The organism is Burkholderia ubonensis (assembly GCF_902833085.1).
Taxonomy (GTDB): Bacteria; Pseudomonadota; Gammaproteobacteria; order Burkholderiales; family Burkholderiaceae; genus Burkholderia; species Burkholderia ubonensis.
Genome location: NZ_CADFEB010000002.1, coordinates 619873 through 677278, shown reverse-complemented (window position 1 = coordinate 677278; position 57406 = coordinate 619873). Strand labels below are relative to the sequence as shown.

The 57406-nt window shown below is 70.8% G+C and carries 47 protein-coding genes (2 of these 47 running past the window's edge); 10 read left to right on the top strand and 37 right to left on the bottom strand.

All coding sequences use genetic code 11. The features are described 5' to 3' along the window. The 3 genes in view from iolD to iolB are tightly spaced (each overlapping or abutting the next) and all read left to right on the top strand, a layout consistent with a single transcriptional unit that may run on beyond the window. Nucleotides 1–1823, top strand: the 3' portion of a protein-coding gene (iolD, locus tag HWX31_RS07105) for a 3D-(3,5/4)-trihydroxycyclohexane-1,2-dione acylhydrolase (decyclizing) (RefSeq protein WP_174963734.1). 136 nt of this gene lie to the left of the window's left edge; the window shows 1823 of its 1959 coding nt (coding positions 137–1959); the start codon falls outside the window, past its left edge; the stop codon is at nt 1821–1823. Next, nucleotides 1820–2734 (top strand): myo-inosose-2 dehydratase, encoded by a 915-nt coding sequence (iolE, locus tag HWX31_RS07100; RefSeq protein ID WP_174963735.1) that lies wholly within the window; start codon nt 1820–1822, stop codon nt 2732–2734. The genes iolD and iolE overlap by 4 nt, the downstream gene beginning before the upstream one ends. Further along, nucleotides 2731–3531: a 5-deoxy-glucuronate isomerase gene (iolB, locus tag HWX31_RS07095; RefSeq protein ID WP_174963736.1), complete on the top strand. Its 801-nt coding sequence runs from the start codon at nt 2731–2733 to the stop codon at nt 3529–3531. The genes iolE and iolB overlap by 4 nt, the downstream gene beginning before the upstream one ends. A 145-nt stretch (nt 3532–3676) precedes the next feature. Here the strand turns inward: iolB and HWX31_RS07090 are convergent, their stop codons facing one another. The 11 genes from HWX31_RS07090 to HWX31_RS07040 all read right to left on the bottom strand — a co-directional run bounded on the left by HWX31_RS07090 (nt 3677) and on the right by HWX31_RS07040 (nt 17557). After that, nucleotides 3677–4171: a hypothetical protein gene (locus HWX31_RS07090; protein WP_174963737.1), complete on the bottom strand. Its 495-nt coding sequence runs from the start codon at nt 4169–4171 to the stop codon at nt 3677–3679. Between the two features lie 788 nt (nt 4172–4959). Further along, complete coding sequence (locus HWX31_RS07085) at nt 4960–5706, bottom strand: glucose 1-dehydrogenase (RefSeq protein ID WP_059655903.1); 747 nt, start codon at nt 5704–5706, stop codon at nt 4960–4962. Between the two features lie 196 nt (nt 5707–5902). Next, the gene (locus HWX31_RS07080) at nt 5903–6607 is read right to left on the bottom strand and encodes an ABC transporter ATP-binding protein (protein WP_174963738.1); all 705 of its coding nucleotides are present in this window, start codon (nt 6605–6607) and stop codon (nt 5903–5905) included. After that, entirely contained in the window at nt 6604–7356 is a 753-nt protein-coding gene (locus HWX31_RS07075; protein ID WP_174963739.1) for an ABC transporter ATP-binding protein, read from the bottom strand. Before HWX31_RS07075 ends, HWX31_RS07080 begins: the two co-directional genes overlap by 4 nt. Further along, nucleotides 7353–8588 carry a branched-chain amino acid ABC transporter permease gene (locus HWX31_RS07070; RefSeq protein ID WP_175933886.1) on the bottom strand — a complete coding sequence of 412 codons (1236 nt, stop codon included), beginning with the start codon at nt 8586–8588 and terminating at the stop codon, nt 7353–7355. The genes HWX31_RS07075 and HWX31_RS07070 overlap by 4 nt, the downstream gene beginning before the upstream one ends. Next, on the bottom strand, nt 8581–9516 hold the full coding sequence (locus HWX31_RS07065; RefSeq protein WP_174965913.1) for a branched-chain amino acid ABC transporter permease: 936 nt from the start codon (nt 9514–9516) through the stop codon (nt 8581–8583). The genes HWX31_RS07070 and HWX31_RS07065 overlap by 8 nt, the downstream gene beginning before the upstream one ends. Nucleotides 9517–9525: 9 nt before the next feature. Further along, nucleotides 9526–9963, bottom strand: coding sequence for an acyl-CoA thioesterase (locus tag HWX31_RS07060; protein WP_059614221.1), 438 nt, complete (start codon nt 9961–9963; stop codon nt 9526–9528). Between the two features lie 76 nt (nt 9964–10039). Further along, nucleotides 10040–10576 (bottom strand): NUDIX domain-containing protein, encoded by a 537-nt coding sequence (locus tag HWX31_RS07055; protein WP_059614223.1) that lies wholly within the window; start codon nt 10574–10576, stop codon nt 10040–10042. A gap of 295 nt (nt 10577–10871) precedes the next feature. Further along, on the bottom strand, nt 10872–14252 hold the full coding sequence (locus tag HWX31_RS07050; protein ID WP_174965914.1) for a two-partner secretion domain-containing protein: 3381 nt from the start codon (nt 14250–14252) through the stop codon (nt 10872–10874). A gap of 61 nt (nt 14253–14313) precedes the next feature. Continuing rightward, on the bottom strand, nt 14314–15954 hold the full coding sequence (locus HWX31_RS07045; RefSeq protein ID WP_174965923.1) for a ShlB/FhaC/HecB family hemolysin secretion/activation protein: 1641 nt from the start codon (nt 15952–15954) through the stop codon (nt 14314–14316). Nucleotides 15955–16288: 334 nt separating this feature from the next. Next, nucleotides 16289–17557: a YbfB/YjiJ family MFS transporter gene (locus HWX31_RS07040; protein WP_425129504.1), complete on the bottom strand. Its 1269-nt coding sequence runs from the start codon at nt 17555–17557 to the stop codon at nt 16289–16291. 114 nt (nt 17558–17671) lie between these two features. On the opposite strand from HWX31_RS07040, the gene HWX31_RS07035 reads away from it, so the two are divergent. Further along, nucleotides 17672–18583, top strand: a complete 912-nt coding sequence (locus HWX31_RS07035; RefSeq protein WP_174965915.1) for a LysR family transcriptional regulator — start codon at nt 17672–17674, stop codon at nt 18581–18583. Between the two features lie 141 nt (nt 18584–18724). Here the strand turns inward: HWX31_RS07035 and alaS are convergent, their stop codons facing one another. Beyond that, nucleotides 18725–21349: an alanine--tRNA ligase gene (gene alaS, locus HWX31_RS07030; RefSeq protein ID WP_059614230.1), complete on the bottom strand. Its 2625-nt coding sequence runs from the start codon at nt 21347–21349 to the stop codon at nt 18725–18727. Nucleotides 21350–21657: 308 nt separating this feature from the next. On the opposite strand from alaS, the gene HWX31_RS07025 reads away from it, so the two are divergent. Continuing rightward, nucleotides 21658–22878 carry a CaiB/BaiF CoA transferase family protein gene (locus HWX31_RS07025; protein WP_174965916.1) on the top strand — a complete coding sequence of 407 codons (1221 nt, stop codon included), beginning with the start codon at nt 21658–21660 and terminating at the stop codon, nt 22876–22878. A gap of 42 nt (nt 22879–22920) precedes the next feature. Here HWX31_RS07025 and HWX31_RS07020 read toward each other — a convergent pair whose 3' ends face one another. The 4 genes from HWX31_RS07020 to HWX31_RS07005 all read right to left on the bottom strand — a co-directional run bounded on the left by HWX31_RS07020 (nt 22921) and on the right by HWX31_RS07005 (nt 25072). After that, nucleotides 22921–23502: a hypothetical protein gene (locus HWX31_RS07020; RefSeq protein WP_244143670.1), complete on the bottom strand. Its 582-nt coding sequence runs from the start codon at nt 23500–23502 to the stop codon at nt 22921–22923. After that, entirely contained in the window at nt 23499–23927 is a 429-nt protein-coding gene (locus HWX31_RS07015) for a L,D-transpeptidase (protein WP_174965917.1), read from the bottom strand. Before HWX31_RS07015 ends, HWX31_RS07020 begins: the two co-directional genes overlap by 4 nt. 211 nt (nt 23928–24138) lie before the next feature. Then, nucleotides 24139–24693, bottom strand: coding sequence for an RBBP9/YdeN family alpha/beta hydrolase (locus tag HWX31_RS07010; RefSeq protein WP_174965918.1), 555 nt, complete (start codon nt 24691–24693; stop codon nt 24139–24141). 172 nt (nt 24694–24865) lie between these two features. Then, nucleotides 24866–25072: an ornithine acetyltransferase gene (locus HWX31_RS07005; RefSeq protein ID WP_059616161.1), complete on the bottom strand. Its 207-nt coding sequence runs from the start codon at nt 25070–25072 to the stop codon at nt 24866–24868. 268 nt (nt 25073–25340) lie between these two features. On the opposite strand from HWX31_RS07005, the gene HWX31_RS07000 reads away from it, so the two are divergent. Beyond that, entirely contained in the window at nt 25341–27050 is a 1710-nt protein-coding gene (locus HWX31_RS07000) for a glutamine--tRNA ligase/YqeY domain fusion protein (RefSeq protein ID WP_174965919.1), read from the top strand. 99 nt (nt 27051–27149) lie between these two features. On the opposite strand, the gene HWX31_RS06995 is transcribed toward HWX31_RS07000, so the two are convergent. The 3 genes from HWX31_RS06995 to HWX31_RS06985 form a co-directional block, all read right to left on the bottom strand. After that, nucleotides 27150–27620 carry an NUDIX hydrolase gene (locus tag HWX31_RS06995; protein ID WP_174965920.1) on the bottom strand — a complete coding sequence of 157 codons (471 nt, stop codon included), beginning with the start codon at nt 27618–27620 and terminating at the stop codon, nt 27150–27152. A gap of 11 nt (nt 27621–27631) precedes the next feature. Next, nucleotides 27632–28018, bottom strand: coding sequence for a hypothetical protein (locus tag HWX31_RS06990; RefSeq protein WP_174965921.1), 387 nt, complete (start codon nt 28016–28018; stop codon nt 27632–27634). 101 nt (nt 28019–28119) lie between these two features. Further along, nucleotides 28120–29472 carry a cytochrome-c peroxidase gene (locus HWX31_RS06985; RefSeq protein WP_175933885.1) on the bottom strand — a complete coding sequence of 451 codons (1353 nt, stop codon included), beginning with the start codon at nt 29470–29472 and terminating at the stop codon, nt 28120–28122. A gap of 221 nt (nt 29473–29693) precedes the next feature. Between HWX31_RS06985 and HWX31_RS06980 the strand changes: the two genes are divergently transcribed. Next, nucleotides 29694–31280, top strand: coding sequence for an acid phosphatase (locus HWX31_RS06980; protein WP_174966130.1), 1587 nt, complete (start codon nt 29694–29696; stop codon nt 31278–31280). Between the two features lie 92 nt (nt 31281–31372). Here HWX31_RS06980 and HWX31_RS06975 read toward each other — a convergent pair whose 3' ends face one another. The 10 genes from HWX31_RS06975 to bcsB are packed head-to-tail and all read right to left on the bottom strand — an operon-like array spanning nt 31373 to nt 46361. Beyond that, nucleotides 31373–31681, bottom strand: a complete 309-nt coding sequence (locus tag HWX31_RS06975) for a hypothetical protein (protein WP_174966131.1) — start codon at nt 31679–31681, stop codon at nt 31373–31375. 3 nt (nt 31682–31684) lie between these two features. After that, the gene (locus HWX31_RS06970) at nt 31685–31879 is read right to left on the bottom strand and encodes a hypothetical protein (RefSeq protein ID WP_174966132.1); all 195 of its coding nucleotides are present in this window, start codon (nt 31877–31879) and stop codon (nt 31685–31687) included. Beyond that, the gene (bcsG, locus tag HWX31_RS06965; RefSeq protein ID WP_174966133.1) at nt 31861–33423 is read right to left on the bottom strand and encodes a cellulose biosynthesis protein BcsG; all 1563 of its coding nucleotides are present in this window, start codon (nt 33421–33423) and stop codon (nt 31861–31863) included. The genes HWX31_RS06970 and bcsG overlap by 19 nt, the downstream gene beginning before the upstream one ends. A 25-nt stretch (nt 33424–33448) precedes the next feature. Further along, a complete protein-coding gene (gene bcsA, locus HWX31_RS06960; protein ID WP_174966134.1) occupies nt 33449–36007 on the bottom strand; it encodes a UDP-forming cellulose synthase catalytic subunit in 2559 nt (852 codons plus the stop codon). Next, nucleotides 36004–36783: a cellulose biosynthesis protein BcsQ gene (bcsQ, locus tag HWX31_RS06955; protein ID WP_174966135.1), complete on the bottom strand. Its 780-nt coding sequence runs from the start codon at nt 36781–36783 to the stop codon at nt 36004–36006. Before bcsQ ends, bcsA begins: the two co-directional genes overlap by 4 nt. Continuing rightward, nucleotides 36780–37004 (bottom strand): hypothetical protein, encoded by a 225-nt coding sequence (locus HWX31_RS06950; RefSeq protein WP_059483642.1) that lies wholly within the window; start codon nt 37002–37004, stop codon nt 36780–36782. Before HWX31_RS06950 ends, bcsQ begins: the two co-directional genes overlap by 4 nt. After that, nucleotides 37001–38932 (bottom strand): cellulose biosynthesis protein BcsE, encoded by a 1932-nt coding sequence (gene bcsE, locus HWX31_RS06945; protein WP_175933884.1) that lies wholly within the window; start codon nt 38930–38932, stop codon nt 37001–37003. The genes HWX31_RS06950 and bcsE overlap by 4 nt, the downstream gene beginning before the upstream one ends. Nucleotides 38933–38952: 20 nt before the next feature. After that, on the bottom strand, nt 38953–42834 hold the full coding sequence (locus HWX31_RS06940; protein WP_175933883.1) for a cellulose synthase subunit BcsC-related outer membrane protein: 3882 nt from the start codon (nt 42832–42834) through the stop codon (nt 38953–38955). Further along, nucleotides 42819–44042 carry a cellulose synthase complex periplasmic endoglucanase BcsZ gene (gene bcsZ / locus HWX31_RS06935; RefSeq protein WP_174963954.1) on the bottom strand — a complete coding sequence of 408 codons (1224 nt, stop codon included), beginning with the start codon at nt 44040–44042 and terminating at the stop codon, nt 42819–42821. Before bcsZ ends, HWX31_RS06940 begins: the two co-directional genes overlap by 16 nt. A 3-nt stretch (nt 44043–44045) precedes the next feature. Next, a complete protein-coding gene (gene bcsB / locus HWX31_RS06930) occupies nt 44046–46361 on the bottom strand; it encodes a cellulose biosynthesis cyclic di-GMP-binding regulatory protein BcsB (RefSeq protein ID WP_174963955.1) in 2316 nt (771 codons plus the stop codon). A gap of 503 nt (nt 46362–46864) precedes the next feature. Here bcsB and HWX31_RS06925 point away from each other — a divergent pair. Beyond that, on the top strand, nt 46865–47899 hold the full coding sequence (locus HWX31_RS06925) for a sensor domain-containing diguanylate cyclase (protein WP_174963956.1): 1035 nt from the start codon (nt 46865–46867) through the stop codon (nt 47897–47899). Nucleotides 47900–47909: 10 nt separating this feature from the next. Here the strand turns inward: HWX31_RS06925 and HWX31_RS06920 are convergent, their stop codons facing one another. The 4 genes from HWX31_RS06920 to HWX31_RS06905 all read right to left on the bottom strand — a co-directional run bounded on the left by HWX31_RS06920 (nt 47910) and on the right by HWX31_RS06905 (nt 52267). Further along, entirely contained in the window at nt 47910–48386 is a 477-nt protein-coding gene (locus tag HWX31_RS06920; RefSeq protein ID WP_174964007.1) for a hypothetical protein, read from the bottom strand. After that, entirely contained in the window at nt 48386–49825 is a 1440-nt protein-coding gene (locus tag HWX31_RS06915) for a phosphatase PAP2/dual specificity phosphatase family protein (RefSeq protein WP_244143669.1), read from the bottom strand. Before HWX31_RS06915 ends, HWX31_RS06920 begins: the two co-directional genes overlap by 1 nt. Next, nucleotides 49822–51588 carry a bifunctional alpha/beta hydrolase/class I SAM-dependent methyltransferase gene (locus HWX31_RS06910; protein ID WP_174963957.1) on the bottom strand — a complete coding sequence of 589 codons (1767 nt, stop codon included), beginning with the start codon at nt 51586–51588 and terminating at the stop codon, nt 49822–49824. Before HWX31_RS06910 ends, HWX31_RS06915 begins: the two co-directional genes overlap by 4 nt. A gap of 73 nt (nt 51589–51661) precedes the next feature. Further along, a complete protein-coding gene (locus tag HWX31_RS06905) occupies nt 51662–52267 on the bottom strand; it encodes a CDP-alcohol phosphatidyltransferase family protein (protein ID WP_059616131.1) in 606 nt (201 codons plus the stop codon). Nucleotides 52268–52717: 450 nt separating this feature from the next. Between HWX31_RS06905 and HWX31_RS06900 the strand changes: the two genes are divergently transcribed. After that, a complete protein-coding gene (locus HWX31_RS06900) occupies nt 52718–53347 on the top strand; it encodes a lysophospholipid acyltransferase family protein (protein ID WP_174963958.1) in 630 nt (209 codons plus the stop codon). 33 nt (nt 53348–53380) lie between these two features. After that, complete coding sequence (locus tag HWX31_RS06895; RefSeq protein WP_174963959.1) at nt 53381–54310, top strand: phosphatidate cytidylyltransferase; 930 nt, start codon at nt 53381–53383, stop codon at nt 54308–54310. Between the two features lie 47 nt (nt 54311–54357). Here the strand turns inward: HWX31_RS06895 and HWX31_RS06890 are convergent, their stop codons facing one another. The 4 genes from HWX31_RS06890 to HWX31_RS06875 all read right to left on the bottom strand — a co-directional run. Continuing rightward, a complete protein-coding gene (locus tag HWX31_RS06890; protein ID WP_174963960.1) occupies nt 54358–55161 on the bottom strand; it encodes a topoisomerase IV in 804 nt (267 codons plus the stop codon). Nucleotides 55162–55429: 268 nt separating this feature from the next. Further along, entirely contained in the window at nt 55430–55939 is a 510-nt protein-coding gene (locus HWX31_RS06885) for a DUF1269 domain-containing protein (RefSeq protein WP_174963961.1), read from the bottom strand. A 235-nt stretch (nt 55940–56174) separates the two neighbouring features. Beyond that, a complete protein-coding gene (locus HWX31_RS06880) occupies nt 56175–56486 on the bottom strand; it encodes an AtuA-related protein (protein WP_174963962.1) in 312 nt (103 codons plus the stop codon). Nucleotide 56487: 1 nt separating this feature from the next. Further along, on the bottom strand, nt 56488–57406 hold the 3' portion of the coding sequence (locus HWX31_RS06875) for an acyclic terpene utilization AtuA family protein (protein WP_174964009.1). It continues 440 nt past the right edge of the window; only the last 919 of its 1359 coding nucleotides appear in the window; its start codon lies off the right edge, out of view; it ends in the stop codon at nt 56488–56490.

The following is a 57406-nucleotide window of genomic DNA, read 5'->3' as shown; positions in this document are numbered from 1 at the left end:
GCAGCGGCGCCACCGAGCCGCTGTTCGGCGGCGTGTTCGCGATCTTCGGCCACGGCAACGTCGCCGCGCTCGGCGACGCGCTGTACCAGCACCGCGACGTGCTGCCGACCTATCGCGCGCACAACGAGCAGGCGATGGCGCACAGCGCGATCGCCTATGCGAAGGCGCACTTCCGCCGCCGGATGATGGCCGTGACGACGTCGATCGGCCCCGGCGCGACCAACCTCGTGACGGCCGCCGCGCTCGCGCACGTGAACCGCCTGCCGCTCTTGCTGCTGCCCGGCGACGTGTTCGTGTCGCGCGCGCCGGACCCGGTGCTGCAGCAGGTCGAGGACGGCCACGACGGCGGCGTGTCGGCGAACGACACGCTCAGGCCCGTGTCGCGCTACTTCGACCGCATCGTCCATCCCGCGCAGCTCCTGACCGCGCTGCCGCGCGCGCTGCGCGTGCTGACCGACGCCGCGCAGTGCGGCCCCGTCACGCTCGCGCTGCCGCAGGACGTGCAGGCAATGGCCTACGACTATCCGGCCGCGTTCTTCGCGCCGCGCACCGTGTCGTTCCATGCGCCCGCGCCCGTGCCCGCCGAACTCGAAGCCGCGCTCGCCGCGCTGCGCGCCGCACGCCGGCCGTTCATCGTCGCGGGCGGCGGCGTGCTGTACAGCGAAGGCGCCACGCACGCGCTCGCCGCGTTCGCGAAACAGCGCGGCGTCCCGGTCGGCGAGACGCAGGCCGGCAAGGGCGCGCTGCGCTGGGATCATCCGCTCAACACGGGTGCGCTCGGCGTGACGGGCTCGCCCGCCGCGAACGCGCTCGCGGCCGACGCCGACTGCGTGCTCGCGATCGGCACGCGGCTGCAGGATTTCACGACCGGCTCGAATACGCTGTTCGCGAAGGACGCAACGGTGATCGGCATCAACGCGAACGCGTTCGACGCGCTCAAGCATCACGCGTGCGCAGTCGAAGCCGACGCGTGCGCGGCGCTCGACGCGCTCGATGCGCTGCTCGACGACTGGTCCGCCGAGCGCGCGTGGACCGCGCGCGCACACGAACTCGCCGCAGGGTGGCGCGATGCGGTGTCGCGCATCACGCACGCGCCGCCGCGCGCGGGCGCGCTGCCGTACGACGCCGACGTGATCGGCGCGGTGCAGCGCTCGCATCGCGCGTCGCCGGACGCCGACATCGTCGTGTGCGCGGCCGGCACGCTGCCCGCCGAGCTGCACAAGCTGTGGCGCGCGGGGCGGCCGGGCGCGTACCACGTCGAATACGGGTACTCGTGCATGGGCTACGAGATCGCCGGCGGCCTCGGCGCGAAGCTCGCGCGGCCCGAGCGCGACGTGATCGTGATGGTCGGCGACGGCAGCTACCTGATGATGAACAGCGAGATCGCGACGTCGGTGATGCTCGGCGCGAAGCTGATCGTCGTCGTGCTCGACAACCGCGGCTACGGCTGCATCAACCGGCTGCAGCAAGCGTGCGGCGGCGCGCCGTTCAACAACCTGCTCGACGATTGCCTGCAAGGCCCGCTCGGCGCGCCGGCGATCGACTTCGCCGCGCATGCGCGTGCGCTCGGCGCGCACGCGGAGCACGTCGCCGACGTCGCGGCGCTCGACGCCGCGCTGCGGCGCGCGCGCGCCGCGGACCGCACCTATGTAATCTGCATCGACACCGACCCCGCGCGCACCACGGCCGAAGGCGGCTGGTGGTGGGAAGTCGCGGTGCCCGAAGTGTCGTCGCGCGAAACGGTGCGCGACGCGCGCAGCGCGTATGACAAGCAGGTCGCCGCCCGCGCGGGCGCCCTCTCCCGTTCAGGATCTCCAGCATGAATCCATTCGAATTCCGCATCGGCATCAATCCGCTGTCGTGGATGAACGACGACCTGCCGTCGCTCGGCGGCGAGACGCCGCTCGCCGTCGCGCTGACCGAAGGCCGCGAGATCGGCTACGAAGGCTTCGAGCTCGGCAACAAGTTCCCGCGCGAGCCGCAGGCGCTGAAGGCGCTGCTCGGCGAATACGGCCTGTCGCTCGTGTCCGGCTGGTATTCGGGCCGGCTCGCGCAGCGCAGCGTCGACGAGGAAATCGCCGCGGTCGGCCCGCATCTCGACCTGCTCGCACAGAACGGCGCGACCGTGATGGTCTACGGCGAAGTCGCCGACACGATCCAGGGCTCGCCCGTGCCGCTGTATCAGCGGCCGCGCATCACGACCGACGCGCAATGGGACCGCTACGCCGAGCGGCTCGACGCGTTCGCGCGCTACACGCTGAGCCGCGGCGTGCGCGTCGCGTATCACCATCACATGGGCGCGTATGTCGAAACGCCCGCCGACGTCGACCGGCTGATGGCCGCGACGAGCGACGCGGTCGGCCTGCTGTTCGACGCGGGCCACATCACGTTCGCGGGCGGCGATCCGGCCGAGGTGCTGAAGCGCCACATCGCGCGCGTGTGCCACGTGCACTGCAAGGACGTACGGCCGGCCGTGATCCGGCTCGCGCGCAACCGCAACTGGAGCTTTCTCGACGCGGTGATCAACGGCGCGTTCACGGTGCCGGGCGACGGCGCGATCGACTTCGCGACGCTGATCGACATGCTGAAGCGGCACGGCTATCGCGGCTGGCTCGTCGTCGAGGCGGAACAGGACCCGGTCGTCGCGCCGAGCTATGCGTACGCGCAAAAGGGCTACCGCACGCTGCGCGCGCTCGTCGACGCGCCGCTCGATTCGCATAAGGAGGCCGCATGAGCCTGCTGGTCAAAGGCGCACCGGACGGACCGACGATCGCGCGCGTCACGCCGGAATCCGCGCACTGGCGGCACGTCGGGTTTGCCGCGTATCGGCTCGCGGCCGGCGAGACGGTCGAACTGCATGAAGCCGCGCGCGAGACCTGCATCGTCGTGCTGACCGGCAGCGTCGACATCACCGCGGAAGACGGCACGCGCTGGACCGATCTCGGCTCGCGCGACAGCGTGTTCGACGACGTCGCGCCGTATGCGCTGTATCTGCCGCCGGGCGTGCGCGTCACGGTCGCGGCGTCGCGCGCGGCCGAGCTCGGCGTCGCGACCGCGCCCGCGACCGGGAAATATCCGGCGCGCGCGATCGAGCCGTCGCAGATGAAGCGCTCGGTGCGCGGCGCGGGCGCGAATACGCGCTACGTCTGCGACATCCTTCCGCAGACGGAGCCGGCCGAAGCGCTGCTCGTCGTCGAGGTGCGCACGCCGTCCGGGCATTCGTCGAGCTATCCGCCGCACAAGCACGATACCGACGACGTGCCGTTCGAGAGCTCGCTCGAGGAGACCTACTACCATCGCGTGCATCCGCCGCAGGGCTTCGTGTTCCAGCGCGTGTATACGGACGAGCGCGACCTCGACGAATCGATGGCCGCGTGCGATCACGACGTCGTGCTGGTGCCGCGCGGCTATCACCCGGTCGTCGTGCCCTACGGCTACGAGTCGTATTACCTGAACGTGATGGCCGGGCCGACGCGCGTGTGGCACTTCAAGAATGATCCCGCGCACGAGTGGATGCTCGAGCGGAAGTAGCGGGATGGCTTCACGGGCAGCACGCCGGCGCAGCTTTGGACCGCCGGCGCGTGCGAGCGGGCGCGTGCCCGCTCGAATCCATCCCTGCACCCCGCGCCGCATGACGCGGGCTGCAGGCTAACGCACCCGATCGGGGCGGCAACGCTCAGTTGAACTTGCAGATCGGATTGCTCGAGAAATCGCCCGACAAATCGGGCAGATTGACCGTATTCCCGAGACCGTCGTTGATCGTGACGTGAGCGTAGCTGGCCGCGACGAGGCAAAGCTCCAGCCCGCCGCCCTGGCACGACGCGCCACCGAGCTGCGGCACCAGGCTGATGCTGCCGGTGACCTGCCCGTTGCGCGGGGTCAATGTCGTTTGGGTCGACGTATTCGAGAAGCTCACGCTGTTCGGCGCGCCTTGCGGCGTGTTGTGCGACTTCGTGAAACACCGGAACGTGAACTGCTCGGTGCCTGCGAGCAGCGTGTACGTGACGGGAGAGCTGCCGAGCCCGGCCTCCTTGAACGCCACCGTGTAGTCGCCGGTCGTGGTATCCAGCGTCGCGGTCGGCCCCTTGACGAAATGGGGTGAATCGGCGACCGCCGCGACGGCGAATCCGAGCGCCGCCGCCAACACCGGAATATTGCGCTTCAACAACATGGCACACCTCCTTCTATCCGAGAAATGACCCCTTGGATTCGTTTCCCTCGATCAAGGCATCTTGCTCAGGATGTCCGTTGTTCCGTCCTTCGAGAACGCGTGCAATGTTTGTGTTCGACTTGCCCCGAGGAGCCGTTTGCCGAACCGTGCCGAGCCGCCTCCTCGGCGTCAGGATCGGCATCGGGCGCCAGGGCAAGGTCACGCCTGCCTGGTATCCGGTGAATACGGGGTGATCAGGTGCCGCACTTCTTCTCCGGCTCGCGAGCTGTTTCATTCCGGAGCGACACATCGTCTGCAATCCGAATGGTCGATCCGTGGTTTCGTCAGGCCAATACGCGCCGCCCTCGCGCGTCCTCCCGGTTGACCGAGGGACTCCGCCGAGCGCCGCGACGGCTGCCGACCCGATGATTGCATCGGCTGCGCGGCGCAGCACTCAGTAACGCGAAGCACGCAAGTTGCACACCATCGCCCACGAGGTCGGTCGGGCGCGAGTTCGCGCCGAAGCGCCCCGGCCGGATACGGCGAGATGGCGGAATATGCTTCAGCGACGAAACGTCGTGCACGCATTTGGGCATGCCCGCCGCCCGCCGCGTGGCGGTGCGTCGGGAACGGCGGCTACGGCAACGCATGCGGCGGGCCAAAAACGTTTCGTTGCTGAAACATGGGCGGAACGCCCCCGCATGGAAGCCGATGCGCGGCGGCCGAGCGACTGCGAGTCCGGTGGCGGCGCGCCCGGTCACGGGCAGGAGCGGGTACAACGCACCGGCCGGCCGCATCGGTTCGGAAGATCAGCGCATGCCGCCGCTCGCGACGATGCGCTCGCCCGTCATCCAGCGCGCATCGTCCGACGCGAGGAACACCGCGATCGCGGCGATGTCGTCCGGCTGTCCGAGCCGGCCCAGCGGCGTCTGGCTGAGCGCCCCCGTTTCGAAGTCGGAACCGATGACCCCCGCGCTGTGCGTGCCCTCGGTCACCACCACGCCCGGGTTGATCGCGTTGACACGAATCTTCCTCGGGCCGAGTTCGCGTGCGAGCACGCCGGTGATCGCATCGACCGCGCCTTTCGTGCCGCTGTAGACGGCGGTTGCCGGCGGCGTGATGCTCGTCACCACCGAGCTGATGTTGATGATGCTCGCGCCCTCGCCGAGGTGCTTCACGGCCGCCTGCGTCGTGAGCAGCACGCCGAGCACGTTCGTATCGAACTGTCTGCGGTAATGGTCTTCCGTGATTTCCTCGATCGTCGCGAATTCGTAGACGCCGGAATTATTGACGAGAATGTCGAGGCGGCCGTACGTGTCGATGGCCGTGTCGACGATGCGCTGCACGTCGGCCGCCTTCGACACGTCGCCGCCGACCGCGACCGCGCGGCCGTCGGCGGCGGTGATCGCGCTGACCACCGCATCCGCGCCCGCCTTGCTGCTCGCATAGTTGACGACAACCGACGCGCCTTCGGCGGCCAGCGCCTTCGCAATCCCTGCGCCGATACCCTTGGAACCGCCCGTTACGATCGCTACCTTGCCTGCAAGCTTGCTCATGATTGCTTTCCTCAGTCCAGAGTCACACCAGGATCGGACCGGCCATCGTCGCGAAGCGCGCGGCCGGCGATTGAGGAAATCTAGGCGCTCTGGCGGCGCCGATAAAGCAGCACGAGACGAATTGACTGGCGGGCGCAGCCGAACAATCGCGGCGCGCAACCCGTCCCTGGTTTCGACGCGGCGGCGGCCGTAGCCGTCACCCGGCGCTCAGCCACGCATCCGCGACCGCGCCGTGCAGGCCGTCGAGCGTCCCGTCGTAGACGATCGTCCCCCGCCCCATCACCGCCGCGCGCCGCGTCAAGCGCGGCGCGAGCTGCAGCCGCTGCTCGATCAGCACGATCGCGACGCCGTCCGCCTGCAGTCCCGCAAGACACGCGCCGACCTCGTCGACCGCGAGCGGCGCGAGCCCTTCCGCGGGCTCGTCGACGATCAGCACGCGCGGCTCGCCGGCGAGCGCGCGTGCGAGCGCGAGCACCTGCTGCTCGCCGCCCGACAGCCGCCCGGCCTTCACGTCCGCGCGCGCGGCCAGCAGCGGAAAGCGCTCGAACAGCGCGTCGAGCGCCGCGCGAGCGGCCGCGCCGCCGCTGCCGCGCAGCCCGACGCGCAGGTTGTCGCGCACGCTCAGCAGCGCAAACACGTCGCGCTGCTCGGCGACATACGCGACGCCGCGCCGCGCGATCTCGAAAGTCCGCGCGCCCGCGCATTCAACGCCCGCGATCCGCACCGACCCGGCGCTCCGCACGAGCCCCATCACCGCCTTCGCGAGCGTCGAGCGCCCCGAGCCGTTGCGCCCGAGCAGCGCGAGCGTCTCGCCCGGCGCGAGCGCGAGATCGACGCCGTCGAGCACGGGCTGCATCCCGTACCACGCGCGCAAGCCGCGGATGTCGAGCAGCGCGCTCATGCGAACCCCTCGCCGAGATACGCGGCACGCACGGCGGCGTCGGCGCGGATCGCATCGGGCGCGCCCGTCGCGACCACCGCGCCGCGCACCAGCACCGTGATCCGTTCCGCGAAGCCGAACACCGTGTCCATGTCGTGTTCGATCATCAGCACCGTGCGGCCTTGCGTGGTCGCGCGGATCAACTCGATCATCCGCGCCGCCTGCGCGCGGTTCATGCCGGCCGTCGGCTCGTCGAGCAGCAGCGTGCGCGCGCCGCTCGCCAGCGCGATGCCGAGATCGAGCGCGCGCTGCTCCGCGTAGCCGAGCGCGGCGGCCGGCGTGTCGCGGTATGCGACGAGGCCGATGTCGTGCAGCACCTGCGCGGCGGCCCGGTCGACCGACGCCGACTCGCGCAGCCGGTTCCACCAGCGCCGCCGCTCGGCCGGCGCGTGCAGCGCCGCGCAGCGCAGGTTGTCGAACACCGTCAGGCGGGCAAACGCGCTCGTCTGCTGGAAGCTGCGGCCGATGCCGAGGCGGCTCGCCGCGACCGGCCCGCGCCCGCGCAATTCGACGCCGTGCAGCACCACGCGCCCGCGCGTCGGCCGCACGGCCCCGGCGATCACGTTGAAGAGCGTCGACTTGCCCGCGCCGTTCGGCCCGATCAGCGCATGCCGCTCGCCCGCCGCGACGGCCAGCTCGACGCCGTCGAGCACCGTCTGCGCGCCGAAGCGCTGCGTGATGCCGTGCAGGGCGAGCGCGGTGCCGTTCATCGCGGCGCTCCTTGCGCGCCGTGCGCGCCGAGCATTTCGCGCGCGATCCGGCCGCGCCGGCGCCACAGCAGCGCACCGAGCCCCGCCGCCGCGAGCGCGACCGCCCAGCCGAGCGGCGCGCTTGCATCGACCTGCCACGCGCCGAACGCGGCCGGCGCGCCGCCGTCCGGCGCGAAGCGCCACGCATAGCCGAGCTCCGCCGCGCAGACGACGGCGACGCCCCCGCACAGGCTCGCCGCGACGCCGTACAGCAGCGCCGCGCGTTCGCCCTTGCGCGCGCCGGGCCGCAGCGCGCGCGCGACGTCCGCCGCGACGCCCGCGAGCCCGCGCGGCGCGGCGATCACGACGACGACGAACAGCAGCCCGAAATACAGCGCCCACGCGCGCGACACGCCCGCGACCGCGACGCTCAGCCCGGTCAGCACGGCCGCGCCCGCCGCCGGCCCGAAGAACGAGCCGGCGCCTCCGATCACCGCGGCGATCAGCACCGTTGCCGAGCGGGACATCGCGACGCTGTCGGGCGTCGCGATCTCGACGTCGATCAGCGTCAGCGTGCCGGCCACGCCCGCGAAGAACGACGCGCACGCGACCATCGCGAGCCGCACGCGGCGCGGATCGGTGCCGAGCGCGGCGACCCGCGCCGGGTTGTCGCGCACCGCGTTCGCGAGGCGGGCGAACGGCGTGCGCGTCAGCGCGCGCATCGCGAGCGCCGACCCGATGCACCACGCGGCGATCAGCGCATACGCGTGCGCCGGCGCGCCGAACTGCCAGCCGCCGAACGGCGTGCCGCTCGCGCGATCGATCGGCACGCCGCCGACCCCGCCGAACCACGCGGGCACGCTCCACGCGGCGGCCGCGACGCACTCGCCGAGGCCGAGCGTGATCATCGCGAACGCGGTGCCCGCGCGGCGCGTCGCGAGCACGCCGAACAGCAGGCCGAAGGCCGCGCCCGCCGCGCCGCCGACGAGCGGCAGCAGCGGCAGCGGCCCGCCGAAGCGGTTGAACCAGTGCGCGGCCGCGAACGCGCCGAGCCCCGCGAACGCCGCATGGCCGAACGACAGCAGGCCGGTCGTGCCGAGCTGCAGGTTGTACGACAGCGCGAGCACGACGAGCGCGGCGGTCTGCGCGAGATAGCCGAGCATCCAGCCGTGCGGCCACAGCCACGCGGGCAGCACGAGGCAGCCGGCGAACAGCGTCCAGCGCACGACGCCCGCCAACGCGCGGCTACGCATCGGCACGCTCGCCGAACAGTCCGCGCGGACGCGCGACCAGCACCGCGACGAGCAGCAGGTACGGCACGAGCGGTGCGAGTTGCGCGACCGACACCGCGGCGACGCCGTCCGGCAGCACGACGCCGGCCCATTGCGCGAGCTCGCGCAGCGACGTGTCGCTCGCGGCCGCGAAGGTCTGCGCGAGGCCGACCGCGAGCGACGCGGCGAACGCGCCGCCCAGCGAGCCGAGCCCGCCGATCACGACGACCGCGAACACGATCGAGCCGACCGTCTCGGCCAGCGCGGGCTCGATCACCGCGAGCGGCGCGCCGATCACGCCGGCCAGCGCCGCGAGCGCGGTGCCTGCGCCGAACAGCCCCGTCATCAGGCGCGGCACGTCATGGCCGAGCGCCTCGACGGCCGCGCGATGCGTGAGCGCCGCGCGCACGACGAGACCGATGCGCGACGCGCGCAGCAGGCCCGCCAGCGCGACCAGCATCGCCGCCGACATCGCCATCATGAACAGCCGGTAGCGCGGCAGCGCGACGCCGAGCACCGTGACCGGCGCGCCGTCGAACAGCGGCGGCACCGGCGCGGGCAGCGGCGCGAGGCCCCAGACGAGCTTCGCGCCCTCGCCGATCAGGTACGCGAGCCCGAACGTCAGCAGCAGCTCGCTCGTGTGCCCGTGCGCCTGCACGCGGCGCAGCAGCCAGCGCTCGCAGCCCGCGCCCAGCAACCCGACCGCGAGCGGCGCGAGCACGAGCGCGGGCCAGAAGCTCGCGCGGGCGGCGATGCTGTAGCCGACGTACGCGCCGAGCATGTAGAAGCTCGCATGCGCGAAATTGAGCACGCCCTGCACGCTGAAGATCAGCGTGAGGCCGGCCGACAGCATGAACAGCAGCAAGCCGTAGCTGAGTCCGTTGAAGGCCTGGAGCGCGAGTGCCTGCACCGCGCGTCGTCAGGCGGCGAGCGGGTCGAGCGCGGCGCGCAGCGCGTCGGGCAGCGGCACGGGCCGGCGCGTGTCGCGATCGACGTACACGTGCACGAAATGGCCCTGCGCGGCGGGCGAAGCGTCGCCTTGCGCGAACAGCCCGATCTCGTAGCGCACGCTCGACGTGCCGAGCCTCGCGACGCGCAGCCCCGCGTCGACGGCCTGCGGGAATACGAGCGGCGCGAAGTAGTTGCACTGCGTCTCGACGACGAGCCCGATCGTCGGCGCGTGCTCGATGTCGAGCACGCCGGCGCGGATCAGGTATTCGTTCACGACCGTGTCGAAGTAGCTGTAGTAGACGACGTTGTTCACGTGCCCGTAGACGTCGTTGTCCATCCAGCGGGTCGTGATCGGCAGGAAGTGGCGGTAGGCGTCGCGCGAACGCGGCTGCGGCTTGTCGGACATGGCGATGGCGCTCAGGACGGTGAACAGGAAACGCGGCGGCCGTGCGGCGCGGCGCGACGGCGGGCGGGCCGGCCCGTCACTGCCCCGGCCGGTCGACGAACTGGAAATCGAGGCCGCGCGCGCGCATCCAGTCGGCGACCGCATAGCCCGTGCCGGCGCGCCACGGACGCAGCAGCGGCGGATCGACGAGCCGGTATTCGAGCAGTTCCGGCGACAGCGCGACCGTGCCCGACGCGCGCACGTGGTACGCGATGATCAGCTCGTTCTTGCGGATGAATTCGTAGACGCCGACGAGCGTGACCTGCTCGGCCTTCAGCGCCGTCTCCTCGAACACCTCGCGCGCGATGCCGTCCTCGGGCGTCTCGCCGTGCTCGAGGAAGCCGGTGATCAGTGCGAACATCCCTTCGGGCCAGGCCGCATTGCGCGCGAGCAGGATCTTGCCGTCGAGCTCGACGATCGCGGCGACGACGGGCAACGGGTTGTTCCAGTGCACGTAGCCGCAGGCAACGTCGGGGCAGGCCAGGCGAACGCGGCCGCCTTCGTGTTCGGGATCGGCGCGCTCGGTCAGCGGGCATGCGCAGCGCGGGCAGAAGCGGTAGTCGGCGGTGGTCATCGAAGATAAGGCGGGCGCGCGGGAAAGGCCTCATTCTAGCGAGTTTGCCGGCGGCAGGCCGCCGCCCGTGCAAGCGGACGCCGGCGTGGCCGACCCGCGCAGGGTGCATGCCGAATCCGGAAAGTCCCCGGCACACCGCAAAAAGAAAGGGTTCTCCACGGATCAGCGTGAAGAACCCTTGAAAAACATCGATCCGACGCAGGCCGGGCCGGCGTCGAATCGAAGTCGCGACAGCGCGACGTGCCCGGGAAGCGGGCGCCACCGCAGTGAACGCCGCCTCCCGGAACGAGACCGATCAGTTCCGGATGTCGCCGAAATTGAGGCCCGCGAACGGCAGCGCCGGCGCGCTTCCGTTCATGCCGTTGCCGTGCATCGAGCCGAAGTTGACACCGACCAGTCCGCCGGAGAACTGGCCGTTGCCGGCCGTGTGGTCAACGCTGCCGCTCGGGTTCGAATCATCGACGTTGCCGAAGTTTTCGCCTACCAGGCCGCCCAGCCGTGCATCGCGCCCGCCGGACACCGGCCCCGACGCATCCGACGACGTGATCTTGCCGTCGTTTTTGCCGACGAGACTGCCGACCGAACTCCGGTCGCCGCCCTTCACCGAACCGGATGCGCTGGACGCGTCGATCGACGCGAACATGACGTTATGACCGACCAGGCCGCCGACGTAGCTGTCATCGTCCGCGACGACGTCGCCCGACGCGTCCGACGACGACACGACGCCGCGATTGAGTCCGACCAGGCCGCCGGCGATTCTTGCTCCGTAAACGGCCCCGCTCGCGCTGGAACTCGCCACCGCGCCGAAGTTATGGCCGACCAGGCCGCCAGCGATGCCGCCCGATACGTCGCCAGTCGCCGCGGATTCCACCACGGTGCCATGGTTTTCTCCGACGAGACCGCCCGCGATGCTCGACGCGTCGACCGTCACCCGACCGGACGCATCGGACGACCTCACGAGACCGACATTGAGGCCGACCAGGCCGCCGGCCTTCACGTTGCCATGCCCGTCCACGTCGCCGTTCGCGTGCGACGCAATCACCTTGCCCGCGTCGGTGTTCTCGCCGACCAGCCCGCCCAGCACGCTGTCGGCGCCTGCCTCGACGCTGCCGTTCGCGGTCGACCCGCTCACGGTGCCTGCGTTGCGCCCGACGAGTCCGCCGACCACCGCAGATCGGCCGGCCACCGCGGATCCGTCGACCGTCGCGGCATCGGCAACCTTCACGCTGCCGTTCGCCATCGAGGCCAGGATCTTCCCGTAGTTCGCTCCGACAAGCCCCCCGACCACGCCGGACTTACCGGCGACAACGTTTCCGCCGGCCGTCGACGCGTCGATCGTGCCGTGGTTCTCGCCGACCAGGCCGCCCACCGTGCTGTTGTCGCCCACGGTCACGCTGCCTGTCGCGTCGGAAGCTTCGATCGACCCGGCGTTGTAGCCGACGAGGCCGCCCGCCGTCGCGTCATGGGCCTCCACGGTCGCACTCGACGAAGAGCCGATGATGCGTCCGGCCTTGTCCCCGCGTCCGGCCTTGTCCCCGCCTTTGTTGAAACCGACCAGACCGCCGACACGCCCGCCGAAGCCCAGCGCGCTGACGCTGCCCTTGGCCGACGACGCCAGGATGACGCCCCGGTTGATCCCGACCAGGCCGCCCGTGCTGCCCGCCGAGTAGCTGATCACCTGTACGTCGGCGTGGCTGTTGGCGATAATCGCGTCGCCGAGCTCCGGGTAAAGAACGGTGAGGTTTTCGCCGACCAGACCGCCAACCGCCAACGTATCCTTGTCGCCTTCGACCCGGCCCGATACGAACGCGCGATCGATCGAACCGCTATAATTGCTGCCGACCAGGCCGCCGACGTACGCTCGGCCGTTGCCGCTCACGAAAACGTCCTTCGCCTTCACGTTCGAGATCTTGCCCATGTTGCTGCCTGCCAATGCGCCGACGCTGACGGGGCTGCCGTTGGACTCAGCGAACGCTCGCGCCGTGATTTTCTCCAGCGTGAGGTTGGAGATCCGGCCAACGTTGCTCGCGAACAGCCCGACGTACGCCGCGCCGGGGTTCACGACCGTCAGGTCGCGGATCGTATTGCCCAGGCCGTCGAACACGCCGCCGAATGCATAGCGGCTGCCGCCGAGGCTGCGGAATTGCGCACCCTTGCCGTCGATGGCGTTGCCCAGCACGTAGCGGCCGTTCAGGTTGCCGTCCACGTCGCGCAGCCCCTCGAGATCGTGAATCACGCGATACGCTTCACCGTTTGCCGAGAACGACGCATTGCGCCCCGACAGCGTGACCACCGCATCGTCGCTCGTCAGCGTGTGCCCGCTGCCCGAATTCAGCTCCAGGTGCGCGTTTTCGCCCGTCAGCGTCACCTTGTCGCCGATGCGAATGCCCTTTGCCGCGTTCATCGTCACGCCCGCGTTCGCGCCGCTTGCCGTCAGCGACTGCTTCAGGTCGACGTTGCCCTTTTGCGACGTCAGCGTCAGCGCGTTGTCGCTCGTCCAGGTCACCGCGTCACCCACCGTCAGGTCGCCCGACGTGTTGGTCAGCTCCACGTTCGTCGTGCCCAGGTTGCGCGACAGCGTCTCCCCGTCGATCGCGTTGTCCCCGGAACCGACGCCCGCGTTGGCGGCCTCGATCGTCCAGCGGCCCGCGCGGCCCGATGCCGCGCGCGTATCCACCTGCACGTCGCGCGACACCACCACCCGCTCGCCACGCGTCGTCACCGTGCCGCCGGCCGTCGACGCGTCCTGCGCACTCGCGTCCAGCTTCCCGCCGACATGAACCTGGCCGCCGTCCAGCGTGATCTTCCCGTCACGGCTGCTCAGGCCCTTCGCCTCGATCGTGCCGCTGTTCTTCACCACCGAGCCCAGCAGGTCACCCGCCGCGCGCGCCGTCATCAGCACCTCGCCGCCGTCCGCTTTCAGCAGCCCGCCGTTGTATGCCTGCGCGTCCACCGCCCCGCCTTCCACCTGCAGGTTCAGCAGGCCATCGCCGTCGAAGTTCACGTTGAACGCATTACCCGCGCCCAGCGCCACGCGGCCCATTTGCGCACGGATCACGCCCGTGTTCGACACCCGTGCGCCCAGCAGCGCGACGCTGCCGCCGTCCGCCGCCGTGATCGTCCCCGCGTTCTCCACCGACTGACCCGATTCGCCCGCGAACCGGTAGCGGCCCGCCAGGAAATCCGCGTCCGACAGGTTCTGCGTCGACGCCACCAGGCCGCCCACGTTCACCTGCGCGCCTGCGCCGAACATCACGCCGTTCGGGTTCACCACGAATACGCGGCCGTTCGCGTCGAGTTGGCCATGGATCTGGCTGCCGTTCTCGCCAATCACGCGGTTCAGCGCGATCGACTGGTTCGTCGGCTGCTGGAACGACACGCGCTCGCCGCCGCCCACGCTGAAGTCCTGCCAGTTCGTGATCAGCTTGTCCGTGTGCTGCTTGATCGACATCGTCTTGCCGTCCGGCGACGTCGAGATGTCCGCGTTCCCCGACTTGATCTCGCCGCCCGTCGGCAGCGCAAACGCACTCGACGCCGCCAGCCCCAGCAGCGACACCCCGGCTGCGGCGATCAGCCGCTTGCCGCCGCTCGATTTACCGCGACGGCGCGCGGTTTCCCCGACCGCGCACCACCCCCCCTGCACTTCGTTCCACACGAGTGAATAGGCCTTATTCATTTGGAATCCTCTTCATTTGGTTTTTGAACACCCGCACAAGACGGGCGACGATCACGCACGCTCAGAAATACTGAGCGGCCTGAACCCATAAGCTCGGCGCGCGGGTCGGCGAATCGCCTCCGCTGCCGAGCGGCAATGCGGCCGTCAGCGTCACCTGCCGGCTCGTGCCGAACCAGCTCGCGCCGAACCCCGCCGACTGCATGCGTTGCTTGTTCCGTTCACGCGTCCACGGATGCCGGTTGAGCTGCACGTGGCCCGCGTCGACGAACGTGCTGACCTGCCATCCCGGCGCGACGAGATAACGCAGCTCCGCGCTGGCCTGCCAGCCCTGATCGCCGCTGCCCGCGCCGAGCGCGTAGGCGCGCACGCCGTACGGGCCGCCGAGGCTGAATTTCTCCGACGCATCGAGATTGCGCGACGCAAGCTGCGCGCTGACCTGCGCGTACACCTGGAACCGGCTGCCCACGGCCTGAATGCGCTGCAGGTTCAGGTTCAGCTTCGTGAAGCTGCCGATCGCGTTCGTCATCTCGTTCGCTCCCAACGCATCGTTGCTGCGCAAGCGCCCGACGCCGAACATCACCGAGAAACCGTTGCGTCCGCCGCCCAGCCAGCCGTCCTGGCTGTTCCCGCTGAGCCCGAAAGTCCACAGGCCGACGTTCTTGTCGTTGCGCAACGAAAAGACGCTGTATTCGTCATGCAGGTTCTTGTTCTCGTACTGAATCTGGGCCGTGAGGCCCGCGTTGCGCGCACGCACGATCGGCTGCGCGACGTACACGGTCTGCACGCTCGCGCGCCCGCTCGCGTCGAGATCGGAAAAGTCCCCGGCGAGCCGGTAGTGCAGCGACGAATACGCGACCCCGACCCGCGTCGACGCCGGCCCGACCGGCACCTGATAGGCGGCGCGGTAATAGCGTTGCCGTTCGTTGCTGACGAGCCCGCGCAGGCTCAGGCGATCGCCGAGCCGCAGCGGCGCATTGACGTCGACGCTGCCGCCGATGCGGTAGCGCCCCGTCGACGCGTCGCCGAAGTTGTCGAATTCGAGCGACCCGGAGGCAGGCGCCGCGCGCCGGGCCTCGACGACGAGATCGGTGGTGCCGGGCGCGTCGCCGGGGCGCAACGTGCCGCGCGCGCCGACGCCCGCCAGATCGTCGAGCAGCAGCAGGCTGCGCTCGAGACTGGAGCCACGGACGACGTCGCCCGGATGCAGTGCCGCGAGCGGCTGGCGCAGCACGGCGTCGAATACGCGGGAATGGTTCTGGATTTCGATGCGGCCGTAGCGCCCTTCGGCGACTTCGATGCGCACGACGCCGTCGTCGATCTCCTGCTTCGGCAGATAGGCACGTGCGAGCACGTAGCCGCGCGCGCGATAGAAGGCGGAGATCCGCTCGGCCGCGCGCTGAAGATCGGCGAAGCCCAGCGCATCGCCGGCCAGATCGGCGACGAGTGCCTGCAGCGTTGCGCTGTCGAATACGGTATTGCCGCCGATCTCGAACCTGCTCACGAAAATACGCGGCCCGGTTTCGGCAGGCGTCTGCGCGGCGCTGCCGGACGGCACGATCTCGAGGTCGGGCGCGGCTTCCGGCGGCAGGTTCGGCCGGGACGTTTCGATGTCGCGCATCGCCGCACCAGCGTTCGGCGCCTGCGCATACGCGTGCCCGGACAGGCTCGCGGCGCCCGTTCCCCACAGCAGCGACAGGCACATCGCGCGGCCGACGCCCGCGGCCGCGCGCCGCAACCGCATGCCGCTGGCTTCGATCACCTCGGCACACTCACCGGCCGCGCGAGGACCTGCCACAGGAAAACGGTCGATGTCGTCACGGCAACGGACGACGATTCTGATTGGTTCTACCAACATTGCGTCACAGCACCCGAAGTCGAGCTGCCGGGCACTCGCCGGCAGTCAAATGATCCGGGGCATATTACAGATCGAAAGCCAGTGTGTATGTAGAGCAGGTACGAAATTCGCGCAGCATTTTTTCGTTCAAATAGAGACGCGTATCAACCGGCGCGAACAGAAACATCGCAATCCTATTGATTTATCCTGTTCGATGCCGGCGTACGACGGCGATCGTCGCAAAGCCCGCCGCCCCGGCCAGCAGCACCGCGGCCGCGAGCCATAGTACCGGCGTGAACGACGCGTACCGCGCGACCAGCGGCGCCGCGACGAGCGGCCCCAGGATCTGCCCGACGCCGTACGACGCGGTCGCATAGCCCATCAGCCCCGCCGCGCGCTCGCCGTGCAGGCGCCGCGCCTCGCGCATCGCGAACAGCGTGATCGCGGTAAACGGCAGGCCGAGCAGCGCGCTGCCGACCGAGAAGCCGGCCGCGCTTGGCCATGCGATGCCGGCCGCGATGCCGAGCGCCTGCGTCGCGCAGCCGAGCGCGAGCAGTAGCCGGTTGTCCCAGTGCGCGGGCAGGCGCGCGGCCGCCAGCGCGCCGACGATCAGCGCCGCGCCGAACATCGGCCAGAACAGGTCGGGCCACGGCGAGCCGGCCGGCAGCGCCGCGCGTGCGATCACCGGAAGGAACGTCGCCGTGATGATGTAGCCGAAGCCCGGCGCCCCGTACAGCACGACGAGCCACGCGGCGTCCGCGCGATGGCCGCGCGCGGCGGCCGGCTGGGCAACGGCCGCTGCAGGCGGCACGGCGCCGCCGGGCGATGGCCCGCCCGCCGCCGACGTCGCGACGAACGTGCGCCAGATCGCGACCGACAGCACGGCCGACAACGCCGCGAAGCCCAGCCAGCCCGGCGCCGCGCGATGGCCGGCCAGCGCGCTGCCGATCAGCCCCGTCAGCACGATGCCGACGCCGGGCCCCGTGTAGATCACCCCGCTCCATTGCGGCGCGTGAAGTTCGGCCAGCCGACGCAGCCCCCATTGCGACACGAACACGAACGTCCATGCGCTGACGACGCCGGCGATGAAGCGCACCGCGAGCCACACGGGCAGCAGATGGCCGACGCCCATCGCGGCGGTGAGCAGCACGGTCGCCGCGAGCCCGAGGCGGACCATCCGCGCGGGCGCGACGCGCACCGCCGCGCAACTGACCGCGCCGACGAAGTAACCCGCGTAGTTCGCCGACGCGAGCCAGCTGCCGGCCTTCAGGCCGATCGAGCCGTCGGCGAGCATCAGCGGCAGCAGCGGCGTGAACGCGAAGCGGCCGACGCCGAGCGCGACCGCCAGCCCGATCATGCACGCGAGCGCGGCCGTGCGGGCGCGACGGTCGGCGTCGTGTGCCGGGCGCGCGTGCGTAGCGGCAAACGGGGGGACGGAATGCGGGTCGGAACGGGGTATGGGCGGCGACATGGCTGGGCGACGGGGCGGCGGCCGAAACGGAGACTGGAATGCTTCGATCCTAGCTTGACCAACCATTCTCTAAAAATGAATAATTTAGAATCTATTCATCACTTGGAGAGAATCATGGACCTGGCGGCGCTGGCGATTTTCCGGGCCGTCGTCCGCGAGAACGGCGTGACGCGCGCGGCGGCGAAGCTCAATCGCGTGCAGTCGAACGTCACGACGCGGATCAAGCAGCTCGAGGAGGAACTGGGCGCGGCGCTGTTCGTGCGCGACGGCCGGCGGCTCGTGCTGACGCCCGCGGGCGAGACGCTGCTGCCGTACGCGGAGCGCCTGCTCGCGCTCGCGGACGAGGCGCGCCACGCGGTGCGCGAGGACCGGCCGCGCGGCCGGCTGCGGCTCGGCACGATGGAGAGCACGGCCGCGAGCCGGCTGCCCGCCGTGCTTGCCCGCTATCACCATGCGTGGCCCGACGTGTCGCTCGAGCTCGTGACGGGCACGACGGGCTGGCTGATCGAGAAAGTGCGCGAATTCGAGATCGACGCGGCGCTGTTCGCACGCCCGCCCGAGCCGGGCGCGCTGCCCGACACGCTCGCCACGGTGCCCGTGTTTCGCGAGGACCTGTTGCTGCTGACGCCGCGCGGCCATCCGCCCGTGCGCACGCCGCGCGACGTGATCCTGCCGACGCTGGTCGCGTTCGAGCGCGGCTGCGCATACCGAAAATACGCGGAGCAATGGTATGCGGCGCACGGGACGAAGCCGGCGCGCGTGCTCGAACTCGGCTCGTACCACGCGATCGTCGCGTGCGTCGCGGCCGGCGCGGGCGTCGCGGTCGCGCCACGGTCGGTGCTTGACCTGCAGCCCGAGACCGGCAACGTCGCCGTGCATGCGATTCCCGAACTGGAGGGAATCGACACGCTGCTCGCGTGGCGGCAAGGCTATGCGTCGGCGGCGCTCGCCGAACTGCGCGACGCGCTCGAGCAGGCGGCGCGGCCGGCCGGCGTGACCGGACCGCGGGTGGCGCTGCCGGCCTGAGGCGGCCGGGAACCGCCTGTCGCCCTGCGCTCGCGCCGTAAACACAAGACGGCCCGACCGGCGAATGCCGATCGGGCCGTCTCATGCGATTCCGTCAACGGCAACGCGCCGCCCGCTCGGGCGCCGCGCCGCTCACGACGCTCAGAGCCGCTCTTCCACCCAGCCCTTGACGCCCGCGAGCGCCGCCGGCAGGTTCGCCGGCTCGGTGCCGCCCGCCTGCGCCATGTCCGGACGGCCGCCGCCCTTGCCGCCGACCTGCTGCGCGACGAAGTTCACGAGTTCGCCGGCCTTGACCTTCTTGCTCGCGTCCGCCGTGACGCCCGCGATCAGGCTGACCTTGCCGCCTTCGACCGCCGCGAGCACGATCGCCGCGCTCTTCAGCTTGTCCTTCAGCTTGTCGACCGTTTCGCGCAGCGTCTTCGCATCCGCGCCGTCGAGCGTCGCGGCCAGCACGTGCACGCCGCCGACTTCGACCGCCTGCAGCGCGAGCTCGTCGCCCTGGCTCGATGCGAGCTTCGACTTCAGCGCGCCCAGTTCCTTCTCGAGCGACTTCACCTGATCCTGAACCTGCGCAATGCGCTGCGTCAGCTCCGACGGCTGCGCCTTCAGCGCGGCCGCCGCTTCGTTCACGCGGGCGTCGAGATCCTGCACGTAGCGCACCGCGTTGTCGCCGGTGATCGCCTCGACGCGGCGGATGCCGGCCGCGACGCCGCCTTCGACGACGATCTTGAAGAAGCCGATGTCGCCCGTGCGGCTCACGTGCGTGCCGCCGCACAGTTCGCGCGAGAAGCCGAGGTCGAGCACGCGCACTTCATCGCCGTACTTCTCGCCGAACAGCGCCATCGCGCCGCCCTTCACCGCTTCGTCGTACGGCATCACGCGCACGATGCCCGGCGCGTTCGCGAGGATTTCGTCGTTGACGATCCGCTCGACGCGACGGATTTCGTCGTCGGTCAGCGGCGCGTTGTGCGCGAAGTCGAAACGGGTCTTGTCCGCGTCGACGAGCGAGCCCTTCTGCTGCACGTGCGAGCCGAGCACCTCGCGCAACGCCTTGTGCATCAGGTGGGTGGCCGAGTGGTTGCGTTGGGTGCGCGCGCGGCGGTGCGCGTCGATCTCGGCGCGCAGCACGTCGCCGACCTTGAGTGTGCCCTGCTCCAGCGTGCCGTGGTGGCCGATCACGTCGGCCTGCACCTTCAGCGTGTCGCCGACCGCGAAGCGCGTCGACGCATTCGCGAGCACGCCCTGGTCGCCGACCTGGCCGCCCGATTCCGCGTAAAACGGCGTGTGGTCGAGCACGACCACCGCATCCTGGCCGGTCTTCACTTCGTTGACGGACGAGCCGTCGACGTACAGCGCGACGACCTTCGCGTCGTCGAACGCGATCTCTTCGTAGCCGTGGAAGGTCGTCTTCGCGCCCGTGTATTCGAGGCCCTGCGCGGCCTTGAACTTGCCGGCCGCGCGCGCCTGCTCACGCTGGCGCGCCATCGCGTCGTCGAACGCCGGCTCGTCGACCGTCATGCCGCGCTCGCGGCACACGTCGGCCGTCAGGTCCAGCGGGAAGCCGTAGGTGTCGTGCAGCTTGAACGCGAGTTCGCCGTCGAGCACCTTGCCGCCCTTCGCTTCGACTTCGGCGAGCGCGGCCTCGAGGATCGACATCCCGTGCTCGATCGTCTCGAAGAAGCGTTCTTCTTCCTGGCGCAGCACGTCGGTCACGCGCTGCTCGGCTTCCTTCAGCTCCGGATACGCGGCGCCCATCTCGGCGACGAGATCGGCCACCAGCTTGTGGAAGAACGAGCCCTTGCGGCCGAGCTTGTAGCCGTGGCGGATCGCGCGGCGCACGATCCGGCGCAGCACGTAGCCGCGGCCTTCGTTGCCGGGGATCACGCCGTCGACGATCAGGAACGAGCACGCGCGGATGTGATCGGCGATCACCTTCAGCGAGTTGTTGGTGAGGTCGCCGATCTCGGTCACGCGCGCGGCGGCCTTGATCAGGTTCTGGAACAGGTCGATCTCGTAGTTGCTGTGCACGTGCTGCAGCACCGCGGCGAGACGCTCGAGGCCCATGCCGGTGTCGACGGACTGCTTCGGCAGGCGCGTCATGTTGCCCTGCGCGTCGCGATTGAACTGCATGAACACGAGGTTCCAGATCTCGATGTAGCGGTCGCCGTCTTCCTCGGCCGACCCCGGCGGGCCGCCCCACACGTCCGGGCCGTGGTCGTAGAAGATTTCCGTGCACGGGCCGCACGGGCCCGTGTCGCCCATCGTCCAGAAGTTATCCGACGCGTAGCGCGCGCCCTTGTTGTCGCCGATGCGGATGATCCGCTCGGTCGGCACGCCGACTTCCTTCGCCCAGATGTCGTACGCCTCGTCGTCTTCCTGGTAGACGGTGACCCACAGCTTTTCCTTCGGCAGCTGGTAGACCGTGGTCAGCAGCTCCCACGCGAACTTGATCGCGTCGTGCTTGAAGTAGTCGCCGAACGAGAAGTTGCCGAGCATCTCGAAGAACGTGTGGTGGCGCGCCGTGTAGCCGACGTTCTCGAGGTCGTTGTGCTTGCCGCCCGCGCGCACGCTGCGCTGCGCCGTCGTGGCGCGCGAATACGGGCGCGGGTCCGTGCCGAGAAAGACGTCCTTGAACTGGACCATGCCCGAATTCGTGAACATCAGCGTGGGGTCGTTACCGGGCACGAGGCTCGACGAGCGGACGATCGTGTGGCCCTTCGATTCGAAGAATTTGAGAAATTTCTCGCGGATTTCGGCAGCTTTCATGGCGTGCGGGGACGGTCTGGCTAAGACGCTTCAAACGCCGGCGACCCTTGCGGGCGCACGGCGGCAGGTTTCTGAAACGATCGATTATACGGGATAGATCCGGGTGCGCGGCCGGTGGGCCCGGGCAGCGCTCGTTTCGTCAGACTTGAACCCGTTTTCAGCCCGCTTCGGGCTGCATTTGTCCGATTCCGCCCCGATCGCGGGGTTGCCGGGCCACGCGCGCGCGATTCGCCTTAAGATGCTCGCCATGCCGCTCGCCTCGTCCGCGCCGCGCGGCACGGCCAAGTCAACAAGGAGACGAATCGACGATGGGTGCCCTGAGCCATATCCGCGTGCTGGACCTGACCCGCGTGCTCGCGGGCCCATGGTGCGCGCAGACGCTTGCCGACTTCGGCGCCGACGTGATCAAGGTCGAGCGCCCGGGCGCCGGCGACGACACGCGCCACTGGGGGCCGCCGTACCTGAAGGACGCGAACGGCGCGGACACCGCCGAAGCCGCGTACTACCTTGCTGCGAACCGCAACAAGCGTTCGGTGACCGTCGACATCGCGACGCCCGAAGGCCAGCAGATCGTGCGCGAGCTCGCCGCGCAGAGCGACGTCGTGCTCGAGAACTACAAGGTCGGCCAGCTGAAGAAATACGGGCTCGATTACGACTCGCTGCGCGCTGTGAAGCCGGACCTGATCTATTGCTCGGTCACGGGTTTCGGCCAGACGGGCCCGTACGCGCACCGCGCGGGCTACGACTTCATCATCCAGGGGATCGGCGGCTTCATGAGCATCACCGGTGAGCGCGACGGCGAGCCGGGCGGCGGCCCGCAGAAAGCCGGCGTCGCGATCGCCGATCTCGCCACGGGCCTCTATTCGACGATCGCCGTGCTCGCCGCGCTCGCGCACCGCGACCGCACGGGCGAAGGCCAGTACATCGACATGGCGCTGCTCGACGTGCAGGTCGCGCTGCTCGCGAACATGAACACCAACTTCCTCGCGAGCGGCAAGCCGCCGGTGCGCTGGGGCAACGCGCATCCGAACATCGTGCCGTACCAGACGTTCCAGACGAGCGACGGCTGGATCATCGTCGCGGTCGGTAACGACGGGCAGTTCCGCAAGTTCGTCGAGGCCGGCGGCCGCCCCGAGCTGGCCGACGACGAACGGTTCGCGACCAACCCGTCGCGCGTGCGCCATCGCGACACGCTGGTGCCGATCCTCGCGGAGATGGTGAAGGCGCGCGGCAAGGCCGACTGGATCGGCGCGCTGGAAGCGGCCGGCGTGCCGTGCGGGCCGATCAACGAACTCGACGAGGTGTTCGACAACGAGCAGGTGCTCGCGCGCGGCATGCAGGTGTCGCTGCCGCATCCGTGCGGCGCGGACGTGAAGCTCGTGCGCAATCCGATCCGGATGAGCGCGACGCCGCCCGATGCGCGCACGGCCCCGCCGCTGCTCGGCGCGCAGACGGAAGACGTGCTGCGCGACATGCTCGGCTACGACGATGTGCGGATCGCGGCGTTGAAGGCGAAGCAGGCGATTTGAGCGGCGCGGCGGCGGGCCGGAACGGGGGCGCCCGCCGTCCGGTCAGCGCCGGGCCAGCGTATCGCAGCCGCCGGCCAGCGCCGCAAGCGCCGCGCGCGTTGGCGAACGCACGAGCGCCGCGTAACCACCGTGCCCGGCCGACAGACTATCGACGGTGACGGCGACCGCGTCCGAATCCGCCGCGGCCAGGAAGACGAGCGACGGCGGCGGCTCGGCCGCGATGCGATCACGGATGTCCAGTCGCCCGACCTGCCGTGGAAATTCGCGCGCGAGGTCGGCCAGATCGACCTGTCGTTGCGCGACGATCGTCGAAAGGGACTCAAGATGCGCGGCCAGATCCGCCGACGCCACGCATTGCCGGGGGGCACGACCGTCAGCATAAGTCACCTGCACGGCGAACCGCGCCGCCGGCTGTGAGCGCTGCGCGGTCAGTGTCAGCGCGGCGGTCGTATAGGTCAGCGCCATCACCTCGTCGGGCAGCACGCTGAGCAAGTCGGTGCCGGGATCGATCCGTATGGGGCTGTCGGTCCAGTCGGCGAGGCTGCGCCAGCCGAAGCCGGCGAGCACACCGACCAGCATCGCCAGACACGGGATCGCGAATCGCGTTGCCGATGCGATCTTCACGATACCTGCGCCACGGTTCCCCTCGGAGCCCACTCGTACAGTCGTTTCGCATCAGCCTCGGCCAGGCGTACGCAGCCGTGCGATCCGAACCAGTCGCTGACGGTATTGCGCGCCATTCTCACAAGCGACAGCGGCATCGGCCCGTGGTACTGGTGAAGCGCTTTGCCGTCTCCCGTGAAGAACATCGCGTAATCCATTTGCACGTTATAGGCACGACTGCGATAAGTCGGGTATTTCTGCATGATGCGGAAGGCACCACGATCGGTCGGATGCTCACTGTCTCCAGTCACACAATCGAAGCGGAACACCCTCGCTGCCCCTTCAAACGCTTCCACGCGCTGATTCGAGAGGTCGACGACGATTCTTTTCGCCGCCGACGATTTTTTTCCACCGACCTGCTGATTCCGCCTTGCGCCGCTCGACATGGCCCCCTCCTTCCGATCGAATTGAACAGGCCGTCACTGTACCGGCCTGGCCGATCACAAAGTCATGGGGTTCGCCACAAAGTGCAGTCGATTGCGCGTCGCGCCCACGACAATCGTACGGGCAGCAAGGCTCACAGCGCGCCGCGACGCATCACATGAAATTCGCGCTTGGTTAAAAAACGTGTCCGATTCGATGAACCACGACCGGCGGTCAGTCAGTCGTCCCCATCGCATCGAGCCAGCCGCGCGCTTGCGGCCAGTCGCCGAGCCCGCTGTCCGCGTTGATGTGGCCGCGCGGGCCGAGGTCATGGAACGTGCTGCCCCACGCGTTCGCGCAGCCGCGTGCGAACGCGAGCGAGCCGTACGGATCGTCGCTGCTCGCGACCACGCAAGTCGGAAACGGCAACCGTTCGTGCGGCACGGGGCCGAAGCCGTGCGCGTCGGCCGGAAACGCCGGCCCGACGGGATCGGGCAGCGCGACGAGCAGCGCGCCGCGCACTTTCTCGAGCGCGGCCGGCCGCGCATAGCGCGTCGCCCACCATGCGGTAGTCAGCGTGCCGAGGCTGTGCGCGGCGATCGTGACCGGGCCCGGCGCGGCTTCTACCGCCCGGTCGAGCGCGAGACACCAGCCGTTGCGGAACGCACGGTCCCAGTCGGGCATCGCGACGCGCACGAAACGCGGATCGGCCCGCTCCCAGCGGCTTTGCCAGTGGAGCGGGCCGGAGTTGCCGTAGCCCGGCAGCACGAAAACGAGAGCATCGTTCATGAAGAATTCGTCGACGGGGAATGTCGTTATATGACGTCGACGAAGTGTCGCACACCCGCTCCTCCCTGAGGCTGCCTGTCGAATCGCGGAATGGATGTGCGGTGGATCGATCGGTCGCGACGCGTCACGGACACCGTCGCGACCGGCCGGCGCTCATGCGCGCCGGCTGCGATCAGCGCACGCCGGCGCCGACCAGGCCGCCGGCCGCCGCGCCGGCAACCGTGCCGACCGGGCCGCCGGTGATCAGGTAGCCGAGCGCGCCGCCCGCGGCCGCGCCGATGCCGGCATTGCGCTGCGTGTGCGTCATCGCGCACGCGCCGAGCTGGGACAGGGCCGCGACGATCACCGCGGTGCGAACGATAAAGGTGGTTTTCTTCATGGTTGTTCAGTTCCTCCCGCCTCGCGGACGACGCTGCGGCGGCATTGAATCGGTGCTGTGATCATAGGAAACGCCGAATCCCGCGGGCAATCCGATTTACGTCGTGTTACAGCAGACACAATGTCGAGATAATGCGCGGCCGCGCCGCCCGCGCGCGACGTCTACGCGCAACGCGCACGGGCCGAACCCCGCTCAGGTAGAATTACAAGATTAAGCAAGATTAAACCGGCGGCGCGGCGCGCGCCGATCCAAACCTGACTCTATCCGCATGAGCACCGAACGCAACGACGCCCCCGCGGCCTCCAATTTCATCCGCAACATCATCGACGACGACAACCGCACGGGCAAATGGGCCGGCCGCGTCGAAACCCGCTTCCCGCCGGAGCCGAACGGCTACCTGCACATCGGTCACGCGAAGAGCATCTGCCTGAACTTCAGCGTCGCGCGCGACTACGGCGGCGTGTGCCACCTGCGCTTCGACGACACGAACCCGGAAAAGGAAAGCGTCGAATACGTCGACTCGATCGTCGACGCGGTGCGCTGGCTCGGCTTCGACTGGCGCAAGGACGCGGTCGACCACCAGTACTTCGCGAGCGACTACTACGACAAGCTCTACGAATTCGCCGAGCTGCTGATCAAGCGCGGCAAGGCGTACGTCGACAGCCAGAGCGCGGAAGAGATGCGCGCGAACCGCGGCTCGCTGACCGAAGGCGGCAAGCCGTCGCCGTTCCGCGAGCGCACGCCCGACGAGAACCTCGACCTGTTCCGCCGGATGAAGGCCGGCGAGTTCCAGGAAGGCGAGCACGTGCTGCGCGCGAAGATCGACATGGCTTCGCCGAACATGAACATGCGCGACCCGGTGATCTACCGGATCCGCTACGCGCACCACTACCGCACCGGCGACACGTGGTGCGTGTATCCGATGTACGACTACACGCACTGCATCTCGGACGCACTCGAAGGCATCACGCACTCGCTGTGCACGCTCGAATTCGAGGATCACCGCCCGCTGTACGACTGGGTGCTGAACGAGCTGGCCGACGCCGGCGTGTTCACCCGCCCGCTGCCGCAGCAGATCGAATTCTCGCGGCTGAACCTCACGTACGCGATCACCAGCAAGCGCAAGCTGCTGCAGCTCGTGACCGAAGGCCACGTCGACGGCTGGGACGATCCGCGGATGCCGACGATCGTCGGCGTGCGCCGCCGCGGCTTCACGCCGGAGAGCATCCAGCTGTTCTGCGAGCGGATCGGCGTGACCAAGGTCGATTCGTGGATCGACATGAGCGTGTTCGAAGGCGCGCTGCGCGACGACCTCGACGCCAAGGCGGCGCGCACGGTCGCGGTGCTCGATCCGCTGAAGCTCGTGATCGACAACTACCCGGAAGACCTGGAAGAAGCGTGCACGGCGCCCGTGCATCCGCATCATCCGGAGCGCGGCCTGCGCACGTTCCCGATCTCGCGCGAGCTGTGGATCGAGCGCGAGGACTTCGTCGAGACGCCGCCGAAGGGCTATTTCCGCCTGTTCCCGGGCAACACGGTGCGGCTGCGCTACGGCTACGTGGTCGAATGCACGGGCTTCGACAAGGATGCCGACGGCAACGTGACGGCCGTGCACTGCAACTACTTCCCGGACAGCAAGTCGGGCACCGACGGCGCGAACAACTACAAGGTGAAGGGCAACATCCACTGGGTCAGCGCGAAGCATGCGCAGCCGGCCGAAGTGCGGATCTACGACCGCCTGTTCAAGGAGCCGCATCCGGACGCAGGCGGCGCGAACTTCCTCGAGGCGCTGAATCCCGATTCGAAGAAGATCGTGCAGGCGTATGTCGAGCCGGGTGCCGGCGACGTCGCGCCGGAAACGCGTCTGCAGTTCGAGCGCCACGGCTACTTCGTCGCCGATCGCGTCGATTCGAAACCGGGCCACCCCGTGTTCAACCGGATCGTCGGGCTGCGCGACAGCTGGGGCAAGCCGGCCTGACGGTCCGACTGCCCTGCGAGGCGCGGCGCAGTGCCGCCCTCGCGCGATCATCAAAAAACCCGGCTCGCGAGCCGGGTTTTTGTTTGGCCGCCGCCACGCTCACGCGCGCGGCAGGCGCCGGTGCAGCTCCGCGAGCGACAGCGTCGTGCGGAACAGCCGCGCGAGGCTGCGGCTCGCATACGCGTCGACGTCGCCGGGCGCCGTCCAGCGATACGCGTCCATCTCGGGGATCATCGTCCCGTCGCGCCGGCTCGGGAACAGCGACGTGCACACGCAGCGGGCCAGGTCCAGCTCGTCGTCGGCGACGCGCACCGCGAACAGGTGCAGATCCTTTTCCTGGCGGTAGACGAAGCGGCCGAGATCGACGAGCCGCTCCGGTGCAAGCGCGATCCCGGTTTCCTCGAGCAGCTCGCGCAGCGCCGCGTCGATCGGCGATTCGCCGGGTTCGCCCTGCCCTTTCGGGATATCCCAGTGCGTCGTGTCCGTCGCGTGCGCGAGGAACACGCGTCCCGCTGCGTCGAGGATCACGACGCCGCACGACACCGTGCGCGGCGCGCTGCCCGCTCTCATCGGCCCTGCGCTCAGCGCTTCTGCAGCTGCCACTTGCCCGCGGCGGTCTTGCAGTAGACGGGCTTGAGCGTCATCGACTGGCCCTTCGCGGCGATCTCGGTCGCGATCTCGCGGCAGGTCTTGCCGTCCTTGTCCGACGTCGTGGGCGTGAGCTTCGCTTCGAGCGGCGTGCGCCCGCCGCTGTTCTGCCAGGTCGTGGTTTCGCCGTCCTTGCCCTCGTCGCGGGCCTGCTGCACGGCCTTCGTCAGCGACGCGACGTCCGCCTTGCTGAAGTACGTGATCGGCGTGTCGTTCAGGAAACCGAGATTGCTTTGCGCCTGCGCCGGCAGCGCGGCGGCGACACACGCGGCGCCGGCCAGCAGGCGCGCGACGATGGAAAGGGATGCACGCATCGACATGTTGTTCTCCTTGGCTGATCGATCGAACCGCGCGGCGCGACCTTCGTCGCCCCGCGCGTCAGCCAGCGAGGATAGCATGCGTGCCCCGCCGGACGCGCCGCTCAGCGGCTCGCCTGCGTCGCCGCGGCCTGATAGCCGTCGGTCAGCGTGTTCAGGAACGCGATCACGTCCTTGATCTCGGCCTCGTTCAGCGCCGGCTGGTCGCCCGGCTTGCGGTCGAACGGCGGCTCGCGGTTGATGTTGTCCCAGTAGCGCTTCGGCAGGTCGTCGAAGCGCTGCACCTTGCCGTGAACGACCGGATAGAACTTCTCCGGATGGATGTCGCGCTCGACGTAGAACCGCATCACGTCCTCGAGCGAGTGGTAGACGCCGTTGTGGAAGAACGTCTTGCGCGTCGCGACGTTGCGCAGCGACGGCGTGCGGAACAGCCCGCAGAACTCGCCGCGCCCCTTCAGATCGGTGCGCTCCGGCCCGCACGCGCCGAGATCGTAAAAGCGCGGGTCGCGGTTGACGGGCAGCGCGCGGTTGCGCGGCACGCCGATCGCGATCAGCCCGAAATCGCTGAACTGCGGCGGGCCGCCTTCGAGCGTGCGCTGGCTCAGGTGGCAGCTCGCGCAGTTGCCCTTCCTCTCGTCGTTGAACAGCTGCAGCCCGCGCAGCTCGGCGGGCGTGAGCTGCGCCTTGCCCGCCAGGTACGCGTCGTACTTGCTCGTGTACGGATCGAACAGCGCCGGCTGCTGCTGGAACGCGTCGAGCGCGCGCAGCACCGCGTCGAAGGTCGCCTGGTCGTCGGCGAGCACCTTGTCGCCGAACGCCTTGCGGAACGCGTCGACATACGGCGCCGCGCGCACCGCCTTCGCGACCTTCGCAGGCGAGCTGCTCATCTCGAACGGCGACGTGAGCGGAATGCGCGCCTGCGCATCGCGCGTGTCGACGCGGCCGTCCCACGTCAGCCCGCCCGTCGGGCCCGCATCGACGCTTTCGTCGCCCTCGTCGGGCGAATCGTGGAAGTGCTCGCTGAACGGCGGAATGCCGCGCAGGTACTTCAGCGACGGCACCGCGCGGAACCCGGCGCGACGCATGTCGTCGCCGCCGAGCTGCACCGACAGCGCGTTCGGCGGCCCGAACGCATGCTCGGCGCTGTGGCACGACGCGCACGCGAGCTTGCCGGCCCCCGACAGCGACGGATCGAAGAACAGCTGCTTGCCGAGCGCCGTCATCTGCTTCACGCCCTCGAACACCTGCGCGCGCGTCTGCGGCTGGCTGGCCGGCGCGACCGCGGGCGCGGGCGCGGGTGCGGCCTGCGCGGCCTGCGCGGCCGGCACGACCGGCGCGCTCGCGCCGGGCCTTGCATCGCAGCCGGCGAGCGCCGCGAGCCCGGCGGCCAGCGCCAGCGCCGCCGCGGCATGGATCAACGATCGCGCGAACGCGAAGGAGGTCGGATTGCTGTGCATCGTCGTTCTTCTTGTAGCGGTGGAAAGTCGGCCGGAGCTTATGTCAGTTCCGTGACCGTTGCGTGACGTTCCACCGACAGTGAATTGAAAGCGCCCCTACACCCGCCTGTCAAATCGGTTCCAGATAATGCGCGCAGCCGGTCGGCGCCCGGCACCTTTCGCGCCGGCTCCAGTACAACCCGGTTCCCACACGCGACAAACAACGAAAGAGAGAACACTGCATGAAGAAGCACGCCTGGATTCGCTACACGCCGATCGCCCTCGCGGCCGCGCTCAGCCTGACCGCCTGCGGCGGCGACGACGTCACGCAGCAGGGCCTGTCGGCCGTCAAGAACGTCGTCGTGATCTACGCGGAAAACCGCAGCTTCGACAACCTGTACGGCAACTTCCCCGGCGCGAACGGCCTGCAGAACGCCACGGCCGCGAACTCGGTGCAGAAGGATCGCGACGGCTCGACGATGGCGACGCTGCCGAAGGTCTGGGGCGGCCTGACCGCGACCGGCATCACGCCGGCGGTCACCGAGGCGATGACGGCGAACCTGCCGAACGCGCCGTTCGCGATCGACGATCCGAACGGCTTCAACCAGCCGATGAGCATCGCGACGCGCGACATCGTGCACCGCTTCTACCAGGACCAGATGCAGATCAACGGCGGCAAGAACGACATGTACGCCGCGTGGACCGACGCGGGCGGCCTGACGATGGGCCACTACACGCCGGACCCGTCGAAGCTGCCGCTGTGGAAGATCGCGCAGCAGTACGTGCTCGCCGACAACTTCTTCATGGGCGCGTTCGGCGGCTCGTTCCTGAACCACCAGTACCTGATCTGCGCATGCGCGCCGCTCTACGCGAACGCGAACACGAGCCCGGCGGCCGGCAAGATCGCAGTCCTGAACGCGGACGGCAAGTCGCTGGCCGTCGCCGCGAACTCGCCCGCTTCCGCGCTGAGCGGCCCGCCGAAGTTCGTCAACGACGGCGCGCTCACGCCCGACTTCTACGCGGTCAACACGATGCAGCCGCCGTACCAGCCGAGCGGCAACAAGGCGGCCACGGGCGGCGACCCGCTGCTCGCCGACCCGGCCAACGCGTCGACGCTGCCGCCGCAGACGGCGACCAACATCGGCGACCTGCTGACCAACGCGAACGTGTCGTGGGCGTGGTACGGCGGCGCGTGGGGCCAGGCGCTCGCGGCGAGCCAGAGCGGCACGTCGAACGTGATCTACGGCGCCGACCTGTCGACGCCGAACTTCCAGCCGCACCACCAGCCGTTCAACTACTTCGCGAACCAGGCGCCGGGCAGCGCGAACCGCGCGCAGCATTTGCTCGACGGCGGCGCGAACGGCACCACGTTCATCCAGGCGATCGACGCGGGCACGCTGCCGGCGGTGACGTTCTACAAGCCGCAGGGCAACCTGAACGAGCACCCGGGCTACACGGACGTCACGTCGGGCGACCAGCACATCGCCGACGTGATCTCGCACCTGCAGAAGAGCCCGCAGTGGAACAACATGGTCGTGATCGTCACGTACGACGAGAACGGCGGCTTCTGGGATCACGCCGCGCCGCCGACCGGCGACCGCTGGGGCCCGGGCACGCGCATCCCGGCGCTGATCGTGTCGCCGTTCGCGAAGAAGGGCTTCGTCGACCACACGCAGTACGACACGGGCTCGATCCTGCGCTTCATCACGCGCCGCTACGCGCTGCCGCGCCTCGCGGGCCTGCAGCAGCGCGACGACGCGCTGAAGCAGAGCGGCGCGCAGCCGATGGGCGACCTGACCAACGCGCTGCAGCTGTCGCCGAACCTGTAACCGTGCAATCGGCCGGCGCGACGCCGGCCGTTTCGGCAGTCTGGCAAGGGCGGCTTCGGCCGCCCTTCTTCATTTCGGGCGGAGCGGCCCGCTCAAGATCCCTCGCGGCAGATCCTCTCCGGATAGAACTGATTGCCGTCCGGGTCGAAAATGATCCCCGCGCCGTCCGGCAACGCTCGTCCGGCGAAGTTCACGACGCCGTTTTCGTCGGAGACGTCGCGATACAGCATGTCGCCATCGCGCGAGTAGATCGCAAACGGCTTGCCGGGCGCCGACATCACGATGGGCTGCCGAATGCAATGAACCGGCGGGCGCGCTTGCGCGGCCACCGGCAGCGCGAGCACGGCGGCGGCCACGACGCGCAACAGGCGAGCAGGCAGGCAGTGCGGTACGTTCAGCATCGCCTACCCCCGCAACCCCATCAGCTTCGCGAGCGCCGGCCACCGGTCGAGCGCGTCGAGATACGCGCGGCGGGCCTGCTCGTCGACGTAGCGATCCGGATCGAGCGCCGGCAGATGGCGCGCGAGCCCGATCACGTCGTTGGGCTGCGACAGGCGCGCGTCGTCGCCGTCGGGTGTGTTCACTTTTCGTCGATCCATACGCCATCCGGGGTCTTGACCGCGTAGCCCGCGGCCGTCTGCAACGTCACGGTGCCCTCGTTCTCGCCGACCATCCGCGTGCGCGGCAGGTCGGCCGCGTATTGCGCGAGCGTCGCGCCCGGCTTGAACGGGCTGTTCGACACGAGGTTCGACAGCAGCTGCGCGAGCGCGAGGAAGCTCGACGGCTGGTCGATCACGGTCGTCGTGCCGTGGTTGCCCGGGAAGCCGACGAGCCGCACGCCGACCGGCACGTGCACGATGCGCGGCGTCGGGATCTCGCGCAGGCCGGCCACCTGGTTCCTGTCGCCGCGCAGCGCCGCGCCGTGCTCCGGCACGAACACGATCACCGCGCGCCGGCCCGACGACGCGATCAGGTCGGCGAGCCGGTCGAAGTCGTTCATCAGCTTCGTCGCGCGCTGCGGATACGAGTCGATGCTGGTCAGCGAACTGCCGACCACGCGGTTGCCGTCGTGCATGCTGATGGTGTTGTAGTACAGCGCGACCGGCCCCGGCACCGACGCGCGCTGCGCGTACCAGTTCGCGAGCGTCGCGTAGTCGTCCTTGATCGCCGAGCCGTCGAACGCGTGCATCGCGACCGGCGCGCTCGCGTTCGACACCAGCGGCGCATCGGGCACGCCGAGGTTGTCGCGGATCAGCTCCAGGAAGTCGTCGAAGTGGCCGTCGTGGTTCAGCAGCGACTGCGCGGTGTAGCCGGCGCGCGCGAGCTGCGCGAACAGCTGGCACTGCCGCGGCGCGGGCTTGTACAGGTCCGCATGCGCCTCCTGCCCGCAGCTCGCGCGCAGCACGCGGATCGCCGCCGGGCCGCTGTAGCTCGCGGCCGAGCTGAAGTTCGTGAACAGGTAGTCGAAACGGCTCAGCATCGGATGGTTGCGCACCTTCGCCGCGTCGAGGTCGTCCCACGCGAGCGAGCATACGTGCAGCACGATCACGTCGAACTGCGTCGCCGGATCGTTGCCGAGATGGCCGAACGCGGCCTGCCGCTGCGATTCCTGCGCGCGGAACGCGGCGAGCGCCGCGTTGTGGTCCTCCGGCTGGCCGGCGCGCGCCGTGCCGGCCGACGGCGCCTGCGCTTGCGCCTGCGCGTTCGACGCGATGCGCGCGACGAGCCCGTTGCCCGCCTGCCACAGCGGCAGCGCGACGAGCGCGATCAGCACGAAGGTCGCGACGCGCAGCCAGCGGTTGACGACGAAGTACGCGACGAGCGCGCCGGCCACGACGATCAGCAGCATCGGCGGCAGCAGGCGCGGCAGCAGCTCCATCCAGTACTCGAGCCGGAACGTGCTCACCTCGCGCAGCGCGTCGGCGAGCCGCGCGAGCGGCGGCGCGTGCGCCTCGCGCGCGAAGAGCGCCACCGCGATCGCGAGCGCCGCGACCTGACGCACGATGCGCCAGCCGCGCCGCCGGATCGGCGCGCTCGCCGCGAGCGCCAGCGCGAACGCGAGGTTCGCGAGCCACAGCGGCTGCAGGCGATCAGTCGCATACAGCGCGAACTTGAGGATGAAATACAGGTTCCAGAACGTCATCGAGACAACTCCATCGTGGGCGGCGTCAGTCGCGCGCCCGGTCGAGCGCCAGCATCGCCTGCGCGCTGCGCGACACGCCCTTCAACAGGCGCACGTAGCCGTCGACGCCCACTCTCAGCACTTCCCTCAGCCCGCGCAGCGGCGTGTCGGGCCGTTCGCCCTGGTGCCAGTCGAGCCACGCGTCCGCGCGGCCGAACGTGCACTGCACGAGCTGCCGCTCCTGCTCGAGCGTCAGCGCGTCGAAGCTCACGCCGACGTGTGCCGGGCTCACGCGGCACACGCGCACCGGGAACGTGAACTGCCGGTCGCCGCGCGTCACGCACACGGTCAGCGTGTCGCCCGTCGCGAGCGTCAGGCCCGGCACCGCCTCGAGCCCGAGGCCGCCCGCCGAGTAGTCGCTGGTGAAGCACGCGGCCGTCGTGCCGTCGGCGAGCAGCAGCGTCGCCGGCACGCGCATCGCGATCCGGTGCGTGACCCGCACCTGCTTCGCCTCGCGCGCGACCGCGAGCGCCGCGCCGAGCATCGCGAGGTTGTAGACGGTCCAGCCCATCGTGATCAGGATCGTCGACGCCTCGTCGCCCTGGTCCACGATCAGGCGCGAGAGGCCGGCGAGAATCGCGATCACGTTCACCGCGAACAGCACGAGGTACGGCTTCGACGTCGACCAGTCGACGTAGCCCTCCTCGATCTTGCCGCCCTTGTCGGTCACGTTGAACTTGCCGTGCTTCGGGCTCAGGAACGCGACGGTCGTCGGCAGCGCGATGTACCACGCGAGCACCGATTCGTAGACCTCCGCCCAGAACGAATGGCGGAAGCGCCCCTGCATCCGCGAGTTCGCGATGTTCGCGAGCACGAGGTACGGCACGACGTAGCTCGCGAGCGCGACCGCCGACGCGTTGATGAAGTACAGGTGGAAGAACAGGTACGCGAGCGGCATCGTCAGGAAGATCAGCCGCGGAATGCCGTAGAAGAAGTGCAGCATCGCGTTGCCGTAGCAGATCCGCTGCACGAAGCCGAGCCCGCGCCCGAGGAACGGGTTGTCGATGCGGAAGATCTGCGCCATCCCGCGCGCCCAGCGCGTGCGCTGCTTCACGTGGCCGGCGAGGCTCTCGGTCGCGAGGCCCGCCGCCTGCACGGTCGGCAGGTACGCCGACGTGTAGCCGCGGCGGTGCAGCTTGAGCGCGGTGTGCGCGTCCTCGGTCACGGTCTCGACCGCGACGCCGCCGATCTCCTCGAGCGCGCTGCGCTTCAGGATCGCGCACGAGCCGCAGAAGAAGGTCGCGTTCCACAAGTCGTTGCCGGACTGCACGAGCCCGTAGAACAGCGTGCCCTCGTTCGGCACCTGGCGGAACGTGCCGAGGTTGCGCTCGAACGGATCGGGCGAGAAGAAATGATGCGGCGTCTGCACCAGCGCGCACTTCGGGTCGCGCAGGAACACGCCCATCGTCGTCTGCAGGAACGAGCGGGTCGGCACGTGATCGCAGTCGAAGATCGCGACGTATTCGCCGTGCGTCTTCGGCAGCGCGCGGTTGATGTTGCCGGCCTTCGCGTGGCGGTTGTCGTCGCGCGTCAGGTAGCCGACGCCGGCCTCGCGCGCGAACGCCTCGAACTCGGGCCGCTTGCCGTCGTCGAGCAGGTAGACGCGCAGCTTCGCGCTCGGCCAGTCGATGCTCTGCGCGGCGAACACGGTCGGCTTCACGACCGACAGCGGCTCGTTGTAGGTCGGGATGTACACGTCGACCGTCGGCCACGCGTCCGGATCGTCGGGCAGCGGCACGACCGGCCGGTCGAGCGGCCACGCGGTCTGGATGAAGCCGAGCAGCAGGATCAGCCACGTATAGGCTTCCGCCGCGAACAGCAGGTAGCCCGCCCACGCCTCCAGCGGGCTGCGGAAATCGAGCGTCTGGGTCGCGCGCCACCACACGTAGCGCACCATCGCGAGCAGCGCCAGCGACGCGAGCGCGAGCGTCGGCATGTGGCCCGGCAGGCGGCGCAGGCCGAGCGCGAGCACGGCGACGATCAGGAAGAACGCGAACTGCGCGCCGGGCATCAGCGGCGACATGCCGGCCGTCGCCCACAACAGCGCGCCGGCCGCGAGCAGCAGCGGCGCGAGCCAGCGGCGCCGGCCGACCCGCTGCGCGCGCGCGTCGATCCAGCCGCCCCAGCGATCCCACGGCAGGCGCGCGACGAGCGCGCCGACGCCCCGCCCGATCGCGCGGACGAACACATATACGGGGACGACGGTCTTGTCGAACCACGCGAGCGGATCGCGCGCCGGACGGCTGGCCGCGCTTCGCGGCGGGCGCACGAACGCGCGCCACAGCCACTCGCGCGGGCTGAGCGGCTGCAGCACGCCCCATTCGGCGGCCAGCCGCAGGAACGCCGCGCGCGCGCGGCGGCCCACGGGATCGGGCCGCCCGGAACGCGGCGCGTGGAAGAACAGCCGCACGACCCAGTCGAGCAGCGTACGCTCGGCGGGCAGCCCGATGCCGCGCGCGAGCCAGTCGAGCGCGCGGCGGCCGAACGCACGCGCGGCGGCGGCTAATCCGGCGGCGAATGTGGCAACGGATGCGGCGGGCTTCACCGACGGCCCCCGGTCCGCCCGGCCACGGCGGCGCCGAGCCACGCGTCGACCCAGTTCGCGACGCCGTGCAGGTCGTGCGACACCTGCGAATACGGCGCATCGTCGAAGATCCAGCTGCCGCGCGCGAACGATTCGGGCACGGCGGCATCGAGGTGGATGCGCTGGTCGAGGATCGCCGCCGGGCCGGCCACCTCGCGCAGCATCGCGAGCGCGTCGCGCTGCATGTCGCGGGCCGGATTCAGCCGGTTCACGACGATCTGCAGCGCGCCGCCGCCCGCCCTCAGCGCGTCGAGGCGCGCGGCGACGGTCGCGCACGCCGCGGGCTCGGGCGGCACGACGACGAGCGTCAGGTCCGCGCCGCGGATCGCGTGCTCGGCGTGCAGCGACGGGCAGCGCGCCGTGTCGATCAGCGCGACGCCGTCGGCCGGCAGCGCGATCTCGCCGAGCGCGCGCGAAAGCCACGGCGGATCGGCGGCGAGCCGCGCGTCGCACGCGGCGGCCTGCGCCGCATCGACGTACCCGTACGGAACGAACAGCACGCCGTCGGCGCTGCGCCACGTATGCGCATGCCACGGCTCGGGGTCGCCGAGCAGGCTCTGCGCGAGACCGGCGCCGGACAGCGTGTCGAGGCCGAGGTGCGCGCCGAGCAGGTTCTGCGGATCGAACTCGACGGCGACCACCGGCCGGCCGCGGCGCGCGAGCAGCACGGCCAGCGCGGCGGTGAGCGTCGTGCGGCCCGCGCCGCCGGCTGTCGACGTGACGGCGATCGTCTTCATCGCGCCTCCTCGCGGCCCGCGGCGGCGGCCACGTCGGCGGCCCCGGGCAGGAGCCGGCCGCGCAGCGCGACCGGCACGATCTCGCACGGCACCACGTCGTGCGGATCGATCCGGCGCGGCGCGCGGAAGCCGCGGCCGAGGCCCAGGTGCCGCGCGATGATCCAGACCGGCACCGCGATCGCGATGCCGACGACGAAACCGATGACGATGTCGGCAATCATGGGGCCTCCGGCTTGCGCAGCGGCATCGCGCTGCGGGTGGCGCCGCGCGCGCGCGCGGCGACGACAGGGTGCGGGCCGGGCGCGGCCGGCGGGTCGTCCGGCGGCGGCGCCGCCGCGTCGGTGGACTGTGCCGGCACGTCGCCCGCATCACCGGCGGCAGCCGACGCTTCCGCCACTTCCGCCACTTCCGCCGCATCGGCCGCGCCCGCCTGCGCGCCGCCCGCCGGGTGCGCGGCCGCGAACAGGTCGCTGTAGTCGGCGATCGGCGCGCGCCGGTTCTCCGCCTTCAGCGCGTTCAGCTCCGCGTCGATGCTGCCGTGTGCGAGGCGCACGACCCGGTCGGACAGCGTGTCGACCGGCACGTCGAAGATCCGCTTGAGCGCTTCGTCCGCGTCGGCCGGCTCGCACGCGAACAGGAACACGTACAGGTGCTCCGCGTCGGCCGTCACCACGTCGCCCGCGCGGCGCGGCTGGCAGTGCCGCAGCGCGTCGACGTGCGCGACGCCGGGCAGCAGCGTCATCTTCACGAGCGTGTGCGACAGCGCGAGCACCGCGCCGCGATCGAGCACCGCGCGGGTCCGCAGGCAGAACGCGCCGACCGGCAGGTAGCCGAGCACCGTGTCGCCGAGCGCCGCGGCGAGCGCCGCGCGGTAATCGGCCGCGACCGGCCGCGCCTGCAGCTGGCCGTGCAGCGAGCGCACCGCGGCCTGCAGCCGCGAGAACGGCAGGTCGCGCCCGATCACGCTGTTCGCGCCGAGGCTCAGCACCAGCATCTCGAACTGATGGCGCAGCACCTCGCCGCGCTCGACGATCGTGATCTTCAGCGCGCCGCCGCACTGCCGCCGCAGCGTGTGCACGTCCGCGCACAGCGCCTCGAGCTGCGTGCGGGTGCGGAACGCGAGCACGGCGGTCGCCGCCTGCGCCTTCGCGCACGCGGCAACCACCGCGGCGTTGTCGTCGACGATCTCCCAGTCCTTCGGCACCCAGCTTTCGCCGTCGACCACCGCGCGGCTCACGACCACCCGGTCCTCGTCGCTCGCGAGCTTCATCTGGCGCGGCTGCGCGAGCGCATCGGCATCGAAGATCGCGGACAGCCGGCCGCTCGGCGCGAAGCGCAGCGGCCGCACCTCGCCGGCAGCGAGCGTGTCGCCCGCGCGCCAGAAATCGACGACCCACAGCAGTTCGCCGTGGGTGCGCTGCAGTTGCGCGACGCCCGCGCAGACGCTGTGAAACGCGCTGCGCCGGGTGCGGCGCGCATCGCGCACGAGCGGCAGGTCGTCGGTGCCCGCGTCGTCCGCGCTCGCGTGGCCGGCGTCGGGGTTCATCAGCAGCACGACCGCGATCCGGTGCATCCGGCACCAGTCCGCGAACGCGCGCCCCTCTTCCGCCAGCGCGGCGGGATCGTTCCAGCTGAACCAGCGCTCCGCGCCCTCGACGAAATACAGCGAGCGGGCATGAAAGCCGAAGCGCTTCATCGCGCGGAACCCGCCCATCAGGCGCGCGAACGTGCCCGGCCCGGCGTGCGCGGCGTCCGGCTGTGAGTCGGCAGCCGCCGGCGGCATCGCGAGCACGTTCAGGTTGCGCGGCCAGCCGGGCGCGAGCGCGGCGCCCGCGAAGCCCCGCTCGCCCAGTTGCGCGGCGACGCTCGCGTGGTCGCGCGCGAGCGCGACCGTCACGTCGCGGGTGCGCGCCTGGCGCGCGCTTTCCCACAGGAGCGCATCGCATGCGGGCGTGCGCGCGGCCGCATAGACCGCATACAGGCCGCCCGCGTCGAGCTGCGTCCATTCGTCCGGCAGGCCGTCGATCGCGAGCCGGCTCAACGTGGACACGCGGCCGTCGGCCGGCCCCATGCGCAGCAGCGCGCGCAGGCGAGCGAACACGCCGGCGGCGCCGAGCGCGGGACGAGTGGCTTCGAAGTCGGTGTTCACGCTAACGCATCCTTTTCACGCTAAAAATCCGAATAGAGCCGCACCGGCGTCGGCGTGACGAGGCCGGTGCGCGGCGCGCGCGCGTCGAACGCGTAGCGCAGGTACACCATCGCCGAACTCGGCGCGTAGTCGTGCGAACGGTCGATCTTCAGCTGCGCGCCGACGCTCAGGTGCGGGTTCATCCGGTACTCGACGAGGCCGTTCACGCCATACGAGAACGACACGCCGCGCGTCGAGCTGCCGCCGTATGCCTGCCCGGCGTAATCCGCCGCGGGCCGCAGGCCGGCGACGTTCGGCGCCCCGATCGGGAAATACGGCGAATCGCGCTCGTAGCTGTTCGATATCCCGCCCGTCACGGTCAGGTCCCACGACAGCGCGTCCCGGCGCCCTTCCCACTCGACCGGCACGCCGAGCGACAGGTAGCGCTGCGGGCTGTAGTAGCCGCCCTGGCCGTACGTGTAGTAGCGCAGGTTCTGCGCGTAATGCCACGCGCTGCCGACGAGGCCGGTGCTCACGCGCATCGTCGCGCGCTCGTACACGGGCATCGTGAAGCCGGTGCGCAGCGTGAGCGCCGTGTTGCGCTCGACGTTGCGGCCGGTCAGCACGCCCGCACCGAATTCCGCGAACAGGTTCGCGCGGCCGACGTCGAGCGCCGCGCGCAGGTCCACGCCGTCGCGACGCACGCCGCCCCACACCGCGCCGGTCCACGGGTCGCGCATGCCCGCATACGACAGCACGCTGCTCGTCTGCGGCCGCCGCGACGCGTTCATCGTGAAGCTCGCGGGCCCGGCATCGAACCGGTAGCGCACGCCGCCGACCACGTAGTGCACCGGGAAGCCGAGCGGCGACGTGCCGACGTCGAAGCGCCACGCATCCGACCGGTAGCCCGCGCCGAGCGCGACGCCCGTCGCCGACTGATGCAGCGAGCCGGGCGGATTCGCGCTCGGCGAACTCAGCGCCGGATGCAGGCCGAACGTCTTGAGCGCATACGCATCCGGATTGCTCGTGTCGAGCGTGCCGGCGTCGAGATGCACGGTGTCGACCTGCAGGAATGCATGGCCGTCGTAGCGGACGGGCATCTGCACGTAGATCGGCACCTGCTGCGCGCGGTACGCGGACACGCCCTGGTCGCCCGACTTGTACGCGGGCAGCCAGCCGATCTCGAATTCGGGATCGCGGCGCTGCTCCAGATCGGCGAACGCGGCCTGCGCGGGCGTGCGGCCGTCGCGGCGTGGGCCCACGCCGCTCGCGCGCTCCTGCGACTGCGACAGCCGGTACAGCGACGCCGCGTCGTCGTAGCGGCCCTGCGCCTCGGCCACCCGCCCCGCCGCGACCGTCACGTCCGCGCGCGCCGGATAGGCCGCCTGCAGCCGGCCGGTGATGTCCGCCGCGTCGTCCGCGCGGCGCAGCGCGATGAGGCGGCGTACCGCCGACAACTGCGTGTCGACGTCGTCGGCACTGGCGCGCGCGAGCACCGCCCGCACGCGCGCCAGCGCGCCGGCACGGTCGCCGCTGTCCTCGTCGATCCGCGCGAGCGCGAGCTGCGCATCGGCGTCGTCCGGCGTGCGCGCGACGACCGGCGCGAGCGCGGCGCGCGCCGCGTCGTAGCGGCCCTGCGCGCGCTCGAGGTCGGCCGCTTCGAGCGCGTAGCGCGGGTCCGCCTTGGCCGCAGGGCTCGCGCGGTCGAGCAGCCGGCGCGCCGCGGCGTAGTCCTGCTGCGCGATCGCGTCGTCGGTGCGGCGCAGGATCAGCCGCAGCGACTGGTCTTCGAGCCGCGCGGTCTGCGCGGCCGTCAGCGACGGCTCGCGGCGGATCGCGTCGAGCCACGCGGCGAGCTCGCCGTCGCGGCCCGCGCCGCCGAGCAGGTCGCCGTAGCGCAGCCGCACGTCGGCGTCGGCGTCGCGCGGATGCGCGGCGATCCAGTCGCGCAACGGCGCGAGGCCGCGTTCGGGCTCGCCCGCGTCGATCCATTGCGCGCCGATTGCGGCCAGCATGTCGGGATCGTCCGGCGCGAACGCCTGCGCGTGCGCGAGCGCCGCCGCGCATGCCGCCCTGTCGCCGCGCACCAGCGCGCCGCGCGCGTCGGCGAGCGCGCTTTCCGCGTCCAGCTTGCGGGCGAGCGCACGCATGCCGTCCGAGCGCCGCGCGTCGCCGACGGGCGCGAGCGTGGCCTGCGCGCCCGCGACGTCGTCGATCGAATTACGGTACAGCGCCGTCGCGTAATGCATCTCCGGCTCGTCGGATTGCGCGAGCCCTTCGTCCATCACGGTGCGGCCGAGCTGCGGCAGCCCCATGTCGCGATACAGGCGCGCGAGCGCGAAGCGGGTCCACGGCGCGTCGGGCGCCGCGCGCACCGCCGCTTCGTAGCGCTGCGCGGCCGGCCCGCGCGCGCCCTTGTCCGCGAGCGCGCGCGCCTGCTGCGCGAGCAGGTTGGCGCGCAGGCCGTCGAGCGCGCGCCGGTCGTCGCGGCCCTCGACCCGGCCTTGCAGCGCGTCGAGCAGCGGGCCGACCTGATCCACGCGGCCGGTGTTCTCGTACAGCGTGGCCGTGCTGCGCACCGCCGACGCGCTCGGCGCGCGCGCCGCCAGCAGGCCGCGCAGCAGCGGCTCCGCGCGCGCCCAGTCGCGCTGCGCGAGCAGCGCGTCGGCGAGCTGCAGCGTCGCGTCCGGGCTGTCCGGCTGCATCGCGAGCGCGGCGCGCGCCGCGCGTTCCGCGTCCTGCGGCCGCCCCGCCGCCGCGGCCGCGCGGCCCTGCGCGAGCGTGCCCCAGAACCGCGCGGTCCGCGCGAGGCTGTCCCATTTGCCGCGCTGGTCGGGCGCGAGCGCCGCGGCGCGCGCGAACAGCGCGCGCGCGTCGTCGTGCCGGCCCTGCCGCAGTCGCAGCAGCCCGAGCCCGCCGAGCGCATCCGCGTCGCCGGCCCGCACGCGCGCGGCCTGCGTCAGCAGCGGCTCGGCCGCGGCGAGATCGCCGCGCGCGAGCGCCTGCAGGCCGCGCTGCTGCGCGATGTAGTTCGGGTCGCGTTCGAGGCGCAGCTGCGCGTCGCGCTGCCGCTCCAGCCCCGCGACCTTGTCGCGGAATTCGGTGTCGTCCGGCACGAGCGCGAGGTACGCGCGCATCGCGTCGAGGTAGGCCGGGTCCGCATCGGCCGACTGCAGCACGCGCCGCCACACCGCCATCGCTTCCGTGTGATCGGCGTCGGTGCGCCGCGCGAGCGCCCACGCGAGCCGGTTCGCTTCCGCGCGCGTCTCGCCGCGCTGGTTCAGCAGCTTCGCAAGCCCGAGCGCCGCGTCGACGTCGTCCGGATCGGCCGCGACCGCGCGGCGCAGCGCCGCGATCGCCGCGTCCCGGCCGCCCGGCCCGTTCGCGACGATCTGGTAGTACTCGGCGCCGAGCGCGCCCGACGGCGCGCCGTTCGGGAACAGCGCGACGATCCGCCGGGCGGCCTCGTCCGCGCGGCCGCTGCGCGCGAGCAGGCGGATCTGCGCCATCTCCTCGCGGCCGCTCGTCGCGACCCGGTATTCGTCGTCGGCGCGCCGCGTCGCGGGCGTGCCGCCCGCCTGCGCCTTCAGGCGCGCCAGCGCCGCCTGCGCGCCCTGCGCATCGCCCAGGCGCAGCAGCACGCGCACCTGCTCGGCGAGCAGCGCCGGATCGCCGGGCGCGATCAGCAGCCCCTTGCGGATCGCGTCGCGCGCGAGATCGTCGCGGTGCTTGACGCCCCACATGCGTGCGGTCGCCAGCAGCCGCCGCGCGTCGGCGGCGTCCGACGCGGCCGGCACAGGCGCGGCCGGCACAGGCGCGGCCGGCGCAGGTGCAGCCGGCGCGGCCGCCGCCGCGCAGACCGACGACGCGAGCCACGCAAGCCCGGCCACGTGCGGCGCGGCGCGCTTCAGCGGGCGGCGCATCGGCGATCCCCCCAGCGCACGTCCAGCGTGCCGTCCGCGGCGAAACGGTAGCGGGCGTCGCGCCAGCCGAGGCCGAACAGCGTCAGCACGCTCGTGTAGTAGCCCGGCGGCGAGCGTCGCGCGAGCGTGTCGACGCGCGCCGCCTGCGCGTCCGCGAGCGCATGCTGGCCGCGCGCGTCCAGGAACGGGACCGCCGCCGCCGAGAAGCCGCCGTTGCCGTCGTTCGGCCCGGCGGCGCCGGTCGTCGTGTCGACCTTCTCTGGCGGCGCGCTGTGCGCAGCGATGTGCTCGGCGAACGGTGCGAAGCGCGCGAGCAGCGGCGCGGCGAGCGGATCGGCCGAATCGAGCATGCCGGCCCACAAATACACGCGGATCGCGTTGTACGCGCTCTCCGCGTGCGTGGCCGGATCGGGCGCGAAGCCCGCGCCCGCGCGGAACAGCGCCCAGTCCGGCGCGAAGCCCTTCGGCGCGGTGTCGAGCAGCACCCGCCCGGTGCCGGCCGCGAGCGCGGCCCAGCGGCGGTCGTCCGGCAGCCGTGCGCCGAGGCCGCGGATCACCTGCGGCGGCGAATAGCTCGGGTTGACCCGCCACAGGTCGTTCGCGAGCCGGAAGCCGACCGGCCCCGGCAGCAGCGTGAGCCCGAGCCCCGGCACGGTGGCCGTCTCGTGGTCGAGCACCCGCTTCGCCAGCAGCGCGCCGCGCGCGGTGTAGCTGCGCTCGCGCCACAGGCGGCCCGCCTCGACGAGCGCATAGGCGATCCACAGATCGGCGTCCGACGCGGCGTTCGCGTCGAGCACGCGCCACGCGCCGTCGGCCGCGCGCCCCCACAGCCACGCGGGCAGGTGCGCGCTCAGGTCGCCCTGCGCGAGGTTGTTCTCGGTCCACGCGAGCATCCTGTCGAACGCGGGCCGGTCGTTCGCGACCAGCGCGAAGAACAGCCCGTATCCCTGCCCTTCCGACACCGTGCGCGCATCGTCCGAGCCGACGTCGATCACGCGGCCGTCGGCCGACACGAAATCACGCTTGAACGCGTCCCAGCGCGGCCATGCGGCTGCGCATGCCCCATCGGCCGCGCCGGCCGCGTCCTTGCCCGCGGCCGGCGCGCTCGCGGCCATGCCGGCGGTTGACGCCGCCAGCGCCAGCGTCAGCGCCGCGCCGGCGCGCCACGCCGGCAGGCTCGCCTGCCGCCTTGCCGTTGCCTGCGCCATCCGTCACATCCCCCGTCGCCGCGCGGCAATCCTTTGCAGCACGCTGAACGCGCCGAGCGCGAGCAGCAGGCCCGCGACGACGCCGACCGCGCCGAGCACGACCGGATGCCGCGCCGCATGCGTCCAGAGCCGCGCATACCACGGCACGAAGCCGACCACGTAAGGCTCGCCCACGCGCATGCTGTCGACCGTGCCCGGCCGCACCACCGCGAGATCGCCCTGCAGCTGCGACACGAGCCCGGCGTTCTCGAACACGTCGAGCAGCGTGCCGAGCTGCGGCTGGTCGGTCGCCGTCAGCGCGACGACGCTGCGGCCGCGGCTGTCCGGCAGCTCGAAGCCGACGAGCGCCGCGAGCGAGCCGGTCTGCTCGATGTGCGCGCCGCCCTCGGCCATGCCGACGCCGTTGCGCCAGCGCTCCTTGACCGTGAACGCGACCCGCGCGCCGCCCGCGCCGCCCTGCTCGCCGAACGACAGCGGCAGCGCCGCCCGCCAGCGCTCGAGCAGCGGGAACGACGGCGCGCCGTCGATCACCAGCAGGTCCTTGTCGCGCAGCGCGGCCATGTCGCCCGGGCGCGCGACCTGCACGCGCAGCGCCGGGTAGCCGGTCCACTCGCCCATGTGGCCGAGCATCGTCAGGTACGCCTCGAGCTCCTGCGGCGACGGCCGGTCGGCGAGCACGACCGCGGTCTGCGACAGGTCCGCGAAGCGCGTGAACGGGAAGCCGCTGTTCGCGAAATACGCGAGGTTCGGCAGTTGCGCGTAATGGACGAAGTGCGAGAAATCGATCGTCGAATCCGGGTCGATCGCCGCGCGCTGCGGCTCGGTCGCGGTGCTCGAGCACAGGCCCGTCTTCTGCGAATCGAGCGTGAAGCGGAACTGCAGCTGGTTGCCGCTGCCGACGCGGAACGCCGGAATGTCGACGTCGCTCGTCACGCGCCCTTCCGGCACCGACAGCAACGGCAGCTGCATGCGGCCGCGCGCGTCCTCGGCGTGGGACGGCCCGAGCCGGTACGACTTCACGAGCTGGTCGTTGATCTCGACCGCGAGCGTCGAATTGTCCTGCACGGTCGGCGCCGTGTAGCGGTAGCGCAGCGTGATCGGCACGCCCGCGCCGTTCCACGAATGCAGGTCGGCCGGCACCCGCAGGTTCAGCCGGATCGCGTCCGGCGACGTGCCGCGCACTTCCAGCTCGCGCGGGTCCGCCACCAGCTCGCGGAACGCGATCGGCCGGTCGACCGGCAGCCAGCGCGGCGCGTCGTACGGCTTGCGCGGCGCGCCGGCGTCGACGTGCGCGACCGTCGCCGACGGCCCCGACAGCGCCGCGCGGCCGAGCACCAGCGTCGCGGCCGCGTCGTCGACTTCGGCGGCCGTGCGGCCGGTGACGACCAGCACCTTGCGCTCCGGCGCGGCGGGATTGTCGACGACCGCGAGCGTCGGGCCGTTGACGGACGGCAGCGCGAGGCCCGGCGGCAGCGCGGCGACCGGGCCGATCAGCACCGCGTGGTCGTTCGCCGGCAGCGCGGACGACACCGGGAAGCGCGCATGGCGGTAGTCCGCGAGCGCGCCGAACCACGACGCGAGCACGCCCGCGCTGCGCAGCGTCGCGGTGTCCGGCGACGCGGGCAGCACGAACGGCAGGCGCACCCGCCCGTTGTCGCGGCGGTCGAAGAACGGCGCGGGCAGCAGCGCGAGATCGTTCGGCAGGCGCACCGGCGTCTCGTCGAGGATCAGCTCGCTCGTCGGGCTCACGTCGGCCCACAGCGCCGAATTCGCGGGATCTTCGCAGTGATCGAGCGAATAGTGCGCGATCAGCCGCAGCCCGATCTGGTTGAAATCCGAGAAATAGCGCGGATCGATCGGGATCTCCTGCGTGACCGTGCGGCCCGCGCGCGGCGCGTCGAACGGCACGGTGGCGACCACCTCGCCGTTGATCGACACCTTCAGGTGCGACAGCGGGAACACCAGCGACGGCGAGTACGCGTAGGTCAGGCGCAGCCGCGCGGCGCTCACCACGCGGTCGAGCCGCACGCCGGCGCTGATCGTGCGCGCGTCGTCGGCGCCGCGCAGGCGCAGCGGATCGAACGCGCCGAGCGTCGAGAACGGCAGGCGCACGGTGGTCGCGCCCCGGACGGCGGACGGCGCGCTCGCCGGGGCCGTCGGAGCCGCCACCTGGGCTGCGACCGGCGCCGGAACCGGAGCCGGAATTGCGGCGGCCCCGGCCGTGCCGGGCGCGACCGGCGTGGCGGCCGGCAGGCAGGCCGCGTAGAACGTGCCGGCCGCGGCCGCGATCGAGACGAACAGCGATGCGGCCGGCTTCATGCGCGGCCCCGCTTCATGTGATGGTCGACAGTGTCGAAAGCGACGCACGCGGCGCAGCCGGGCAGGCGAATGCACATCCCCAATGCTTCCCCTTGAATCCAGGTCCTGATGTGGTGATCGAATCGGCGTGGCTGGCCACGACAGCGCCCCCGCGCCGCTGCGCATGCCTGGCACCGGCACCCGCGCAAATCCGATTCGTCACACTATCTCAAAAATAGATTAAAAATTACCCCAGTTCGAACATGCACTGCATGAAAGCCCCGATTCCGGTCAGAAATGCTGCACGCCGTGCGTGAGAGGTATGAATTGCGCCGTTGCTGCTGAAATCGCCGAACGGCACAATGCCGGACGCTGCCGGCGCGGAAAATCGTGCACGGGCCCTGAATCCGGCAGGCGAAACGTCGACGGCGAGCCCGTTGCAGGCCGCGCGCCTCTGCGTAAGCGGCGCGTATGCTACCGCATTCCGCAACCGCCCGCCGCGTTTTCTTCGTGGAAAAACCAACGTGCATCAATCCTCAGACATCGCCATCCCGCCCCCGGAAACCCTGCTGCGCATCATCGCCGCGCAGACCGAAATCGCCCGGCTCGGCCTCGACCTCGGCAGCGTGATGGCCTACGTCGCCGACCTGATGCCGCGCCTCACGGGCGCGGCCGGCGCGGCGGTCGAGTTCGCGGAAGGCGACGACATGGTGTATCGCGCCGCATCGGGCAACGCCGCCGGGATGCTCGGGCTGCGGCTGCGGCGCTCGGGCAGCCTGTCGGGCCGCTGCGTGACCGAGGGCGAGATGCTGCGCTGCGTCGATTCGGAGATCGATCCGCGGGTCGATCGCGACGCGTGCCGCCGCGTCGGACTGCGCTCGATGCTCGTGATGCCGCTCACGCACCTCGACACGACGGTCGGCGTGCTCAAGGTGATGTCGCCGAGCGTGGACGGCTTTTCGCCGGCCGACGCCGGCACGTTGCGCCTGATGGCCGGGCTGATCGCCGCGGCGATGTTCCATGCGGCGCGCAACGAGGCGAACGAGCTGTACCTGCGCGCGACGCACGACGCGCTCACCGGCCTGCCGAACCGCGCGCTGTTCTACGACCGCCTGCGGCAGTCGATGCACACCGCGCTGCGCGGCAACGGCAGGCTCGGCATCCTCAACATCGACATGGACGGCCTGAAGCCGATCAACGACGTGCTCGGGCACCGTGCGGGCGACGCCGCGCTGCGCGAGACCGCGGCGCGGATGATGGGCGTCGTGCGGCGTTCGGACACGGTCGCGCGGCTCGGCGGCGACGAATTCGGCGTGATCCTGCCGAACATCCGCGGCCGCGACGACGCGCAGACGCAAAGCGACCGGCTGGCCCGCCAGGTCGGCGCGCCGTTCGAGTTCGAAGGCCGGCCGCTCGCGCTCGGCGTCAGCGTCGGGATCGCGGTGCTGCCGGACGACGGCACCGAAATGGACGCGCTGATCGAGCACGCGGACCAGGCGATGTACGAGGTCAAGCGGTCGCGGCCGCATCGCGCGCAGCGCGATGAAGTGACGGCGTGACGGGCTGACGTCAGGCCAGCACGCGCCAGATCCCCGACGCCGCGATCGCGGCCCCGACGACGAGCCACTGGACGACCGCGATCCATACGCCGGTCCGGCACAGGCCGATCGCGCCGCGCACCCGCGCATCGAGCGTGCGGCCGGCCTTCGTCGCGTCGATCCAGCCGAGGTCGGCGAGCGCGCGGTCGAGCGCGGCAAGCGCATCGGCGCCGGCGGGCTCCGGCGGCGCCGCTGCCGACACCGCATCAGCCAGCGCCGCGAACAATCTGCGGTCGATCGCGATCCGCACCGCGAACCACAGCGCCGCGACGCCCGACGCGGTGCTGACGCTCGCGAGCAGCGCCTGCGCGAACGGCGCGGCGCTCCAGCCCGACGCGACCCACCATCCCGCGCCCGCCGCCACGAGTGCAACGGCGACCGCCCACGCGCCCGCATCGAGCGCGCCGCGCGCCGCGGCGATCCGGTACGGCGCGGACCGGTCGCGCATCATGCGCCCTCCTCCGCCGCCCGGCGGTCGATCCAGTCCTGCAGCACGGCCACCGCTTCATCCGACCACACCGCGCGCGGCCGGACCGCCCGCACCGCGGCCAGCGCGTCGCGCGCATCGTGCAGCCCGCGCCGCATCGCGATCCATGCGGCCGCGCACAGCACGCTGCGCCCGTAGCCGAGCGCGCAGCAGACGAGCACGTCGCGCCCCTCGCCGTGCAGGCGCTCGAGCGCCGCGACGGCCTGCTGCAATTGCCGCGCCGTCGGCGCGACGAGATCGAGCTGCGGCACCGTCGCATACGCGCACGACGGGTCCGCCGCGGCCCAGCGCGGCATCTCGGCGGTCAGGTCGACGACGCCGGTAAAGCCGTGCCGCCGCAGCTCGCGCGTGGTCGGCGTGCGGCCGATCGACACGCGCTCGTCGAGCCGCGCGGGCGCGGGCCGCCGGAACGTCCACGCGCGCGAGTTGACGAACGCGCCGGCGATCGTCGGTGCGAGCAGCCATTGCATGAACGGCGGGAACCGGCCGTCGGCGTCCTTCTGGAACGCGCCCGGCGCGCCGCGCCAATAGATCCATGCGACGCACGCGAGCGCCAGCGCGACCCACCCCGCCGCCAGCGCCCAGCCGGCCGCGCGCGCAATGGAAGCGAGCGCGAGCAGCGCGAACAATGCGACAACGCCCGCGCCGAGCGCATAGCGGCGCGCCAGCGCGCGGCTCGCCGCCGAGGGCGCCATGGAAGGCGCCGCGTCCGTGACCGGCCGCCGGCCCGACGTGTCGCGCAGCGGGAACAGGAGCAGCGCGAGACAGCCGACCGCCGCGCCGGTCGGCACGTCGATCACGTGATGCTGGTAGGTCGTCAGCACCGACACGCCGATCGCCGCGAACCACAGATGCAGCGCGGCGCGCGCCAGCGTGCCGCGCAGGTGCGTTGCGTAGACTGCCCACAGCACGACGAGCAGGCCGATATGCAGCGACGGCGCCTGGTTGAACGGCTTGTCGAAGCCCATCAGCAGCGTGAACAACGCGCCTGCCACGCCGCCCGCGTCGGGCCGCTCGAAGCCGAAGCGCAGCGGCCACGCGATGAAGCACGCGACCGAGATCAGCTGCACGGTCAGCAATCGCTTCACGTGATCGAGCAGGTCGTCGCGGCGGGTCCAGAAGAAGAACGACAGCGCGTACAGCAGGTCGATCGACCAGTACGGCACGATCGTCCACGGCACGAACGGGATCGCATGCTCCCAGCCGAACGCGAAGGTCGGCACCGCGGCGCGCCGCGCGGCGAGCCAGTTCGCGAAGCCGTAGCTCGAGAAGAACACCGCGCCCATCACCGCAAGCCAGCGCAGGCGCAGCGCAAACGACGCGTCGCGCGCACCGGCCGCCGCCGGTGCAGGTGCAGGTGCAGAAAGGCCGCGTGCGCCGCCGCCGAGCTCGCTCGTCACGCGTCGACCCGCTGCGCGAGACTGACCGTGAAGATCCCCATCTCGTCGATCCGCTGGTCGAGCTTGCGGAACCCGGCGCGCGCGACGAGCTCGTCCATCTCGGCCTGCGAGCGGCGCCGCATCACCCAGGTCGCGTCGCCGCGGTGGTTGTTCAGCGCGCGCGCGATGAACTCGAGCTGCGGATGCCACGGCTGCCCCGTGTAGACGAGATAGCCGCCCGGCGGCACCGCCTGCGCGAGCCCGCGCAGCGAGCGCTCGATCAGCGCGTTCTCGCCGAACAGCTCGTAGAGGCCCGACACGATCGCGAGCGTCGGGCGCGGCTCGAGCGTCGCGAGCGACGCCTCGTCGAACGCGTCGCCGCGCTCGAAGCGCGCGATCGGCTCGAGGCCGCGCTGCGCGATCAGCACGCGCCCTGCCTCGACGTTCGGCGGGCTGTAGTCGCGCAGCGTGATGTCGTCGGGCGCGGCGCCGTCGCGCTCGGCCGCCGACGCGATCGCGTCGAGCACGTAGCGGCCGTGCCCGGCCGCGATGTCGACGATCCGCACCGGCGCGCTGGCGCCGCGCAGCCGCGCGATCGCCGCGCCGATCAGTTCCTGCAGGTGCAGCTTGCGCTGGCGGATGCCGGCCCAGCCCGGCGAATCAAGATAGGTGCGGTCGATCAGCCGGCCGACGCCGAGGCGCCCCTGCGCATGGTTGCGGTACACGTAGTCGAGCGTCGAGCCCGAATCGAAGCCGAGCTTCAGCCCGAGCGCGATGCCGTCGGACAGCGCGCCGCCCGCCTTCAGCCCTGCCCGCGTGACCGCCCAGTAAGCGCGCGTGAGCGGATTCGCGGGCGGCAGCTGGAGCGCCGCGTATTCGTCGTGGAACGCGCCGCGCCGGTCGGCGTCGGCGAGCGACACGCACGGGCTCGGCGCATCGAATTCGCGCAGCACGAACGCGCGCAGCGGCGCGAGCGCCTGCGCGCGGTCGCGCTCGCCGAGCGTGTCGTGATAGAAGCCCGGCAGCACGATGCGCTCCTTGCGCGCCGCGCCGAGGCGCTCGTAGAAGCGGTCCTGCGGGCCGCGATGGACGACCCAGTCCGCGCCGGAGATCAGCAGCTGCGTCGGCACGGTGATCGCCGCGGCGTCCGCGACGATCCGCTGCGCGGTGTCGTGCAGGTCGAGCAGCATGTTGACCGCGATCGGCCGCGTGATCAGCGGATCGGCCGCGTAGCTCGCGATGCGCTCGGGGTCGTGCGTGAGGAATTTCGGCTTCACGTAGCTGTTCACGTAGAACAGCCCGCGCAGCTTGTGCATCAGCCTCAGGCCGGGCCGCGCGAACGGCACGTAGAGCTTGATGCGGAACGCCGGCGACGCGACGACGAGGCAGCGGATCGGCGGCGCGTAGTCGTGCGCCCAGGTCGCCGCGAGCACCGCGCCGACGCTCTGGCCGACCACCGCCATGTCCTCGATCGCGATGCCGTGCGCGTCGCGGATGTGCTCGACGAAGGTCTGCAGGTCGCGCACCGACGCGGCCGCGCTCGGGCTGTAGCCGCGCGCGCCCGGCGAGCGGCCGTGACCGCGCGCGTCCCACGCGAAGAACGCGAATTCGGGCAGGTCGAGCTCGTCGACGAGGTGCGCGACGCGCGCCGAATGCTCATGCCCGCGATGCAGCAGCACGATCGCGCCGCGGCAGCGCGCGCCAGTCGCGGGCCAGTGACGGTAGAACAGCGTTTCGCCGTCATGGGTGGTGAAGTCTGCCTCGCGGGCGATGCGTGCGCTCATGCGTTTTCTCTCGTTTCGTTATTCGAATCTATTCGACGCCACCCCACGACGCCGTTCCCCGGCGTTGCCCGGGTCAGCCGCCCGCTTCGGCGACGCCGGCCCGCACGCGCCGCACCACGGTCACGACCGACAGCACGATCAGGAGCCGCCACAGCCATGCGGCGATGCCGCCGACCGGCAGGCCGACGCCGATCCACAGCGCGAACGCGCCGAGCGCGAGCGCCCGGTCGCTCTTGCCGAACGGGCCGTCGTAGCGCCGGCTCGCGCCGGCGAGCGGCCCGATCAGCCCCGCGCCTTCGACGATCACCGCCAGCAGTGCGAACAGCCAGACGTCCGCTTGAGCGAACGCCGGCACCGCGAGGAACGGCAGCACGAGCGCGACGTCCGACACGATGTCGCCGAGCTCGTTCAGGTACGCGCCGAGCGTGCTCTTCTGCCCGTGCTCGCGCGCGAGCATGCCGTCGATCGCATTCAGCGCCATGCGCAAGAACAGCCACAGCGGGATCAGCAGGAACAGCGCCTTGGCGAGCCCGCCGAGCCCGGCGAGCGCGCCGACGACGATCGAGCCGCCGGCGGCGAACAGCGTGACCTGGTTCGCGGTGACGCCGCGTTCGGCAAGGGAATCCGCGAGCGGGCGCAGGCAGTTCTGGAATTTGGGTTTGAGTGCGTAGAGGCTCATCGTTTTATTCGCACGGCTTGCGGGACGTCTTCGCCGGTCATGCCCCGGATGGCGGAGAGGTCGTATCAATGGACGGCCATAATCGTCGCCGAGCGGCCATCGTGCGTCAAGCATGCCGAAAGGTGTCGCGCGACGCCCGACGCCGCGGGCCGCGGGCCGCGGGCCGCGGCGCGGCATTCTGGTGTTTTTCGCGGAAACTCGCGATAATCCGCTGGCCCGAATGCCGCGCCACATCGTATTCGCCGCATTCGCGCACCTGTCCAATAGCGGTCATTCACGCCGTTCATCGCGACTTCCGCCGATTATCGCGGGCCCGCGACAGGCATTCACAAACTTGAAAATAGTCAAATATGGGCCGTCCGGCGCGCCACGCAGCGCGCCGGCATTCCGGGAACCTGCCCGCCGCAGCGATGCGGCGCGGCAGGCATGCGAACAGGAGGCGCGTCGCCGATGAACATCCTGCATGCTTGGCAACGCGATTTCCTGCTGTCGATCGTGCGCCTCGTCGCCGGCGCGTATCCGGTCTGGCATCAGGCGCCGCCCTCGCCGACGCAGAAAATCTACTTCTCGAACCATACGAGCCACATCGACACGCTCGCGATCCTCGCCGCGCTGCCGCGCAACGTGCGCGCGGTCGTGCGGCCGGTCGCCGCGCGCGACTACTGGGACAGCAGCGACCTGAAGCGCCACATCGCGCAGAAGCTGCTGAACGTCGTGCTGATCGACCGCCACCGCGAAACCGGCGGCGACCCGCTCGACCCCGTGCGCGACGCGCTCGCGCAGGGCCATTCGATCATCATCTTCCCCGAAGGCACGCGCAGCGCGGAAGCGCTGCCGCAGCCGTTCAAGAGCGGGCTGTTCCATCTCGCGAGCGAGTTCCCGAACGTCGCGCTCGCGCCGGTCTACCTGGAGAACCTGCAGCGGATCATGCCGAAAGGCGCGATCTGGCCGGTGCCGCTGATCTGCAAGGTGCACTTCGGCGCGAACGAGGCGCGCGGCGACCAGGAGGACAAGCCGTCGTTCCTCGCCCGCATGCGCGACGCGATCGTCGCGCTCGCGCCGCAGCGCCCCGCAGGCTGAACGCCGCGCTTCCCTTCTCATCCGGACTTCGATATGCGTACTCTCTTCTGGGAACTGGTCGCGGGCGTCACGGCCCTCCTGGCCGTCGCGACCGTGATCGGCGCGATCCTCGGCGCGCGCAGCGGCGGCGCGAGCGCGACCATCGTCAACCTGAACCAGCGCATCCACGCGTGGTGGGCGATGATCGCGGTGATGGTGATCGCGATCGGCCTCGGCAACAACATCACCTACCTCGTGTTCGCGCTGCTGTCGTACCTGACGCTGCGCGAATTCATCACGCTCACGCCGACCACCGCGAGCGACCACACGACGCTGTTCATCGCGTTCTTCGTCGCGATTCCCGTGCAGTACCTGCTGCTCGCGATCGACTGGTACGGGATGTACTCGATCTTCGTGCCGGTGCACCTGTTCTTCGCGATGTCGCTCGTGTCGGCGCTCACGCAGGACACGCGCGAGTTCCTGAGCCGCAACGCGAAGATCAACTGGGCGCTGATGGTCTGCGTGTACGGGCTGAGCCATGCGCCCGCGGTGCTGATCCTCGACATTCCGCACTACACCGGCCAGAACGCGCTGCTGCTGTTCTTCTTCCTCGTCGTCGTGCAGATCAGCGACGTGCTGCAGTACGTGGTCGGCAAGCTGTTCGGACGCCGCAAGATCGCGCCGCGCCTGTCGCCGTCGAAGACGATCGAGGGCTTCGTCGGCGGCGGCCTGCTCGCGACGCTGTGCGGCGCGTCGCTGTATCGCGTGACGCCGTTCAGCTTCGGCGCGGCGTTCGGCATCTCGCTCGCGATCGTGATCGCGGGCTTCGTCGGCGGGCTCGTGCTGTCGGCCGTCAAGCGCTCGCTCGGCACGAAGGACTGGGGCTCGATGATCGCCGGCCACGGCGGGATGCTCGACCGCGTCGACTCGATCTGCTTCGCGGCGCCGGTGTTCTTCCACCTCGTCCGGTACCTGTACGTGTGATGCGCGGGCGGCACGACCTGCCGCCTCGCATTACGCGCGCGCCCCGCTCAATACCCTTCCTGCAATGCCTTCGGCACGACGTAGCGGCCGCGTGCTGCGTCGAACTTCACCGTGTAGCGCGCATGGATCGCCCGGTTTCCGCGCGAGCCGGTTTCGGTCACCGTCAGCGGATAGACGTCGTCGCTGCCGCTCGTATCGGGCGTGATCTCGAAGCGCCGCGCCTCGCAGTGCGCCTTCGCATTCGCGCAGTCGTTCGACGCTGAATTGTCGAGCGCTTCGTTGATGCGCGGCGCGGCCAGCACGAACCCGTTGCCGCGCGGCAGCCAGATGCTGCGCATGCTCACCGAATAGCCCTGCAGCGTCACGCCGTCGCTCAGCACGAAGCCGAACAGATGCGGCCCGAGGCGCTGGATGCTCACCGTGCCCGGCTCGCCGTAGTTGCCGGACGCGATGTCGGCTTTCGTGATCACCGGCGCCAGCGCCTTGCCGTCCCGCACGGGCTTGAGCACGTACAGGTCGACCGCGCCCGTATCGCCCTGGGAATCCATGCGCGGCGTGCCGTTCTGCACGCTGGCGGCGGTTGCGCCGCACATCGCGAGCAGGTAGCGCGGGCCGTCCGGCGTGCTCACCCGCAGCGACGCGCACGGCTGGTAGACGTTGTCGCCGTCGACGGGCTGCCAGCCCCGGCGATCGGCGCGCCACTTGCCGTAGGTGTCGCGGATGAAGCCGTGCAGCAGGCGGTCGGGGGGCGTAGCGTCGGCCGCATGCGCGGCTTGGGCCGGCAGCGCGGCGCACAGGCCGCAGCCGGCAATCGTCAGCAGTCGGCTGACGCGGCGGAAAGTCGAGGTCATCTGAAATGCGGGCCCGTCGGAGTGTCGTTGTTCTTTCTGTTGGCGCAGCCGTCGGCGGCGCCATCCCGGAATCGCGACAGCTTATCAGGATGGCGTGCCGGATCGACGGGTGCGATGGGTAGTCGCTCGGGCCGACGCACGCGCATGCGGCGGCCGATCGCGCGTCGGTCAGGCACCGGCGCGCGCAAAAGCGGCGCGGTCGGCACGCGCGCCGCCACGCCGCGTCATCGCGCAATCAAGCGCGCCGTCGAGCGCACCGCCCGGCGGCTCAAGGAAACGCCGGGATCGTCGGGTCGTGCCCTTCGACGTCCGCTTCCGGATGGTGCTTCTTGATCAACGCCTCGATTTCATCGACGCGATCGGTCTTGACGTCCACCATCAGCAGCAGTTCGCCCTTCTCGACCGCACCCTCGAAGCGCTTGAGCCGCGTATTCGGCACGTCGACGCCGATCATCGTCGCGGTCCACGCGCCGAACCCGGCGCTGAGCAGCGTGATCAGCACAACGGCGCCCGCGCCGAACTTCAGCCCTTCCGGATGGAACACCAGCGCGGCGAGCCCGACCACCATCCCCACCAGCCAGCCGACCAGCGTGCCGCGCCCGAGCGCCGGCAGCAGGTCGCTGCGCTGCGCGAGCGTCGCTTGCGGCAGGTTTTCGGTTTTCACGCCCGGCGCCGCCAGCACGTGGACATGGCGCCATTCGACTCGTTTGAGCAATAACTCGTCGATGATCCGCGTCGCACTCTTCGCGTTGGGCAACAACACGTAGATTCTTCGCATTTCCCGCCCCTCCTTCCCGTGCCCGCGAACGGCCGCGACACGCGCGTCGCGGCGCGCCACGCCGGAGCTTGCGCAACCGTGGGCCGCAGTCCTTTCATATTAGTCGCTATCCCTGTCCGTGGCTGTCCTCATCATTTCGGCCGGCCAGCGTACGATCCCCGTTTCGCTCGATGACGGGGTCGAAGCGCATCGCACGCGCCGACGCGTACCAACACGGCCGACCGATCGGCCCCGCTCACGCCGGCGCCGGCACCTCGATCGCGAGCAAGGCCGAGCTGACCGACTTGCCGTGCGCATCGAGCGCGAGCGAACGCGTGACGCCGCCGCCGAGCGCCGCGCCGAGCACGAAGTTGAACGCAGCCAGCTTCGGCAATTCGTGACGCACGACGTCGCCGTGCACGATGTCGGCGAGCCACGCCTTGACCGCGTCCGCGCTCAGGTGCGTGCGCAGATGATCGTAGTGACGCGGATCGTGGCAGATCACCGACACGTTCAGCGTGTTGCCCTTGTCGCCGGTGCGCGAATGCGCCAGTTCCCGCAGCTTCATCTCAAGCCTCCACGAATGAAAACGACGGCGTGACGGCCGTGCGCGGCAACAGCACCGACTGCACCGCGATCACTTCGCGCGTCGCCTTGACGACCCCGCCGCCGCCCGCCGGGCCGTTGGTATAAAGCGTCTCGACCTCGTTGCCGATGCGCAGCGCTTCGTCGGCCGTCGCCGCGCGCCCGGCCACCCGCACGCGCACTTCGGCCGGCTCGCCGGGCTCGGCCACCGCGGTGCCGCCGTACAGCGAATCGACGCCGATCAGGTCGAAGCGCAGCTCGCTCGCGGCCACGCCCGTCAGCGCGAGGCGCTCGCGGACGATGTCGAGCGCGACGCGCGCCCGCGCCAGCGCGCCGGGGCCGCCGTACGAAATCTGCCCTTCGCCGATGAAGCCGTCCGCATACGCGACCGACACCTTCAGCGTGTCCGGCCGCGCAACGCCGCGCCCGCCCGTCACGCGCACGCGATCCGGCGCCTCCTCCGTCACGTCGACGCCGCTGAAATCCGCGATGACGTCCGGCTGCAGATAGCGGGCAGGATCGTGAATCTCGTAGAGCAGCTGTTCCTTGCAGGTCGCCGCGCTCACACGGCCGCCCGCGTGCGGCACCTTCGTAATCACGACCGAGCCGTCCGCGTCGACCTCGCCGATCGGAAAGCCGAGCCGCGCGAGGTTCGGCACGTCCTTGTAGCCGGGGTCGGCGAAATAGCCGCCCGTCACCTGCCCCGCGCATTCGAGCAGATGGCCGACGACGGTCGCCTGCCCGAGCGTGCGCCAGTCGTCCATGCGCCAGCCGAATTCATGGATGAGCGGCGCGGCGAACAGCGACGGGTCCGCGACGCGCCCCGTCAGCACGATGTCCGCGCCGGCCGCGAGCGCGTCGACGATCGGCGCGGCGCCGAGGTACGCGTTCGCCGATACGATG

Excerpts from the sequence above, each read along its gene's own strand:
- iolE (WP_174963735.1), top strand. The coding sequence starts at position 1,820 with ATGAATCCATTCGAATTCCGCATCGGCATCAATCCGCTGTCGTGGATG.
- iolB (WP_174963736.1), top strand. The coding sequence starts at position 2,731 with ATGAGCCTGCTGGTCAAAGGCGCACCGGACGGACCGACGATCGCGCGC.
- HWX31_RS07090 (WP_174963737.1), bottom strand. The coding sequence starts at position 4,171 with ATGTTGTTGAAGCGCAATATTCCGGTGTTGGCGGCGGCGCTCGGATTC.
- HWX31_RS07085 (WP_059655903.1), bottom strand. The coding sequence starts at position 5,706 with ATGAGCAAGCTTGCAGGCAAGGTAGCGATCGTAACGGGCGGTTCCAAG.
- HWX31_RS07080 (WP_174963738.1), bottom strand. The coding sequence starts at position 6,607 with ATGAGCGCGCTGCTCGACATCCGCGGCTTGCGCGCGTGGTACGGGATG.
- HWX31_RS07075 (WP_174963739.1), bottom strand. The coding sequence starts at position 7,356 with ATGAACGGCACCGCGCTCGCCCTGCACGGCATCACGCAGCGCTTCGGC.
- HWX31_RS07070 (WP_175933886.1), bottom strand. The coding sequence starts at position 8,588 with ATGCGTAGCCGCGCGTTGGCGGGCGTCGTGCGCTGGACGCTGTTCGCC.
- HWX31_RS07060 (WP_059614221.1), bottom strand. The coding sequence starts at position 9,963 with ATGTCCGACAAGCCGCAGCCGCGTTCGCGCGACGCCTACCGCCACTTC.
- HWX31_RS07055 (WP_059614223.1), bottom strand. The coding sequence starts at position 10,576 with ATGACCACCGCCGACTACCGCTTCTGCCCGCGCTGCGCATGCCCGCTG.
- HWX31_RS07050 (WP_174965914.1), bottom strand. The coding sequence starts at position 14,252 with ATGAATAAGGCCTATTCACTCGTGTGGAACGAAGTGCAGGGGGGGTGG.
- HWX31_RS07045 (WP_174965923.1), bottom strand. The coding sequence starts at position 15,954 with ATGTGCCTGTCGCTGCTGTGGGGAACGGGCGCCGCGAGCCTGTCCGGG.
- HWX31_RS07040 (WP_425129504.1), bottom strand. The coding sequence starts at position 17,557 with ATGTCGCCGCCCATACCCCGTTCCGACCCGCATTCCGTCCCCCCGTTT.
- HWX31_RS07035 (WP_174965915.1), top strand. The coding sequence starts at position 17,672 with ATGGACCTGGCGGCGCTGGCGATTTTCCGGGCCGTCGTCCGCGAGAAC.
- alaS (WP_059614230.1), bottom strand. The coding sequence starts at position 21,349 with ATGAAAGCTGCCGAAATCCGCGAGAAATTTCTCAAATTCTTCGAATCG.
- HWX31_RS07025 (WP_174965916.1), top strand. The coding sequence starts at position 21,658 with ATGGGTGCCCTGAGCCATATCCGCGTGCTGGACCTGACCCGCGTGCTC.
- HWX31_RS07015 (WP_174965917.1), bottom strand. The coding sequence starts at position 23,927 with ATGTCGAGCGGCGCAAGGCGGAATCAGCAGGTCGGTGGAAAAAAATCG.
- HWX31_RS07010 (WP_174965918.1), bottom strand. The coding sequence starts at position 24,693 with ATGAACGATGCTCTCGTTTTCGTGCTGCCGGGCTACGGCAACTCCGGC.
- HWX31_RS07005 (WP_059616161.1), bottom strand. The coding sequence starts at position 25,072 with ATGAAGAAAACCACCTTTATCGTTCGCACCGCGGTGATCGTCGCGGCC.
- HWX31_RS07000 (WP_174965919.1), top strand. The coding sequence starts at position 25,341 with ATGAGCACCGAACGCAACGACGCCCCCGCGGCCTCCAATTTCATCCGC.
- HWX31_RS06995 (WP_174965920.1), bottom strand. The coding sequence starts at position 27,620 with ATGAGAGCGGGCAGCGCGCCGCGCACGGTGTCGTGCGGCGTCGTGATC.
- HWX31_RS06990 (WP_174965921.1), bottom strand. The coding sequence starts at position 28,018 with ATGTCGATGCGTGCATCCCTTTCCATCGTCGCGCGCCTGCTGGCCGGC.
- HWX31_RS06985 (WP_175933885.1), bottom strand. The coding sequence starts at position 29,472 with ATGCACAGCAATCCGACCTCCTTCGCGTTCGCGCGATCGTTGATCCAT.
- HWX31_RS06980 (WP_174966130.1), top strand. The coding sequence starts at position 29,694 with ATGAAGAAGCACGCCTGGATTCGCTACACGCCGATCGCCCTCGCGGCC.
- HWX31_RS06975 (WP_174966131.1), bottom strand. The coding sequence starts at position 31,681 with ATGCTGAACGTACCGCACTGCCTGCCTGCTCGCCTGTTGCGCGTCGTG.
- HWX31_RS06970 (WP_174966132.1), bottom strand. The coding sequence starts at position 31,879 with ATGGATCGACGAAAAGTGAACACACCCGACGGCGACGACGCGCGCCTG.
- bcsG (WP_174966133.1), bottom strand. The coding sequence starts at position 33,423 with ATGACGTTCTGGAACCTGTATTTCATCCTCAAGTTCGCGCTGTATGCG.
- bcsQ (WP_174966135.1), bottom strand. The coding sequence starts at position 36,783 with ATGAAGACGATCGCCGTCACGTCGACAGCCGGCGGCGCGGGCCGCACG.
- HWX31_RS06950 (WP_059483642.1), bottom strand. The coding sequence starts at position 37,004 with ATGATTGCCGACATCGTCATCGGTTTCGTCGTCGGCATCGCGATCGCG.
- HWX31_RS06940 (WP_175933883.1), bottom strand. The coding sequence starts at position 42,834 with ATGCGCCGCCCGCTGAAGCGCGCCGCGCCGCACGTGGCCGGGCTTGCG.
- bcsZ (WP_174963954.1), bottom strand. The coding sequence starts at position 44,042 with ATGGCGCAGGCAACGGCAAGGCGGCAGGCGAGCCTGCCGGCGTGGCGC.
- bcsB (WP_174963955.1), bottom strand. The coding sequence starts at position 46,361 with ATGAAGCCGGCCGCATCGCTGTTCGTCTCGATCGCGGCCGCGGCCGGC.
- HWX31_RS06920 (WP_174964007.1), bottom strand. The coding sequence starts at position 48,386 with ATGCGCGACCGGTCCGCGCCGTACCGGATCGCCGCGGCGCGCGGCGCG.
- HWX31_RS06910 (WP_174963957.1), bottom strand. The coding sequence starts at position 51,588 with ATGAGCGCACGCATCGCCCGCGAGGCAGACTTCACCACCCATGACGGC.
- HWX31_RS06905 (WP_059616131.1), bottom strand. The coding sequence starts at position 52,267 with ATGAGCCTCTACGCACTCAAACCCAAATTCCAGAACTGCCTGCGCCCG.
- HWX31_RS06900 (WP_174963958.1), top strand. The coding sequence starts at position 52,718 with ATGAACATCCTGCATGCTTGGCAACGCGATTTCCTGCTGTCGATCGTG.
- HWX31_RS06895 (WP_174963959.1), top strand. The coding sequence starts at position 53,381 with ATGCGTACTCTCTTCTGGGAACTGGTCGCGGGCGTCACGGCCCTCCTG.
- HWX31_RS06890 (WP_174963960.1), bottom strand. The coding sequence starts at position 55,161 with ATGACCTCGACTTTCCGCCGCGTCAGCCGACTGCTGACGATTGCCGGC.
- HWX31_RS06885 (WP_174963961.1), bottom strand. The coding sequence starts at position 55,939 with ATGCGAAGAATCTACGTGTTGTTGCCCAACGCGAAGAGTGCGACGCGG.
- HWX31_RS06880 (WP_174963962.1), bottom strand. The coding sequence starts at position 56,486 with ATGAAGCTGCGGGAACTGGCGCATTCGCGCACCGGCGACAAGGGCAAC.